The organism is Spirosoma migulaei (assembly GCF_054776855.1).
The window spans coordinates 391,145-448,815 of the sequence record NZ_BAAHBG010000010.1 but is presented as its reverse complement, the minus strand read 5'-3'; the positions used below and the strand labels follow the sequence as shown (position 1 = coordinate 448,815).

At 48.1% G+C, this 57,671-nt stretch carries 54 protein-coding genes (1 of these 54 cut by a window edge); 27 read left to right on the top strand and 27 right to left on the bottom strand.

Annotation, left to right across the window (positions count from 1 at the left end; genetic code table 11):
* Together ACYVGO_RS12435 and ACYVGO_RS12430 are read left to right on the top strand one after the other, a co-directional pair.
* Nucleotides 1-2,838, top strand: partial view of a CusA/CzcA family heavy metal efflux RND transporter gene (locus ACYVGO_RS12435; RefSeq protein WP_460969545.1) — the 3' portion only. The gene continues 1,563 nt to the left of window position 1, outside the view; only the last 2,838 of its 4,401 coding nucleotides appear in the window; the start codon falls outside the window, past its left edge; the stop codon is at nt 2,836-2,838.
* Nucleotides 2,839-2,857: 19 nt separating this feature from the next.
* A complete protein-coding gene (locus ACYVGO_RS12430) occupies nt 2,858-4,087 on the top strand; it encodes an efflux RND transporter periplasmic adaptor subunit (RefSeq protein ID WP_460969544.1) in 1,230 nt (409 codons plus the stop codon).
* A gap of 54 nt (nt 4,088-4,141) precedes the next feature.
* Here the strand turns inward: ACYVGO_RS12430 and ACYVGO_RS12425 are convergent, their stop codons facing one another.
* Together ACYVGO_RS12425 and ACYVGO_RS12420 are read right to left on the bottom strand one after the other, a co-directional pair.
* On the bottom strand, nt 4,142-4,492 hold the full coding sequence (locus tag ACYVGO_RS12425) for a HepT-like ribonuclease domain-containing protein (protein WP_460969543.1): 351 nt from the start codon (nt 4,490-4,492) through the stop codon (nt 4,142-4,144).
* Nucleotides 4,482-4,775, bottom strand: a complete 294-nt coding sequence (locus ACYVGO_RS12420) for a nucleotidyltransferase family protein (RefSeq protein ID WP_142771258.1) — start codon at nt 4,773-4,775, stop codon at nt 4,482-4,484. The genes ACYVGO_RS12425 and ACYVGO_RS12420 overlap by 11 nt, the downstream gene beginning before the upstream one ends.
* Nucleotides 4,776-4,951: 176 nt before the next feature.
* Between ACYVGO_RS12420 and ACYVGO_RS12415 the strand changes: the two genes are divergently transcribed.
* The 11 genes from ACYVGO_RS12415 to ACYVGO_RS12365 all read left to right on the top strand — a co-directional run bounded on the left by ACYVGO_RS12415 (nt 4,952) and on the right by ACYVGO_RS12365 (nt 13,677).
* Nucleotides 4,952-5,932 (top strand): type I phosphomannose isomerase catalytic subunit, encoded by a 981-nt coding sequence (locus ACYVGO_RS12415; RefSeq protein WP_460969542.1) that lies wholly within the window; start codon nt 4,952-4,954, stop codon nt 5,930-5,932.
* Between the two features lie 115 nt (nt 5,933-6,047).
* The gene (locus ACYVGO_RS12410) at nt 6,048-6,374 is read left to right on the top strand and encodes an L-rhamnose mutarotase (RefSeq protein ID WP_111348004.1); all 327 of its coding nucleotides are present in this window, start codon (nt 6,048-6,050) and stop codon (nt 6,372-6,374) included.
* Nucleotides 6,375-6,534: 160 nt separating this feature from the next.
* On the top strand, nt 6,535-7,008 hold the full coding sequence (locus ACYVGO_RS12405; RefSeq protein WP_460969541.1) for a hypothetical protein: 474 nt from the start codon (nt 6,535-6,537) through the stop codon (nt 7,006-7,008).
* Nucleotides 7,005-7,205 (top strand): helix-turn-helix transcriptional regulator, encoded by a 201-nt coding sequence (locus ACYVGO_RS12400; protein ID WP_460969540.1) that lies wholly within the window; start codon nt 7,005-7,007, stop codon nt 7,203-7,205. Before ACYVGO_RS12405 ends, ACYVGO_RS12400 begins: the two co-directional genes overlap by 4 nt.
* A gap of 4 nt (nt 7,206-7,209) precedes the next feature.
* A complete protein-coding gene (locus tag ACYVGO_RS12395; RefSeq protein ID WP_460969539.1) occupies nt 7,210-7,782 on the top strand; it encodes a zeta toxin family protein in 573 nt (190 codons plus the stop codon).
* A complete protein-coding gene (locus tag ACYVGO_RS12390) occupies nt 7,769-7,924 on the top strand; it encodes a hypothetical protein (protein ID WP_460969538.1) in 156 nt (51 codons plus the stop codon). The genes ACYVGO_RS12395 and ACYVGO_RS12390 overlap by 14 nt, the downstream gene beginning before the upstream one ends.
* Nucleotides 7,925-8,052: 128 nt before the next feature.
* Nucleotides 8,053-9,966: a CocE/NonD family hydrolase gene (locus ACYVGO_RS12385; RefSeq protein ID WP_460969537.1), complete on the top strand. Its 1,914-nt coding sequence runs from the start codon at nt 8,053-8,055 to the stop codon at nt 9,964-9,966.
* Between the two features lie 163 nt (nt 9,967-10,129).
* Nucleotides 10,130-10,411: a DUF427 domain-containing protein gene (locus ACYVGO_RS12380; RefSeq protein WP_460969536.1), complete on the top strand. Its 282-nt coding sequence runs from the start codon at nt 10,130-10,132 to the stop codon at nt 10,409-10,411.
* Entirely contained in the window at nt 10,408-11,121 is a 714-nt protein-coding gene (locus ACYVGO_RS12375; RefSeq protein ID WP_460969535.1) for an ABC transporter ATP-binding protein, read from the top strand. The genes ACYVGO_RS12380 and ACYVGO_RS12375 overlap by 4 nt, the downstream gene beginning before the upstream one ends.
* 104 nt (nt 11,122-11,225) lie before the next feature.
* On the top strand, nt 11,226-12,791 hold the full coding sequence (locus tag ACYVGO_RS12370; RefSeq protein ID WP_460969534.1) for an ABC transporter permease/substrate-binding protein: 1,566 nt from the start codon (nt 11,226-11,228) through the stop codon (nt 12,789-12,791).
* Nucleotides 12,792-13,092: 301 nt separating this feature from the next.
* Nucleotides 13,093-13,677 carry a DUF1572 domain-containing protein gene (locus tag ACYVGO_RS12365; protein WP_460969533.1) on the top strand — a complete coding sequence of 195 codons (585 nt, stop codon included), beginning with the start codon at nt 13,093-13,095 and terminating at the stop codon, nt 13,675-13,677.
* Nucleotides 13,678-13,983: 306 nt separating this feature from the next.
* On the opposite strand, the gene ACYVGO_RS12360 is transcribed toward ACYVGO_RS12365, so the two are convergent.
* From ACYVGO_RS12360 to ACYVGO_RS12335, 6 genes are all read right to left on the bottom strand, one after another.
* The gene (locus tag ACYVGO_RS12360) at nt 13,984-14,892 is read right to left on the bottom strand and encodes a flavin reductase family protein (protein WP_460969532.1); all 909 of its coding nucleotides are present in this window, start codon (nt 14,890-14,892) and stop codon (nt 13,984-13,986) included.
* Nucleotides 14,889-16,061, bottom strand: coding sequence for a fumarylacetoacetase (fahA, locus tag ACYVGO_RS12355; RefSeq protein WP_460969531.1), 1,173 nt, complete (start codon nt 16,059-16,061; stop codon nt 14,889-14,891). The genes ACYVGO_RS12360 and fahA overlap by 4 nt, the downstream gene beginning before the upstream one ends.
* 76 nt (nt 16,062-16,137) lie before the next feature.
* Nucleotides 16,138-16,578: a MarR family winged helix-turn-helix transcriptional regulator gene (locus tag ACYVGO_RS12350; protein ID WP_142771270.1), complete on the bottom strand. Its 441-nt coding sequence runs from the start codon at nt 16,576-16,578 to the stop codon at nt 16,138-16,140.
* Nucleotides 16,579-16,685: 107 nt separating this feature from the next.
* Complete coding sequence (gene phhA, locus ACYVGO_RS12345; RefSeq protein ID WP_460969530.1) at nt 16,686-17,411, bottom strand: phenylalanine 4-monooxygenase; 726 nt, start codon at nt 17,409-17,411, stop codon at nt 16,686-16,688.
* Nucleotides 17,412-17,496: 85 nt separating this feature from the next.
* A complete protein-coding gene (gene hppD / locus ACYVGO_RS12340) occupies nt 17,497-18,621 on the bottom strand; it encodes a 4-hydroxyphenylpyruvate dioxygenase (RefSeq protein ID WP_460969529.1) in 1,125 nt (374 codons plus the stop codon).
* A gap of 87 nt (nt 18,622-18,708) precedes the next feature.
* Complete coding sequence (locus tag ACYVGO_RS12335) at nt 18,709-19,884, bottom strand: homogentisate 1,2-dioxygenase (protein ID WP_460969528.1); 1,176 nt, start codon at nt 19,882-19,884, stop codon at nt 18,709-18,711.
* A gap of 239 nt (nt 19,885-20,123) precedes the next feature.
* Here ACYVGO_RS12335 and ACYVGO_RS12330 point away from each other — a divergent pair, with 239 nt between their 5' ends.
* The gene (locus ACYVGO_RS12330) at nt 20,124-21,029 is read left to right on the top strand and encodes a nucleotidyltransferase family protein (protein WP_460969527.1); all 906 of its coding nucleotides are present in this window, start codon (nt 20,124-20,126) and stop codon (nt 21,027-21,029) included.
* Between the two features lie 222 nt (nt 21,030-21,251).
* Here the strand turns inward: ACYVGO_RS12330 and ACYVGO_RS12325 are convergent, their stop codons facing one another.
* The 9 genes from ACYVGO_RS12325 to nusB form a co-directional block, all read right to left on the bottom strand.
* Nucleotides 21,252-22,649 (bottom strand): DUF937 domain-containing protein, encoded by a 1,398-nt coding sequence (locus ACYVGO_RS12325; RefSeq protein WP_460969526.1) that lies wholly within the window; start codon nt 22,647-22,649, stop codon nt 21,252-21,254.
* Nucleotides 22,650-22,936: 287 nt separating this feature from the next.
* Nucleotides 22,937-23,506, bottom strand: a complete 570-nt coding sequence (locus ACYVGO_RS12320) for a DUF4136 domain-containing protein (RefSeq protein ID WP_460969525.1) — start codon at nt 23,504-23,506, stop codon at nt 22,937-22,939.
* Between the two features lie 73 nt (nt 23,507-23,579).
* Nucleotides 23,580-25,247 carry an amidase gene (locus ACYVGO_RS12315; RefSeq protein ID WP_460969524.1) on the bottom strand — a complete coding sequence of 556 codons (1,668 nt, stop codon included), beginning with the start codon at nt 25,245-25,247 and terminating at the stop codon, nt 23,580-23,582.
* A gap of 49 nt (nt 25,248-25,296) precedes the next feature.
* Nucleotides 25,297-25,905 carry a dephospho-CoA kinase gene (coaE, locus tag ACYVGO_RS12310; protein WP_460969523.1) on the bottom strand — a complete coding sequence of 203 codons (609 nt, stop codon included), beginning with the start codon at nt 25,903-25,905 and terminating at the stop codon, nt 25,297-25,299.
* A gap of 79 nt (nt 25,906-25,984) precedes the next feature.
* Nucleotides 25,985-26,680, bottom strand: a complete 696-nt coding sequence (locus ACYVGO_RS12305; RefSeq protein WP_460969522.1) for a YbbR-like domain-containing protein — start codon at nt 26,678-26,680, stop codon at nt 25,985-25,987.
* A gap of 114 nt (nt 26,681-26,794) precedes the next feature.
* Nucleotides 26,795-27,118, bottom strand: a complete 324-nt coding sequence (gene yajC, locus ACYVGO_RS12300; RefSeq protein WP_142771279.1) for a preprotein translocase subunit YajC — start codon at nt 27,116-27,118, stop codon at nt 26,795-26,797.
* 17 nt (nt 27,119-27,135) lie between these two features.
* On the bottom strand, nt 27,136-27,585 hold the full coding sequence (locus ACYVGO_RS12295) for a DUF1573 domain-containing protein (RefSeq protein ID WP_460969521.1): 450 nt from the start codon (nt 27,583-27,585) through the stop codon (nt 27,136-27,138).
* 99 nt (nt 27,586-27,684) lie between these two features.
* Nucleotides 27,685-27,987 carry a YtxH domain-containing protein gene (locus ACYVGO_RS12290; protein ID WP_460969520.1) on the bottom strand — a complete coding sequence of 101 codons (303 nt, stop codon included), beginning with the start codon at nt 27,985-27,987 and terminating at the stop codon, nt 27,685-27,687.
* Nucleotides 27,988-28,099: 112 nt separating this feature from the next.
* Nucleotides 28,100-29,236 carry a transcription antitermination factor NusB gene (gene nusB, locus ACYVGO_RS12285; RefSeq protein WP_460969786.1) on the bottom strand — a complete coding sequence of 379 codons (1,137 nt, stop codon included), beginning with the start codon at nt 29,234-29,236 and terminating at the stop codon, nt 28,100-28,102.
* A 290-nt stretch (nt 29,237-29,526) separates the two neighbouring features.
* Between nusB and ACYVGO_RS12280 the strand changes: the two genes are divergently transcribed.
* From ACYVGO_RS12280 to ACYVGO_RS12270, 3 genes are all read left to right on the top strand, one after another.
* Complete coding sequence (locus ACYVGO_RS12280; protein WP_460969519.1) at nt 29,527-31,308, top strand: ABC transporter ATP-binding protein; 1,782 nt, start codon at nt 29,527-29,529, stop codon at nt 31,306-31,308.
* A gap of 150 nt (nt 31,309-31,458) precedes the next feature.
* Complete coding sequence (locus ACYVGO_RS12275; RefSeq protein WP_460969518.1) at nt 31,459-32,736, top strand: AAA family ATPase; 1,278 nt, start codon at nt 31,459-31,461, stop codon at nt 32,734-32,736.
* Nucleotides 32,733-33,551, top strand: coding sequence for an HNH endonuclease family protein (locus tag ACYVGO_RS12270; protein WP_460969517.1), 819 nt, complete (start codon nt 32,733-32,735; stop codon nt 33,549-33,551). Before ACYVGO_RS12275 ends, ACYVGO_RS12270 begins: the two co-directional genes overlap by 4 nt.
* Here ACYVGO_RS12270 and ACYVGO_RS12265 read toward each other — a convergent pair.
* Nucleotides 33,548-34,075 carry a DinB family protein gene (locus ACYVGO_RS12265; protein WP_460969516.1) on the bottom strand — a complete coding sequence of 176 codons (528 nt, stop codon included), beginning with the start codon at nt 34,073-34,075 and terminating at the stop codon, nt 33,548-33,550. The genes ACYVGO_RS12270 and ACYVGO_RS12265 overlap by 4 nt on opposite strands.
* Before the next feature lie 109 nt (nt 34,076-34,184).
* Complete coding sequence (locus ACYVGO_RS12260; RefSeq protein WP_460969515.1) at nt 34,185-34,553, bottom strand: VOC family protein; 369 nt, start codon at nt 34,551-34,553, stop codon at nt 34,185-34,187.
* A 138-nt stretch (nt 34,554-34,691) separates the two neighbouring features.
* Here ACYVGO_RS12260 and ACYVGO_RS12255 point away from each other — a divergent pair, with 138 nt between their 5' ends.
* Nucleotides 34,692-35,192 carry a MarR family winged helix-turn-helix transcriptional regulator gene (locus ACYVGO_RS12255; RefSeq protein ID WP_168207747.1) on the top strand — a complete coding sequence of 167 codons (501 nt, stop codon included), beginning with the start codon at nt 34,692-34,694 and terminating at the stop codon, nt 35,190-35,192.
* 126 nt (nt 35,193-35,318) lie between these two features.
* Here ACYVGO_RS12255 and ACYVGO_RS12250 read toward each other — a convergent pair whose 3' ends face one another.
* On the bottom strand, nt 35,319-37,505 hold the full coding sequence (locus ACYVGO_RS12250; protein WP_460969514.1) for an alpha-galactosidase: 2,187 nt from the start codon (nt 37,503-37,505) through the stop codon (nt 35,319-35,321).
* 121 nt (nt 37,506-37,626) lie between these two features.
* Nucleotides 37,627-38,697, bottom strand: a complete 1,071-nt coding sequence (locus ACYVGO_RS12245; protein ID WP_460969513.1) for a glycosyltransferase family 4 protein — start codon at nt 38,695-38,697, stop codon at nt 37,627-37,629.
* A gap of 293 nt (nt 38,698-38,990) precedes the next feature.
* Here ACYVGO_RS12245 and ACYVGO_RS12240 point away from each other — a divergent pair, with 293 nt between their 5' ends.
* Nucleotides 38,991-40,013 (top strand): glycosyltransferase family 4 protein, encoded by a 1,023-nt coding sequence (locus ACYVGO_RS12240; RefSeq protein WP_460969512.1) that lies wholly within the window; start codon nt 38,991-38,993, stop codon nt 40,011-40,013.
* Nucleotides 40,014-40,086: 73 nt separating this feature from the next.
* Nucleotides 40,087-41,925, top strand: a complete 1,839-nt coding sequence (locus ACYVGO_RS12235; protein ID WP_460969511.1) for an ABC transporter ATP-binding protein — start codon at nt 40,087-40,089, stop codon at nt 41,923-41,925.
* Here ACYVGO_RS12235 and ACYVGO_RS12230 read toward each other — a convergent pair whose 3' ends face one another.
* From ACYVGO_RS12230 to ACYVGO_RS12210, 5 genes are all read right to left on the bottom strand, one after another.
* Complete coding sequence (locus tag ACYVGO_RS12230; protein WP_460969510.1) at nt 41,926-43,167, bottom strand: glycosyltransferase family 4 protein; 1,242 nt, start codon at nt 43,165-43,167, stop codon at nt 41,926-41,928.
* Nucleotides 43,168-43,346: 179 nt separating this feature from the next.
* Entirely contained in the window at nt 43,347-44,666 is a 1,320-nt protein-coding gene (locus tag ACYVGO_RS12225) for a serine hydrolase domain-containing protein (protein ID WP_460969509.1), read from the bottom strand.
* 136 nt (nt 44,667-44,802) lie between these two features.
* Nucleotides 44,803-46,104 carry a serine hydrolase gene (locus tag ACYVGO_RS12220; RefSeq protein ID WP_460969508.1) on the bottom strand — a complete coding sequence of 434 codons (1,302 nt, stop codon included), beginning with the start codon at nt 46,102-46,104 and terminating at the stop codon, nt 44,803-44,805.
* A 123-nt stretch (nt 46,105-46,227) separates the two neighbouring features.
* A complete protein-coding gene (locus tag ACYVGO_RS12215) occupies nt 46,228-46,602 on the bottom strand; it encodes a DUF3037 domain-containing protein (RefSeq protein ID WP_142771298.1) in 375 nt (124 codons plus the stop codon).
* Nucleotides 46,589-47,386, bottom strand: coding sequence for a HipA family kinase (locus ACYVGO_RS12210; RefSeq protein WP_460969507.1), 798 nt, complete (start codon nt 47,384-47,386; stop codon nt 46,589-46,591). Before ACYVGO_RS12210 ends, ACYVGO_RS12215 begins: the two co-directional genes overlap by 14 nt.
* A gap of 127 nt (nt 47,387-47,513) precedes the next feature.
* On the opposite strand from ACYVGO_RS12210, the gene ACYVGO_RS12205 reads away from it, so the two are divergent.
* The 4 genes from ACYVGO_RS12205 to ACYVGO_RS12190 all read left to right on the top strand — a co-directional run bounded on the left by ACYVGO_RS12205 (nt 47,514) and on the right by ACYVGO_RS12190 (nt 51,909).
* Nucleotides 47,514-47,654: a hypothetical protein gene (locus tag ACYVGO_RS12205; RefSeq protein ID WP_460969506.1), complete on the top strand. Its 141-nt coding sequence runs from the start codon at nt 47,514-47,516 to the stop codon at nt 47,652-47,654.
* Nucleotides 47,655-47,688: 34 nt separating this feature from the next.
* Nucleotides 47,689-48,324, top strand: coding sequence for a hypothetical protein (locus ACYVGO_RS12200; RefSeq protein WP_460969505.1), 636 nt, complete (start codon nt 47,689-47,691; stop codon nt 48,322-48,324).
* Nucleotides 48,325-48,741: 417 nt separating this feature from the next.
* On the top strand, nt 48,742-50,685 hold the full coding sequence (locus ACYVGO_RS12195) for a histidinol-phosphatase (RefSeq protein WP_460969504.1): 1,944 nt from the start codon (nt 48,742-48,744) through the stop codon (nt 50,683-50,685).
* 114 nt (nt 50,686-50,799) lie between these two features.
* The gene (locus ACYVGO_RS12190; RefSeq protein ID WP_460969503.1) at nt 50,800-51,909 is read left to right on the top strand and encodes a serine hydrolase domain-containing protein; all 1,110 of its coding nucleotides are present in this window, start codon (nt 50,800-50,802) and stop codon (nt 51,907-51,909) included.
* Between the two features lie 63 nt (nt 51,910-51,972).
* On the opposite strand, the gene ACYVGO_RS12185 is transcribed toward ACYVGO_RS12190, so the two are convergent.
* Nucleotides 51,973-52,656, bottom strand: a complete 684-nt coding sequence (locus ACYVGO_RS12185) for a GNAT family N-acetyltransferase (RefSeq protein ID WP_460969502.1) — start codon at nt 52,654-52,656, stop codon at nt 51,973-51,975.
* Nucleotides 52,657-53,016: 360 nt separating this feature from the next.
* On the opposite strand from ACYVGO_RS12185, the gene ACYVGO_RS12180 reads away from it, so the two are divergent.
* From ACYVGO_RS12180 to ACYVGO_RS12170, 3 genes are all read left to right on the top strand, one after another.
* Nucleotides 53,017-53,595, top strand: coding sequence for a DUF6252 domain-containing protein (locus ACYVGO_RS12180; RefSeq protein ID WP_460969501.1), 579 nt, complete (start codon nt 53,017-53,019; stop codon nt 53,593-53,595).
* Between the two features lie 139 nt (nt 53,596-53,734).
* Nucleotides 53,735-54,085, top strand: coding sequence for an MmcQ/YjbR family DNA-binding protein (locus ACYVGO_RS12175; RefSeq protein WP_142771306.1), 351 nt, complete (start codon nt 53,735-53,737; stop codon nt 54,083-54,085).
* Nucleotides 54,086-54,302: 217 nt separating this feature from the next.
* The gene (locus ACYVGO_RS12170) at nt 54,303-57,485 is read left to right on the top strand and encodes a SusC/RagA family TonB-linked outer membrane protein (RefSeq protein WP_460969500.1); all 3,183 of its coding nucleotides are present in this window, start codon (nt 54,303-54,305) and stop codon (nt 57,483-57,485) included.
* Nucleotides 57,486-57,671: the final 186 nt, after the last annotated feature.

The following is a 57,671-nucleotide window of genomic DNA, read 5'->3' as shown; positions in this document are numbered from 1 at the left end:
ATTCAGCGATTTTACGAACCGGCCCTGCAGTGGTCGTTGCGGCACCGATTACCTATTTTGCTGAGTGCCGTAGGCCTGTTGGTACTGGCGGGATTTCTATTTAGCCGGATGGGGGGCGAATTTATCCCCCAGCTCGACGAAGGCGATTTTGCCGTCGATACCCGGACGCTGACAGGTAGCTCGTTATCCGAAACAGTCGATGCGACACTCAAGGCCGAACGGATTCTGCTCAAACAGTTTCCCGAAGTAGAGCAGGTAGTCGCCAAAATTGGTTCCGGCGAAATTCCAACCGATCCTATGGCCATCGAAGCCGCCGATCAGATGGTGATTCTGAAACCCAGAGACCAATGGACATCCGCTAAAACCCGTGATGAACTGGCAGGAAAAATGGCCGAGGCTCTATCTGTAATTCCGGGCGTAACCTTTGGGTTTCAGCAGCCGGTGCAGATGCGATTCAATGAACTTATGACGGGTGCACGGCAGGATGTTGCCCTGAAAATTTATGGCGATGACCTTAATCAACTGGAAAAACTGGCCGGTCGGGTGGGCACGATTATCCGGAAGATCGACGGCGCTAAAGACTTATACGTGGAGCAGGTGGCCGGTCTGGCGCAGATTCTGATCAAACTGGATCGGAATCAGATTGCCCGTTTTGGGCTGAATGTAGCCGATGTAAACCGCACAATTAATACGGCTTTTGCCGGGCAATCGGCCGGGCTGGTTTTTGAAGGCGAAAAACGCTTCGATCTGGTGGTTCGCCTTGCCGCCGACAAACGGCAGAGCATCGAGGATATTCAGAACGTTTACATTGCCACACCAACGGGCCAGCAGATTCCATTATCGGAAGTAGCAAAAGTAACGATGGAGCAGGCACCTAACCAGATTCAGCGCGACGATACGCACCGGCGCATTACGCTGGGTTTCAACGTGCGTGGGCGAGACGTGGAGAGTATCGTGACTGAACTGCGGCAGAAGGTAGAGCAGCAGATTAAGTTTCCGGCGGGCTACTACGTTACCTATGGTGGGCAGTTTCAGAACTTGATCGATGCCAAGCAACGGCTGAGTATTGCCGTTCCTATTGCACTGGCGCTAATTTTTGCACTGTTGTTTTTTACGTTCGATTCCGTCCGGCAGAGCCTGTTGATTTTCATGGCTATTCCGATGGCGGCTATTGGGGGCGTATTTGCCCTACTACTGCGCGGGATGCCGTTCAGCATTTCGGCGGGTGTTGGCTTTATCGCTCTCTTCGGGGTATCGGTACTGAACGGTATCGTGCTGATTGCCGAATTCAACCGACTTCGGCATGAGGAAGGCCTGACCGATATGATCGAAATTATTCGGAAAGGGGCGGAGGTTCGCCTACGACCCGTAATCATGACGGCTCTTGTGGCATCATTCGGCTTTATTCCGATGGCGGTTTCCAACTCGGCAGGAGCGGAGGTGCAGAAACCATTGGCCACGGTCGTCATCGGCGGGCTGTTAACAGCGACCTTACTAACGCTGATTATTCTACCAATTCTGTATTCGCTGATGGAAAAGAAATCGCTGGAGCGAGAGGCCAAAGCCGCTGATAAACAACCAAAAAAGAAAACACCTTCCATTGCTACAATCATCTTACTCGTGCTGGCGGTATCGACAACCAGCTGGTCGCAAATGGCACCGATGCAGGCCATTACCCTCGATCAGGCGTTGCAACAGGCCACTACCCGTAACGCGCAGATCCAGCTATCCGGGCTGAATGTGAGCCAGCAGCAGGCTTTGCGTCGGACTGCCTATGATGCGGGCCGGTTATCGGTAGTAGGAATGTTGGGCCAGTATAACAGTCGCCGGTTTGATAATAACCTGACGGTTACGCAGACCATTCCGAACCCGACGCTCATGCGTCGATTGGCCGATCTTAACGATCAAACAGTTTCGGCTCGCCAGCTCGAAGGGCTCGTTACGAAGAATGATGTGCAATATCAGGTGAAGTCAACTTATTACGATCTGGTGTATCTGCAACAAAAAACGCGCTTATACCATCAGCAGGATACGATTCTGACTGAGTTTGTCAAAGCCGCTAACCTGCGCTATCGGGTGGGGGAAACTGGAAGCCTCGAAAAAGCGACCGCCGAAAGCCAACTGGCCGATCAGCGGGTACGGCTGGCACAAAACGAAAGCAATCAAACGGCCACTCGAACGCGCTTGCAAACGCTACTGTACCGTAATGAGCCAGTTAGTATTCCAGAGCAGGAACTACCCAAATTGACGTTGCTGATACCTACCGATAGTACGGCACTTGCACAAAATCCACTCCTGCGGCAGTTACAGCAGCAAATCCGCGTTGCCCAGGAATCCCGCTCTGTGGAACAGGCGCGACTCAAACCCGATTTTCTGGTCGGCATTTTCTCCCAAACCCTCACCGGGAGCCAGTTGATCGATGGGCAGGAGCTGTACTTCGGGCCGGGTTACCGATTTTACGGTGGCCAGATTGGGGTGACGTTTCCATTATTGAGCGGAGCCGGGCGGGCACGGGTCGAAGCCGCCCGCGTTGGGGAGCAACTCGCCCAGACGCAACTGCAAAGCCAGAAACTGGCGCTTCAGCAACAGATTACTCAGGCCGTTACCCAATACGGGCAATATCGCGATGCGTTGGCCTATTACGAGCAGAACGGACTGGCGCAGGCACAACTGATCCAGACCAAAGCCCGGCAGGCGTTCAGTGGGGGTGATATTGGTTACGTCGAATTTTCGCTGGCCATTCAGCAGGCGCTTACGATTCGCCTGAACTACCTCGATCTGCTCAATCAATACAATCAATCTGTTTTATACATTAACTACCTGGCTGGCAATCCCTAAGCTACCCGTGTACCCTCATATGACTTCCATTCATTCATCGATTCGTTTTGCCCAGCTTATGCTGCTGATGATCAGTAGTCTGGCCGGATTGTCGGCTTGTCAGTCTGCCGAAAAAGCCAACGCTGGTACAGAGTCTGAAAAATCAGCTGATTCTACTGCTTCGGCGGATTCTGCCCCCAAACCCGGTGATCCGGTGCGGGTTGCCCTGACGCAGGCACAATACAATGTGGCTGCCATTCAACTCGGCCAACCTACGCCCCGTACGCTCAGCACCACCCTTAAAGTGAACGGTTCACTCGATGTACCGGCTCAGAATCAGGTATCTGTCTCGGTGCCTTTTGGCGGTTATATCCGGAAGATTGACCTGGAGCCAGGTATGCGGATTCGAAAAGGGCAGACGCTGGTTGTGCTCGAAAATCCGGAATACATTCAGTTTCAGCAGGACTATCTGGACACAAAAGCCAAGCTGGAATACGCCGATCTGGAGTTTGCCCGGCAACAGGAATTAAGTCGGGAGAATGTGAACGCCCTAAAGGTGTTTCAGCAAACTCGCGCCAACCGGCAGAGTCTGCAAGCTCAACTGGCGGGTATAGGTCAGCGACTCGCTTTGCTACATATCAATCCGGCCACACTAACCCCCGACCGACTGACGCGTACCATCACCATTCCCTCGCCGGTATCGGGTTTCGTAACGGATGTGCCCGTTAACAATGGCCGGTATCTGAATCCCTCCGATGTATTGGTTCAAATTACGGATCTCACCCACCCGCACGTTCGATTGAGTATTTTCGAGAAAGACATTAGTCGGATTCACGTGGGCCAGATTGTACGATTTGGCATGGGTGGGGATGCCACGTTAGCGCATCGGGGCCAAATTTTCCTGATCGGTAAAGCCATCGCTGCCGACCGGACCATTTCGATATTGGCTCACCCCGATGGCTATTCGGATGATTATATTCCGGGTGGCTACATATCGGCCCAGATCGATGTGAAAACCCAACCGTTGCCCGCCTTACCCGAAGAAGCGATCGTTAATTTCGGTGGCAAAAATTACGTTTATATCCTGGAGAAAAAGGAAGCCAACCCAGCTACCTATCAGTTTCGACAGGTAGAAGTGAAGCCCGGCGTGCGGGAAGGAGGGTACGTAGCGATAACCCTGCCTGCTGACATTGATCCAAAACAAACCCCAATTGTGGTTAAGGGTGCTTATAATCTGTTAGCCAAATTGAATAATAGCGAAGAGGAGTAGTCATAATTTTCCGTGGTGTCAGATGCTTCCATCTGACACCACGGAAAATTATGACTACTCCTCTAGTTTTCGAAGGTTATCTAACAAAGTTTCTACTTCTATCAATAGATCAACCACTGTATACTTTGCCGTTTGCCAGACTAAGGTGAGATCAACATTCAGGTAATCATGAATAAGCCGATCTCTGAAACCAGCCATCTGCCGCCAGGGGATATGAGGATAGCGCTCGCGAAAGGCCATTGATAAGCGTTTCGTTGCTTCTCCCATAACCTCAAACTGCCGAATACAGGCATCCTGAACCATGGATTGTTGGATGAAATCCGTTTCGGAAAGATCATCAACGTAGCTAATGATGCTGTTTAGGCAGGTTTCAATATGTTCGAGATAAACCAGATCAGACTTCATAAATTACCTGTAAGTCGCTGGCAATTGATTCCTGAACACGCGGATTCGACCGTTTAAGTGCGTTTTCGGTCACTAAATCAATGTGAACGCCTAAGGCATCTTCCAAGGTGTCCCAGACGTTCATAAGTTTGATTAAGTCCATTGGAACCCCAAAGTTTACCAGCAGATCCAGATCGCTATCGGGCTTATTGTCACCTCGTGCATACGAACCAAATACGCCAATTCGGGTAGGTTGATAGGGGAGCAGATGCGTAATAATCTGCTGTGTTTGCTGGGGTGTCATGCTGGTATTTACGTTTGGTACTACAAAGATAACTGTTTTCCTGCTTGCCAGTTTTTAGCTATTTTTTATAGCTTCTTCATTGCCAGATGGCATCCTGACCAACAAATACCGTACTTTGGCGGTTAATTTCCTCATCCATCAATCAGTCATAGCCGCTTGTGCGGTTAATTTCCTGTATGCTATATCCGCTGACGTTCAAAACCATTTTTAAAGAAAAAATCTGGGGAGGCCAGAAAATCAAAACCATTCTGGAGAAAGACTTCTCGCCATTGCCCAACTGTGGCGAAACCTGGGAAGTCTCCGATGTAGAAGGCAACGTATCGATTGTGAACGCAGGCAGTTTACAAGGCAAATCGTTGCACGAGCTGGTGGAGGAATCCAAAGGCGAACTGGTTGGGAAGCACGTCTATGAACAGTACGGCAATCGGTTTCCGCTATTGGTGAAATTTATCGATGCCAACGATGACCTCTCGATTCAGGTTCACCCGGACGATGAGCTGGCCAAAAAGCGGAAAAGCGGCTTCGGCAAAACCGAGATGTGGTACATCATGCAGGCCGACGAAGGCGCAAAGCTCAACTCGGGTTTCAATCGCGAGCTTACTAAAGACGAGTACGTAAAAGCCGTAGCCGACAATACCATTCAGGACCTGTTGAATATCGAAACGGCTAAACCCGGCGATGTATTCTTCCTGCCTGCCGGTCGGGTTCACTACATTGGGAAGGGCCTGTTGCTTGCTGAAATCCAGCAAACCTCCGACACAACCTATCGAATTTATGACTTCGATCGTGTGGATGCCACCACCGGTCAGAAGCGCGAACTCCATACCGAACTGGCCGTCGATGCCATTAATTACCATCATTACGATCATTATAAAACCCAGTACGACAAAAAGTTAAATGAGAGCGTCAACGCCGTAAAAAGTGATTATTTCATAACCAACGTATTGAATTTCAACGAAGAAGTTGCGCAGGATTACTCGCGCATCGACTCGTTTGTGATTCTGATTTGTGTGGCGGGTGGGCTAACCATCGAAACACAGGGCGGCTACAGCTTATCCCTTAAAATGGGCCAGTGCGCGCTGATTCCGGCGTCGGTCAATAACCTGACGCTGATTCCGGACGGTGATATGACGGTGTTGGAAACGTATGTACCTTAATGTCTGAACCAGGATTTATGTGATTTTGCTGACTGACTTTGATTAGTTTCGATAGACAAAATCATAGTCGGTCAGTAAAATCACATAAATCCTGGTTAAAAATCCCGGTTCAGATATGCGCTATTGCCTTGCCCTTGATCTTAAAGACGATCCGGCCCTGATTGCCGAATATGAACAGTACCACAAACGGCTCCGGCCTGAAATTGAAGCCAGCATTCGCGAGTCGGGCATAACCGATATGCAGCTTTATCGCATCGGTAATCGGCTGTTTATGATTATGGAGACCGACGAGACATTTTCCTTCGAAGCGAAAGCTGCTGCCGATGCCGCTAACCCGAACGTTCAGGAATGGGAGAACCTGATGTGGGGTTATCAGCAAGCGTTGCCGATGGCGAAACCGGGAGAGAAATGGGTGCTGATGGATCGTATTTTTAAGCTTTGATTTCTGCGAAACAGGCACGGGTAAATACCCGTACCAGCGATGTATTCAACCTCCGAGCCTCAACTGAGGCTCGGATTTTTTTTGTTAAAAATGTAAAATAAGCTTGACATAATGAAAAACTAGCTTTACGTTTGATGTGTCAAATAAACTTTACATATTCATGAAGACAAAATGGCTTTTCCCGCATCGTTTCCGGCTGATTGGCTGGTTGATTTTCGTTCCGTCAACAATTCTGGGCTTGGCGTCTTTGTACGCTGATTTTAAGATTAGCTGGTTAACTGCCAACTGGCTAAGTGAGTCAATGACGATAACATCGGGTAATTCGATAACGCACTTAATGGATAATCAGGATCTGACTGACGAAATAGCGGCAATTGGCGTAATCGTTGGGTTATTATTGATCGCCTTTTCGCGTGAGAAAGTAGAAGATGAAATGATTAGCCAACTACGACTGGAAGCTCTACAATGGAGTGTTTATGCCAACTATATCATTCTAGCAATTGCTATTTTGACAGTCTATGATACCGCTTTTTTTAACGTCATGATCTACAATATGTTCACGGTTCTGCTGGTCTTTATTCTTCGGTTTCGGTGGCTCATTTATCGAAATAATCATACGCTATTGGCTCTATGAAAAACCGACTTAAAATAGAGCGGGCTGAACAAAACCTATCCCAGGCCGACCTAGCCGACCGCATTGGCGTAAGTCGACAAACAATTAACTCGATTGAAACGGGACGATATGTGCCGTCAACCATTTTGTCACTAAAACTGGCACAGGTGTTTGGTAAACCTGTAGAGCATATCTTTACGCTCGAAGAGACCGATTGAGACAATGCCGAATCTGTATATTCTTGCTGGTTGTAACGGCGCAGGAAAAACGTCTGTCGCATATACCTTGTTACCCGAAGTAGTTGAGTGCAAGGAATTTGTTAATGCGGATGAAATTGCTCGTGGCTTATCACCATTCAATGTTGAGTCAGTTGCCTTTGAGGCTGGGCGTATCATGCTGGAACGTATTGATTACCTCATTGGGAAACGAGTAGATTTTGCGCTTGAAACAACATTATCAACTCGTTCTTACAGTCAGCTTATTCGGCGCGTTAAACCGCTTGGCTATACAATCACTCTTGTGTATTCCTGTCTGGATTCGGTTGAACTGGCAAAGGAGAGGGTAAAATCAAGAGTTGAACAGGGTGGGCATGATATACCTCCTGAGGTAATCGAACGGCGTTATTACCGTAGTTTAAAAAATCTTGTTAACTTGTATCTACCAATCTGCGATACTTGGATTATCGTTGATAACTCACTAAGTGAACTACGACTAGTCGCAGAAGGGCATGGTTTAGATTATTCTGTTGTTAATCATACAATTTGGTTTTGGCTTCAAGGATATGGAACAAATTAGTGTAGTGACCGATACGGAAAAGCTGTTTAAAGGTGCGCAGTTAGCAATTAAAAATATTATTGAAAAAGCTAAACGCGATGATCGAACATTAGTTGTCTCACGTGACGGAAAACCTGTCCACGTCAGAGCCCGCGACCTATAAGCTAAGCTTCACAAAATATAGTCACCAACAAAAAAACGCCCACGTCCAGCGGGCGTTTTTTTGTTGGTGACCCAACCGGTCCTATCGCTATCTTTACGATTATCAATTTCTCTTAGCTTAGCAACACCATGAAATACTGGCTCTACGCACTGCTCGCGTTTGTCATTACCGTTCCGGCTCAGGCACAACTCACATCAACCGCTAACTTTGTTCGGGATAATTACCAGAAAACGGAATACAAAATCCCCATGCGCGACGGCACGAAACTGCATACAACCGTCTACGCCCCGAAGGATGGGTCAGCGACTGCGAAATATCCGTTCATGATGCAGCGGACGTGCTACAGTGTGGCCCCTTACGGGCCCGATACCTATCCGGCACAGGTTGGCCCGTCGGGAACGCTCATGCGCGACAAGTTTATTTTCGTGTACCAGGATGTACGGGGCCGGTGGGCATCCGAAGGCACCTGGACGAACATGACCCCAACCGTAACCGACCAGCAACCCGTTGTGGCAGCGAAGGGTAAAAAGAAGGTGACGAAACCTACCAGCACCACCCTTGTCGATGAGAGTTCGGATACCTACGACACCATCGAGTGGCTGCTTAAAAATATACCGAACAACAATGGTCGGGTGGGGCAGTGGGGCATTAGCTATCCTGGTTTTTACACCATTGCCGGTGCCGTAGCGGCTCACCCTGCCCTGAAAGCATCGTCGCCACAAGCGCCCATCTCCGATTTTTTCTTCGACGATTTTCACCACAACGGTGCGTTTATTCAGGCGTATCTGTTTACGTACCCTGTATTTGGCGTTCAGCATCCGCAGCCTACTACGCAGGCCTGGTACAACAACGACTTCATCAATACAAAATCAAAGGACGGTTTTCAGTGGCAATTAGATCTGGGCCCACTCAAAAATGTCGATAAATACTACAAGGATAATTTCTATTGGCAGGAAACCGTCAACCACCCGAACTACGACGAATTCTGGCAGAAACGAAGCATCATTCCGCACCTCAAAAACATCAACCACGCCATGATGACGGTTGGGGGCTGGTTCGATGCGGAGGATTTACCAGGCCCGCTGAACATCTATAAAACGGTTGAGAAAAATAATCCGGGCACGTATAACACGCTGGTAATGGGGCCGTTCGGGCACGGTCGCTGGTCGCACGAGACGGGACACACGCTGCATAGCAATGTCTACTTTGGCGACAGCGTAGCCACCTTTTACCAGCGCAACATCGAGGCAAAATTCTTTACGCACTTCCTGAAAGGCGCGGGTGATGGCAAGACTGGATTACCCGAAGCTTACCTGTTCAATACGGGTCGTAATGAATGGAAAACGTTCGATAAATGGCCCGCTGCCAATGCGCAACCGATGCAGTTTTTCTTAGCCAGTACTGGGAAACTGGCGCAACAGGCAGGCAACGCGTACTCGGAATTTGTGAGTGACCCGATGAAGCCGGTACCTTATACCGAAGACATTACGACTACGCAGGGCTTTACACCATTCAACTACATGTCGGAAGATCAGCGATTTGCGGGTCGGCGGCCGGATGTGCTGACCTTTCAAACCGACGTACTGACTGACGACCTGACCCTAGGGGGCGAAATCAAGGCGAAACTTAAAGTCAGTACCACCGGCACCGACGCCGATTGGGTTGTAAAACTGATCGACGTCTATCCGCCCAATGAACCGAACCACCCGTACATGCCGAACAAGAATATTACCCTCGGCAATTATCAACAAATGGTTCGTTCAGAAGTGATGCGGGGGCGGTTTCGCAATTCATTTGAGAAGCCCGAACCCTTTAAACCGGGCGAAGTGACGGATGTGAACTTCCGGTTGCAGGATGTATTGCACACCTTCAAAAAAGGCCATCGGGTAATGATTCAGGTACAAAGCACCTGGTTCCCACTGATCGACCGTAATCCACAGACCTATGTGGATAACATCTTCAAAGCCGATGAAAAAGACTTTCAGAAAGCCACGCATCGAGTGTACGATAGTTCGGTGATTGAGGTACAGGTGCTGAAATAAGACAAAGAGTCTAGTTATCTTGTTGTACTTTTTGTCATTCCGACTTTAGGAGGAATCTCAACGCTGTGTAGTAGTCAAGCTTGAGATTCCTCCTAAAGTCGGAATGACAAAAAAGTATTTAGGCAGATTTTAAGCAATCTTACATCTTTATAATTACCAACTTATGAAAGCCATTTGGAACGGCCAAACCATTGCCGAAAGTAACGACACTGTTGTAGTCGAAAATAATCACTATTTCCCGAAAGAATCCGTGAAGCCTGAATTTCTGGCAGACAGTCAAACGCATACAACCTGCCCCTGGAAAGGACTGGCCTCGTATTATTCGCTGACGGTAGATGGCAAAACGAACACCGACGCGGCCTGGTATTATCCTGATCCTAAATCGGCCGCCAGCCAGATCAAAGACCGGGTAGCCTTCTGGAAGGGTGTTACCATCACCGAATGATCGAGATTCAAAACCTGACCAAACGATTTGAGTCGCACACGGCGGTGGACGGGGTCTCGCTGAGCGTGGGGCCGGGCGAAACGCTTGTGTTGCTGGGAACCAGCGGCTGCGGCAAAACGACTACGCTCAAAATGATTAACCGCCTGATCGAACCCACCGGCGGTTCTATCCGTGTGGCGGGCGTAGATGTTGGACAGCAACCCGGTCCTGAACTCCGCCGACAGATCGGTTATGTGATTCAGGATGGGGGCTTGTTCCCGCATTATACCATTGCCGAAGCCATCGCCACCGTACCAAAACTTCTTGCTTGGGAACCAGCCGAGATCCAGAAGCGCACCAGCGAGCTAATCGATAAGCTTCAGCTCCCTAAATCGGTGCTGAATCGTTATCCCTCCGAATTGAGCGGTGGTCAGCGCCAGCGGGTTGGTCTGGCCCGGGCATTGGCGGCCAAACCGCCAGTGGTGCTCATGGACGAGCCGTTTGGTGCCCTGGACCCATTCACGCGCCGACATGTCCGTCGGGAATTATTTGGCTTAAATGAATTGAAGGAGACAACGGTTGTACTCGTAACGCACGACGTTAGCGAAGCCCTCGAACTTGCCGACCGTATTGCGTTGATGGACAAAGGGAAAATCGTGCAGATTGGCCCGCCAAATGAGTTGCTGAAACAACCCGCCAACGATTTCGTTCGGGATTTTCTGGATTTATGAAACACAGAGGAACGGAGGATTAACAGAGTACTCAGAGAATTAGAGAAAACCTTTGTGCGCTCTGTTAATCCTCCGTTCCTCTGTGTTTAAGCAAAAAATAGACGATGCTCGACTTTCTACGACAAAACGCCGATAAACTGCTGGAGCAGACGTTAACGCACATTGGGCTGACGTTCGTCTCGCTGCTACTGGCGCTGCTGATTGGCGTACCACTGGGTATTCTGATTTCAAGACGAACCAAATTGGCAAGCAGTGTGCTGGGGGTAGCTGGCGTCTTACAAACGGTGCCGAGCATCGCTCTATTAGGCTTTCTGATTCCATTGTTGGGGATTGGCGTTGGTCCTGCGTTGGTGGCTTTATTTCTGTATGCACTGTTGCCTATTATTCGGAATACGTATGTCGGCATTACGGAGGTTAGTCCCTTGGTGAAAGAAGCGGCTAAGGGTGTTGGTATGACGGATAATCAGATTTTGACCAAAGTGGAATTGCCACTTGCGCTACCGGTTATTTTTGCGGGTGTTCGTACCGCAACGGTCATCAATGTGGGCGTAGCAACGCTGGCGGCCTACGTAGCGGCTGGTGGATTAGGCGAGTTTATTTTCAGTGGGATTGCGCTCAGTAACGTAAATATGATGCTGGCGGGTGCTATTCCGGCTGCCTTACTGGCGGTTGGATTCGATTTTGGGCTGGCCCGATTGCAACGATTATCAGTTAACGGTCCGACGTTTCGGAAACTTCGCGTTGGGGCGCTCGCCTTTGTGATTTTGGTGCCGTTTCTGTCAGCTTTTTATTTGTTGCCAGGTCGGCAGGATAAGTTAATTGCGGGCTTTGCGCACGAGTTTTATGGTCGCGCCGATGGCTATCCCGGTTTGCAGAAAACATATGGTCTTCAGCTTCGTCCCCGGTTAATTGATCAGAATTTAATGTACGAGGCTATTCACCAGAGCCAGGTGGACATCATCAGCGGTTATTCGACAGATGGCCGGATAAAAGCCTTCGATTTACTGGTTCTGGCTGACAATCGACATGCGTTCCCGCCCTATGGTGCCGCTCCGGTTGTTCGAGAGGTTGCATTGGATCGCCATCCCGAACTTGGACCAACACTGAATAAACTGGCTGGCAAGCTAACGGATTCGGTAATGACGTCCCTGAACTATCAGGCAGATTATAAAAAAGAAGCGCCCGAAGCCATAGCGCGTGAATTTCTGAAGCAAGCCGGTTTATACACTACACCGAAACCGGGTGAACGAACCGAAACCGTAGTGATGGGATCGAAGGTATTTACAGAACAGTATATTCTGGCTGAGATTTACCGGCAATTAATTGAAGGGCAAACACAGTTAAGAGTCGTGACGAAAACAGGTCTTGGTGGTACGCAAATCTGCTTCGATGCGCTGCGTACGGGAGCCATTGATTTTTACCCTGAATACACCGGTACCGGTTTGCTGGTTGTTTTACAACCGTCTGCCGCTACTTTGCAGCATCTGCCTATGCAGTCAGATTCGGTGTATCAATTTGTGCGACAGCAGTTTCAGGAGAAGTATAAATTAGATTGGTTGAAGCCGTTAGGTTTTAACAACAGTTATTGCCTGATGATGCGAAGGGAACAGGCAAAGCAATTAGGCATTCAGTCGATTGATGATTTGGTGAAGTATCTGGGTGAAGAGTAAAGTTAGTACAGTGAACGTTGAAAAATTAATGCAAGAGACCTTTGTTCGACCCCTACAGGGTCGTATGTTTATAGCTCAACGCATTTCTATAAACATACGACCCTGTAGGGGTCAAACTAGAATCTAAAGAACTTTCCAATAGAAAATTGACGTATACAAGTTATGAAATCAAAAAACCTATTTTCGCAACTGAAGCGTGCAAGTACAGAATTGACGAAGTTTTTGCGTGATGTAAGGCGGGGCATACTAAAAGCTGATATCGTGTAGATAATTGCAGTCCTGATTGATTTAATGCAAAACGATGAATGTGCCATCTAATAAGCCTCTGAGTACAGATTATCTGGAAAGCGTAAAAAAGCAGTTTCTCTATTACAAACTGCTTGGTGAAAAGACCATGGCCCAGGTGCCCGATGATGCTCTTTTCTGGCAGTACAATCCAGACAGTAATAGCATTGCGCTCATTGTAAAGCACCTATGGGGTAATATGCTCTCTCGTTGGACCGATTTCTTAACAACAGATGGCGAAAAAGAATGGCGGAGTCGTGATGCTGAGTTTAAGAATGACATTTCGACAAGAGCTGAATTACTGGCCAGATGGAATGCCGGGTGGACTTGTTTATTGGCGGCTATTGATTCACTAACCGATGAGGACTTACAGAAAGAAATCTTCATTCGAAATATGGGTCATTCTGTACTAGAGGCTATCAACCGGCAATTGGCCCACTATCCATATCATGTTGGTCAGATTGTTTTTATCGGGAAGATGATTTGTGGGGAAAAGTGGCACTCGCTTTCCATTCCGCGTGGAAATTCAGTCGATTATAATGCGGAAAAATTCGCTCAACCGAAACGTAAAGAACATTTCACCGATGAGTTCATTCGCTAACCGTTGTTGACTATCAGGAGTTTTATGACGCTACAACATATTACTCCAATGGAGTTGAATTATGAAGCCAAGAAACCTCTTAACGCAATTGGAGAAGTTTTGCGTGATGTAATGCGGGGTGAATAAAGGCTGATATTGAAGCGGTTTAAACTTTCTGAATGTTTATTAAAACTGAATCGTTTTTTGTCATCCCGACGTCAGGAGGGATCTCAAGCTTACTGATTGGTCAGGCTTGAGATCCCTCCTGACGTCGGGATGACAAAAAAATACCCCAATTCTAGCTAGAAAATGAAAGTTTAAACCGCTTTACAACTGCCCCGCCAGCAACGTCAGCCATGCTTCATTTACCTTATTTTCAGTAAGCAATTGTTTTGCTCTGAGGTGGAGCAAATCAGGTAAGTACTGGCACCCATTACGGGCTTCATCAAATAAGTCGTTTAGGATGCCCGATGCTCGGTACGCATTCACTTCCTCCGTTGTAGGTAGGTTGACGCAACTGCCTAATTTTCCCAGATCGTTACCCGTTAAAATAGCACTGTTACGAATAGCCGATGGAATTTGGTCTATCCCCATTCCCATTTGTGGCCGTCCAACAGCGAACAACGCATCGGCGTTTGCCCGACTGTACCAGTCACCACCAAGCCGACCAACCAGATCAACACTAGCCTGGTCAATACCGCCGTTGGCGTTGAAAATAGACTCCTGAAAATGAGCCAGCACAACTTCGCAGATTACTAAATGACCCGTTCCGGGTGTGTCTATACCTTTATCTGACGGGGAATTCGTATTGATAAGCTGCCGCACTACACACTCATACGAAGCCGGTGATTCTGCCACTCTCGGCGGGCGAACCCGCTCGGAAGGAACGGCTGTAAATCCGGCTTTCTCAAACTCGTTGACACCCCGTTCAAACTCGGCACTGGCCAGCGAAGCCTGCTCAACCATTGGGTAATTGACCACGTTGATAACCACTTCACCCACTTCCTCCAGGTTGAGTAGTGTGTGCTTTTTATGTCCATGCCGGTTTATCGTTGGGGCGAAAACCAGCGTGGGTGGGTTATAACTGAACATATTGAAAAAACTGAAGGGACTCAGGTTGACATTGCCCTGTGCGTCGATCGTACTGGCAAACGCAATCGGGCGCGGGCCAATGGTGCTAATCATGTAGCGATAAAACTCGTTGGGCTTTAAGTCGGCGGGATTGATAGTTATCATGGATAAATCGTTCCGGTTACGTCGCCCAAATCTACACGAGCGCCGTTTAAAAAGCCCCAGCCTTTCAAAGTAATTGTGTCGCCATTGGCAAGAAATGTTCGGCTGGTGGTTTCTGATAGATGTAGAGGCCGTTCGCCATTCCAGCTTAGTTCAAGCAGGGAACCATAGCTACCGGGTGTATTTCCAGAGATTGTGCCGGTGGCTAGCACATCGCCAATGTTGAGGTTACAGCCGCCAACGGTGTGATGCGCAATCATCTGGGCGAAACTCCAGTACAAATAGTGTGAGTTGGAACGACAGATACAGATTTTCTCACCATCGGCAGGGTGTAGCCAAACTTCCAGATCGAGCGTAAAATGTTTTGAATCAGATGTTTGCAAGTAAGGTAGGGGGACTGGCTCTTGTATAGGGCCATCCACACGAAACGGTTCCAGTTCATCGAACGGCAACACCCAGGCAGATAAGCTCGATGCAAAATTTTTGCCCAGAAATGGTCCCAGTGGCTGGTACTCCCAGCGTTGAATATCCCGCGCCGACCAATCGTTAAACAGCGCAATTCCGAAAATATAGTCTTCGGCTTCATCTACCGGAATAGGTTCGCCAAGTGGATTACTTTTACCAATAATTAGCCCTAACTCAAGTTCAAAATCCAGGGCTTCCGATGGTCCGAATACAGGTGTGCCTGCCCGAAAAAATTGCCCGTTTGGTCGGCGGATGGGCGTGCCTGACACAACGATGGAGGAAGCCCGACCGTGATAAGCTACGGGCATGTGTTTGTAGTTGGGCAGAAGTGGATCGGCTTGCGGGCGGAACATGCGCCCTACATTTTCGGCATGATGGATGCCTGCATAAAAATCTGTGTAGTCGCCAATGCGTACGGGTAGGTGCATTTGCGCGCGGGTTTCAGGGATGAAAACCTGATCGTGAACATCGGCAAAGGCTACTGCCTCATTCTCCAGCAACTCGTTCAAACGTTGACGTATGGCCTGGTGCACTGGCTTGCCAAGCGCGATAAAGTCGTTCAGAACCGGTTGCGCAAATACACTTGCGTCGATTTTGAGATCATCGAAATAACCTAACAGACTCACTACTTCGAGGTCAAGAATGTAGTGGCCGTGCTTAAATCCGACGCGGGGATTGGAAATGCCGTAACTGAAAATGCCGTACATGATTAGTATAGTGAAGAATGAAGAGTGTAGAGTGATGAATAATCTGTGTCAATTTTTATTCATCACTCTGCACTCTTCATTCTTCACTTATATTACTATAAATGGAATCCATAATGCGCACGAAATGTTGGTAATCATCGTCGCTTAAATCGCCCCAGCCTTTGCGTCGCATGGCCGATACAACAGGTAATACCTCATGGTATTTAGCTTCACCGGCTTCGGTCAGATAAACCAGAAACTTTCGTCGATCCGTATCCGCCATGCGCCGTTCGGTTAACCCTTTCTGACTTAGCAGGTCGATAATACGCGTTACCGTCGGGGCGTCTTTGGTCGTCATTTCCGAAATCGTATTCTGACTGATTCCCGGATTTCGGTAGAGATGATCGATCACAACCCATTGGTCGACGGTCAGATCGAAACCGGCATCAGTGAACTGCTTTTGAAGGGCATTTCTAATTTTCTTGATTGTGGTGTCAATCTTAAAGAAATAAGCACGCGTATCGGATGGATGCGTCATTTAGGAAAGTCATTTGGTGTCATTCGTTGTCAAACGTGGTCGTACATCGCTTTTACAAAAAAGACAACGCTTTACAGTTTTATCCTGCGAAGCTAATGACTATCTGGTTAACTGACCAATAATCCTTCTAAGGTGGCCTCGATTTCAGGAATCGAGTGAAATAGTTGCTCATACGACTCAATCACGAAATACTGCTTCTGGAAATGGTCGATGATATAGGGCGTTTTAAGAAGCGTTTCCACTGAATACGGAACCCGCTTTGGTTCGGGGCTGAATAAGCTGTAGCTCGTTTCACCTACCGACGATAAGATGCCTCCGCCATAGATTCGGAGCTGATTGCCTTCCTGAATAAGCCCAAATTCAACGGTATACCAGTACAGCCGCGAGATCATGGCAATGGCTTCTTCACTCTCAATATGGCGCAGGGCAATTTGACTCAAAGCTTCCAGGAAATCACAAAACGCCTGATTCGACAGCATGGGCACATGCCCGAACGTATCATGAAACATATCGGGCTCCGGCAGATACTCCAACTGGTCGTGCCGACGTAACCAGGTGGTAGCCGGGAAATTCCGATTGGCCATCAGTTCGAAAAACGCCCGGTTTGGAATCAGGCCCTCCACCGCACACACTCGCCAGCCCGTAAGTTGCTGTAAACGTGGATTTAAATCCCGTTCAAAATCAGGAATACGGTCGGCCCGAAAACCCGTTGCCGAAATGCCATCCAGATAAGCCTGACTAGCCTTACCCGGCAACTGCGCCATCTGCCGCTCGAACAGCAACCGCCACACGGCCTGTTCGTTAGGGGTGTATGTAGAATAGGTCTGGTTCATAGTGTAAAGCGTGAAGTAAGTGTAGTAGGTGTAGTGAGTTGATTTGACCTATTCCACTTACTAAACCTACTGCACTATTTACTGGTCACAATGTCCCCCGCAACGCTTGCTCACGTTCGATGGCTTCGAATAGGGCTTTGAAATTGCCTTTTCCGAACGACTTGGCTCCTTTGCGCTGGATGATTTCGAAAAACAGCGTGGGGCGTGGGCAGATCGGTTTTGTGAAAATCTGAAGCAAATAGCCCTCATCGTCGCGGTCGGCCAGGATGCCGAGGGGGCGTAGGGTGGCTATTTCTTCGTCAATCTGACCGATTCGTTCGGCCAGATTATCGTAGTAAGCGTCGGGTACGGTCAGGAATTCAACCCCCCGGTCGCGAAGGGCCAGTACGGTTTCCACAATATTGTCGGTGGCCACGGCGATATGCTGAATACCAGGGCCACCATAAAAATCCAGATACTCCTCAATCTGTGATTTCTTTTTACCCTTGGCCGGTTCGTTGATCGGGAATTTCACCCGCCCGTTGCCATTGCTCATCACCTTACTCATGAGGGCCGTGTAATCGGTCGAGATATCTTTATCATCGAACGAAACGAGCTGCTGAAAACCCATCACATCGTGGTAAAAAGACATCCAATGATTCATTTCATGCCAGCCTACATTGCCCACCATATGATCGACATATTTCAGTCCTGCATCGGCTGGCTGATAAGCTGGGCTCCAGGGTTCGTAACCCGGTAGAAATACGCCGTTATAGTCATTTCGTTCCACAAACACGTGAAGCGTATCGCCATAGGCATGAATACCCGACCGAATCACATAACCGTGTTCATCCTGGCAGCGAGTGGGTTCCATATAGACATTCGCTCCCCGGCGTACGGTTTCATCGAATGCCTTGGTGGCATCATCTACCCATAAGGCAACGATCCGAACGCCATCGCCATGTTTATCGATATGGCGGCCCATTTCACTATCACCGTATAGGGGCGATGTGAGGACAAGACGAATCTTGCCCTGTTGTACTACGTAGGATTCGCGGTCGCGGACACCCGTGGCCAAACCAGCGTGAGCCACGGGTTGAAAGCCGAATGCCGTCTGGAAATAGTGTGCCGATTGCCGGGCATTGCCCACATATAGCTCAATGTAATCTGTGCCGTTCAGGGGAAGGAAGTCCTCTGTTGTTTTTGGTTCTAAAAGATCTAGTGTTTCCATGTTGTTTGTTGATGTAGAGACGCAATCCCTTGCGTCTCCTGACCGGATGGTATTGCTGACGCATACAAGACGTAAGGGATTACGTCTCTACAGGTCTAACCACGACTTATAATACGTTCCATCATCAAGCTTGAGGGCCTGTTCCGTTACCATCAATGGTCGAAAGGTGTCTACCATCACGGCGTATTCCTGCGTTTCTTTCTTACCAATGCTGCGCTCCATAGCACCCGGTGCCGGACCGTGCGGAATGCCACCGGGATGCAGCGTAATATGGCCCTGAGCAATGTCGTTGCGACTCATAAAGTCACCGTCTACGTAATATATGACCTCGTCGGAGTCGATGTTCGAGTGGTTATAAGGGGCAGGAATAGCCTGCGGATGATAGTCGTATAAACGAGGTACAAACGAACAGACCACGAAGGAATCGGTTTGGAACGTCTGATGAACCGGTGGCGGCTGATGGACTCGTCCCGTAATAGGCTCGAAGTTGAAGATGGAGAAGCCGTACGGATAATTGTACCCGTCCCAACCGACAACATCGAATGGATGCGACGCATAGACAAGCGAGTGCAACGACCCTTGTTTCTTTATTTTTATCAGGAAATCGCCGGTTTCGTCGTGGGTTTCCAAGTCGCGCGGGCGGATAATATCACGTTCGCAGAAGGGTGAATGCTCGAGTAATTGACCGAATTGGTTTCGGTAACGTTTGGGCGTGTAAATCGGTGAATGCGACTCTACGTACAATAACCTGTTGTCGTCTGTATCGAAGTCGATTTGGTAAATCACTCCGCGGGGAATAACCAGATAATCGCCATACTGAAAAGGAATTGTACCGAATAGCGTCCGTAACCTTCCTGATCCACGATGCACAAACAGCAGTTCGTCGGCATCGGCGTTTTTATAGAAATAAGCCGTTAGCGATTGACGGGGGGCAGCCAGCCCAAAAACCAAATCGTTGTTCACCAATAAGGGCACCCGACTGTCTAAAAAATCATCTGCGGGTGCAATGTTAAACCCGATCAGCTTGCGCGCCAGCATATTCTTCTGAACAGCTAGTTTGGGAGCAACATCTACACTTTCTAACACCTCGCGCACCATTGTTGGGCGATGAACATGATACAACAAGGACGACATACCCTCAAAACCAATTGTTCCGAACAACTGCTCGTAGTAAAACGGCTCGCTGGTATTGCCAGCGGCTGGTCTGGCAAACTGGGTATGCCGTTTGGGTGGAATCTGGCCGAGAGTATGATAGAAAGGCATCTTATTATTTTAATTGCTAAGACAACTATTGTTTCACGTACAATTATAACGACAACTACTTGAAATAGTATAATGTTTAGAAAATATTTTATTAAAAGGTGTTGGTATAGATAAAATGTGATCAACTTAGTTTTGAATAGCAGAGGCCAAGCCTTTTTTCTAATTTTGGCCGGGCAATTGGCCACAGACTAGCAGGCTCTATAAGTCCATGTTAGTATTATTCCTAGATAACTGAAGAAATGCAACCTACGCTTTTGATTCTGGCCGCCGGTATGGGTAGCCGATATGGTGGTATCAAACAACTCGACCAGTTTGGGCCAAATGGAGAAACGATTATAGATTATTCCCTTTTCGACGCGATCCGGGCTGGCTTCGGCAAGGTTGTGTTTATTATCCGGGAAGAACTTCGGCAGGATTTCGAAGAAGTTTTTGGTGAAAAGTTAGCTGGTAAACTAGAGGTCGATTACGCAATCCAGGCACTCAGTTCCTACGTTCCGGCTGAGCTGGGCGCGGTGAATCGTACCAAACCCTGGGGTACGGGCCATGCCATGCTCTGTGCTAAAAACCACACGAGTACTCCCTTCGCAGTTATTAATGCCGATGACTTTTATGGCCTGGAAGCCTTCCAATTGATCAGCAATTTTCTGACAACCGATACTGATGATCAACTTCATGCTATGGTGGGTTATGAAGTGAAAAATACGCTTTCGGAGAATGGCTCGGTATCGCGGGGTGTTTGCGAAGTGGCTGAAAACGGGAATTTGATTTCGGTTATCGAGCGAACCAAAATTTACGAGCAAGAGACGAATGGCAAAAAGATTGTCTTTGAGGAAGGCGAGACCCTGACCCCCCTATCGCCCGATACGCCTGTTTCCATGAACTTCTGGGGCTTTAAACCAACGGTGTTTCCGTTAGTACTGCATCAGTTTGAAAGTTACGCCATCGCCAACATCGACTCGCCCAAAGCGGAGTTTTATATTCCAACCGTGATGACGAATCTTATTGAAACCGATACGGGGCATTGCAAAGTATTCCGCAGCCACTCGGAATGGTTTGGTGTCACCTATCCAGATGACAAACCAACCGTTCAGGCCGCATTGAAGCAACTGCACGATGATGGCGCTTATCCTGAGAAATTGTGGTAATGGTATTGATGGCTTGATGGCGCAAGGTTCCAGCCTTGTGTCTACTATTTCCCGGACTCTGGCCGATTATAAATAGTACTGAATTCGGCCAGAGGCCGATGAATAGTTAGCGCAAGGCTCCAGCCTTGCGCTATCGAGCAAAAACGCAGCAGGCCGCTTTGTCAATCTGACAAAGCGGCCTGCTGCGTTACAATTTATGGGTTGTGTGTTTTCCGGATGGAATTATTTCTTCGTTACCCGGACCGCAATCCGGCGATTTTCGGCTCGTCCGGCTTCTGTATCGTTTGACGCTACAGGATGCTCTGGCCCATACCCTTCAGCCGCGAGTCGTGACTTATCGATCCCCAGGTGAACCAGTTCGGTCATAACAGCATCGGCCCGTTCCTGCGAGAGTTTCTTGTTAATCGCAGCACTGCCGGTATTGTCGGTATACCCACCAAGCTTGATATTTACTTCCGGGAATGCCTTCAGAATCTCGGCGATATTCTTTACCTCTTCTTTCGAATCAGGCTTCAGACTTGCTTTGCCAGTCTCGAACAGTAAGCGACCAAAGTTGAACCAGGTTGTTTTGTCAACTGGCTTGCTCTTATCTTCAATGAATTGCACAAGTTGATTTTCGATGCCATTCTCTGGAATGTTCAGCTCAATTCCGGAAGGCAGTTTGCGCTTGAAGAATGCACCCAGTTTGGCGGTTACATCGATTGCGGCATTGCCTGCTGAGTCGACAGCGGCCCCAATAGTACTTCCCGCCGAATCGGCAATGGTGCTCATATCTGATACCGTGCTATCGACTGTAGCTGTAACGCTCTCTGCTGCGTTGGTAACGGTTTCTTTTTCTTTGCCACACCCGCGTAATATGTAGAACAGAGCAGCCGCACCCAATAGCAGAAGTAGCCAGGGTAACCAGCGATTGCCACCCCCCGATGAGCTAGTATCATCTTCAGAATATATAGGAGCCGTTGGTCGGACTACGCGTGGAGCGGGCTCATTCATCGCAGACGCTAAATTGCTGGCTTTACCGGTTAGGCTGCCCAGTATGCCCAGACCTGGAATGCTGCCTAATAGGGTGCCTAATCCTGATGGAAGTGCCGATTGAACGTTTGCTGATTGACTGCTGAGCAGACCTGCCAGTCCCGAAATCCCCGTACCATCGTCAGCTAACTTTTTACCCAGAACGCTAAGAAGAACAGGGGCTGCGATGTTCATCAACGATGCTGCTGATGATAATTTAAGCCCGCTGTATGAAGCAAGAGAACTGGCAATCGTGCTTGCTTTATCGCCAAATAAACTTTTGATAATGCTGGCACCCATCGTCAGGAGGCTGCTGGATTCATGGCTATTGGTCAGCAAATTGCTCAGTTGTCCTGAAATACCTCCGATCGGTGTAATTACATCGCCCGCTGCCCGATTGGGTGACATCACTTCACCGACCAGATCCATTATTGAACTTGTGCCACCTGGTTCCGACGCTTTTTGAATTAAACTTCCCAGCATAGTGGGTAAGGCACCATCAAGAGCTATTTGCGTATTCTGCTGGTTTTCACCAAGCATGGTACTAATCTGGCTCACGACACTGTCGCTGAGGTAGCCCTTTGTTAAATCTAGCAGATTTACAGCCATGGGAATAGGTAAGTTTAAAAGGTTAACAGCAAAGCTATTTGGAAAGCTCTACTGCTTTTAATAGACAATCGCCGGGTAGGAGCTTCCTCTTATCAGCGACAACGGGTTAGACGAGCTACACATTTTTGGTCACCGTTAGTAGTAAATTTTTTACTAATCCTGTTGGGAAGTAAGTGTTGAATTACACTGTAGACAAAAAATCCCCGCTGTCGTTTAGAGCTAAACAAACAGCGGGGATAATCACTTGAGCAAGCATTCGATAGAACGCTTTTGGTACTTATACCAACTTAACTGGTCCGTTCTGGAAATTTCTCAACAATTCGCTCGGCTTCTTTCTGCAATTGGGCGGCAATTCGGGCTGGATCGCCTACGGCATTTTGTACCGAGCCACGCCAGACTAGTTTACGGGTACGGGCATCGACCATATCAACAACCAGCGTACCGGCCTGATACTGTTGCTGAGTATATTGCGTACCGCCCCAGCCCCACCAACCCGGTCCCCAGCCTCGGTATCCCCAACGGCCCCAACCTAAATAGGGTCCATAAACAGGTGAGGGAGTTGCCACCGTTTGGGTTTTGTTCTCGACAAAGAAATGGTAGCCAATGAGCAAATCGGGGTTACTGGCATTTTCACTCAGGCCTTTTTGTTGCAAAACACCAGCCATTGTATTTTCGACATTTTCAGTAGCTAACTGATTGTAATACAATGGATTTTGTCCAGCTTTTACGTCGCTGTCCATCCAGGTGAATGTTTTGTATTTGCTGAAATCAGTTCGACTACTACTGTCAACGGCGACACGGGGCGAACAACTGTAAATAGCGGTTAGCAGACCAAAAAGCATCATTAATCGTTTCATAACGTCATTTAGTTGAGTTTACTCTACTAAACTAATAGAACTATGAAAGGTTTGCTTATGGGCGCTAAAAGGTCTACTGAAGAACGGGGTGTTTTTTGTTCCATTCTGTTGCGTCCTGATATAGTTTTGCAACCGCCAATACTTTCCCTTCTTCAAATAACTGGCCCATAAAGGTGATGCTGGTAGGTAGATTCTGCTTTGTAAATCCATTGGGTAATACAACACAGGGATGGCCCGTGAGATTTGTTAGCGTAAGGTTCCCGCCCGCGTAAGCAGGTGACACATACACGTCGATCTTGGCCGCTTTCAATTGATCGGCCATTTCATTGATGAGCTTGGTTCGGGCGCGATTAGCCTGAATATACTCGACTGCCGGAACGAAGCGAGCGGACCGGAAGGAGTTTGGCCAGGCCCCTTTTCCCTGTCTCACCATCAGATCATCCTTACCCGAACGGGTTAATTCATCGAAGGAAGCAGCGGCTTCAACCGTAAGCAGAAATGAAATCCGACCGGCGGGAACACTCGTTGGCAAATCAAACGGCACCAGTTCGGCACCTAACGTGCGCAGGGTTTGAAGGGTGAGTGAGTCGTTGGCCCGATTGGGATAATTGCTTTCAAAGGCTTTTTTGACATAACCAATACGCGTTCCTTTCAACGTTGTTAGAGGAGCGTAACGGAACGGAGCGGTCATAACGGTTGGGTCATTGCCATCGGGGCCGTAGATGGCGTTGAACACCAGTGCGCAATCCTCAACCGAGCGGGTTATCGGTCCAATTTTATCCATGCTCCAGCTCAACGCCATTGCTCCGTGCCGACTCACCCGCCCAAAGGTTGGGCGAAGACCCGTTGTGCCGCAAACTGTGGAAGGCGAGACGATAGAACCGAGTGTTTCGGTACCGATGGCAAAGGGTAACAAACCGGCCGCTACGCTGGATGCTGAACCCGCCGATGAGCCGCTGGAACCATTGGCTGTATTCCAGGGATTGCGCGTCATGCCGCCGTACCAGACATCGCCCATCGCTAAGGCACCGAGTGTCATTTTGCCGCATAACACGGCCCCTGCTTTTTCAAGTCGTTGAATGACGGTTGCGTCGAGATCCAGCGTCTGGTCTTTATAGGGCATAGCACCCCAGGTTGTTTTATAGCCTTTTTTAGCCAGCAAATCTTTCGCACCGTAAGGTATACCATGCAATGGTCCCCGGTATTTTCCGGCTTTCAATTCATCGTCGGCGCGCTTGGCCTGACTTAGGGCTAAGTCTTCGGTTAAGGTAATAACACAGTGTAGTTTGGGGTCATACGTTTTGAGCCGATTAAGGAAAAACTGTGTGAGTTCGACCGATGAAATCTGTTTGGTTCGGATCAATTGGCCCAACTGTCCAACCGTATAATACGCCAGTTCATCGCGATTTTTGGGAAGTGTAACCTGCCCCGCGAGGGATGCCTTAAACGACGACGGACCAGTAGGCATAACGAAGCCTGCCGGAAGTGGATTGAAATACAACGCCGGAGCCACATCGTTAGGTAGGTCGATTTTGCGCAACGCTTCGTAGTTCTGGCGGGCGTTGTTTAAATTACCCAGCATGGAATCACGCTCGGCGGGCGTAAACTCCAGGTCGAATACGTGGGCTGCCACCTCAACCATTTCGGAGGTTAGAGGCTTTTTGGGGTCGTCGTTGGTAATGAATGCACCGAACAGAAAGCTGCCGATGCAGCAGCTAAAGAGGAGTAAGCGTTGTTTCATTAAGTAGGCTTATTGATGAGTGTTCCCCCAAATTACAGCCATACCGCCATTAATTTGCCCACTGCCGTAAAAAATCCTCATGTAGGCGGACAATCTGGGGGAGTAGCAACTGGCTCTCGTCGTTATCAAGAACGTAATCGGCCAGTTTGAGTCGCTCTTCGTCGCTTATCTGGCGGGCAATGATGTTCCGAATTTCGGCTTCGGAGCGGTGCGGGTCGCGTTTGCGAATGCGCTCGATGCGTACGTCTAATGGCGCGTTTACTACAATGACTTTATCCAGGGAGTTGTTGTCGCCAGCAGCTTTCATCAACGCAGCTTCCTTAATCACATAGGGTTTGCCCGTTTGTTGAGTAACCCAGGCTGTTGTATCGGCAAAGACGCGGGGATGGATAACTCCGTTGAGTGCGGTTAACAGTTCGGGGTTGGCAAATACCTGAGAGGCTACCCACGCCCGGTTGTAGTGCCCAAGTGCATCGTAAGCGTCTGGACCCAAAACCCGCCGTATGTCGGCTTTCAGAATGGGGTCATGTTCAGTAAGCCATTTTGCCCGTTCGTCGGCTTCATAGATTGGCACACCCAGCGCCTGAAAGACCTGACAAACCACACTTTTACCCGAGCCAATGCCGCCCGTTACGCCAATCTGGAGAGGAGGTTTCATGGATAATAGATAATGAATAATGAATAATGTAAAATGAACAACGCGTTGGATGCATTATCAATTAATCATTTTCCATTGTTCATTTTAAGGGCGACAACAACTCACCGACTTCAAAACTAACCGCTACGCGGTCGGCGCTGGTGTGCAGGAGTGGATGACGCAGGTGATTGAGGGGGATTTCTTCGTCGTAATTATCGGCAATACGCTTGCGCGGAATTTTTACGAGCAGGGTATCGGGTAAACCCCGTACTAATCTCTCTGGGCCATCAACCTGAATCGCATGGGGAGTCAGATTAATGACGCTTGTCACGACAAAGCGGGGGGCCATGTTAATGTGCAGACTATCGGCTACCAATCGAATCGTTTTGGTCAATCGCCGGTCGAAATGAATGTCGAGCTTATCGGCTACCACATAGTTAACATGCAGCTTTTTAATGTGTTCCGCCAGCGCTGCTGTTAATGATGAGTTATTGATGATCGATGCCTGAAGGGGATCATGAACTACATAGTTCACAGGATCGACACGGAAGGGCATCCAGGCATGACGAAGCAATCCCCAGCCATCACTCGATACATTCACCCTAACCGTTGTAGGGAGCGGGGTGGTTGGGATGAACAACGAGTCATTGTATACAAAGCGTATCGGATACTCGACGTTCAGGGTGTAGCCCGGTTTGTTAAGCGCGCTCAAAAACCAGAACAGCGTGGCGGCTACCAGGCACAAGAGGGCCTTCGTTGGCTGAAACGAGCGGACGTTTGGGGCGTGGGAGTTCACAAAGAAGAGTGCGAAGTAGGTGGAGTAAGTGAAGTAGGTAGAGCGAGCAGAGTGGAGTACCCCAACTTATTTCACCTACTTCACTCACTCCACTTAATATACTAATGAACAAACTTATTTCTTTTCGTCTTCGGCTGGCTTGACAGTTGCCTCGCGAGAAATGGACGTTTTCTCGAAGGTCATCTTAACGCCCCGATCTACTTCGAGTGTGATGGTGGTGCCTTCTACAGATGCAATTTTTCCATGCAGTCCACCAATCGTAACGACGTTATCCCCTTTTTTGAGGTTTTCTATAAAACTCTTCTGATCCTTCTGCTTTTTCTGTTGCGGACGAATCATAAAGAAGTAAAAAATGCCAATGATGCCTACCCATAGCAGCACATTGTAAATCATGGATGTGTTGGAACCGGCTAGGCCCTGTAACAAAATAGAATACATAGTTCTTGGTGGTATTGTTAGTTTTTGGCAGAATCAGCTTTCGGATTCACCAGTGCTTTGAAATGCAAATCGGTCATGGATGGCTCTGTGTTCGCAAAGATGGTGATGGTTTTGCTCTGTTCACCACTCTTGCCCCGACTATTAAAGCGAACCTTCACCGATGATTTCTCTCCTGGCGCTACGGGCTCGTGGGGCCACTCAGGCGTAGTGCAACCGCAGGATGCCGTAATGTTATTGATGATCAGAGGGAATTCGCCTGTGTTTTTGAACGCAAAAACATGCTCGACTGTATCGCCTTCGGTAAGGGTACCAAAATCGTAAATGCCTTTTTCATCAAACGTGATTTTTGGCATTTTTCCAGAAGCTACCTCCTTCGACTCTTTTCCCTGTTGCCGGTTATCACAGCTAATCTGCCCAAAACCAATACCGGCCAGGGCTGTTATGAGTAGCCAATTTCTAAGGTACATTATAGTTTTGGTTTACAATTTTCGGTTTACAGTTGGTCGACGCATCAGCTACTCTTGTGTCAGCCAACCGTAAACCGAAAACTGTAAACTGTAAACTTTTTATGTATTCTGTTGCTTGATTTGAGCCATCAGCCGATCTACGTCTTCCAGCAGTCGTTCGGCTTTTTCACGGGCATCATTTACGACACGTTGCCCTTCATTCTTCGATGAGTTTTCGGGCTGATCGTTCGAACTCCCTAAGTCTTCGAGCAGCAGATTGATCTGCTCTCGGTATTTCGATAACCGGAAGGAAAGTCGATCACGGGTAATCTTGCCCTTATCGGGCGCATACAGCAATCCAAACAGGGAACCGGCGGCAATGCCAGTCAGCAAAAAGGTTAAATCACGGCCAATTCTGCTCATTGTTTTTAAAGTTTGTGGTTTGTGGTTTACGGTTTGTGGTTTATGGTAGCTCTACCTTGGCAATCTTTTGCGCCAGCTACTGTAAACCACAAACCGTAAACCACAAACCCTTTTATTTATTGTCCAACAACCCTCGTCCGCTTTTACGCAGACGGCCTGAGGCTTGTAACTTCTCAGACAGGTTGTCTAATATTCCATTGACAAACTTACCGCTTTTAGGCGTACTGTACGCCTTTGCGAGTTCGATATATTCATTAATCGTAACTTTAACCGGAATGTTTGGAAAACTGAGTAACTCACAAACTGCCAGTTTTAGAATGATTTTATCGAGCATGGCTACCCGCTCAACATCCCAGTTTTGAAGCTGGTCGGCTAATAGCTGCTCATAATCAGCATCGTTTTCCAGCGACTGATCAAACAATGTATTCAGGAATAATTCGTCTTCTTCCCAATCGTCGGTCAATGGCTCCAACTGCAAACCAGTTGGGCTTTGCGCCGACTTAATGGTTCGAATGGCTAACCCACGCACAACTTCGCTGTTTTCGGCCCAACTCAGGTCGATTTCGGCCAGATGATCGCGAATGGTTTCGTGTTTAAATATTAATGTCCGCAGCACGTATTGTGCCAATGCCTGATCTTCATCGGCCGTGTGGGTTCGCTGATCGCAATAGGCACGGTACGTCTCATCGGTTTTTAAGGCTTCTTTCAGCGCTTTTCGCACAAATCCGAGATCATCAGTCCAGGAAATGCCGTGCCGGAGGGCTTCATTTTTGAGCGGCTGATGCTGGGCGAGTGCCTGTACAACCGTGTTGTCGTTGAGCGTTGATTCGAACGGGAACGGGGCTTCGTCTACATCACGATACTTACGTTCGCTGTCAATACTAGCCGCGTGACCCAGTTCAACAAGCAATAGCATGACCCGTAAATAATCGTCGTAGATGCCATTTACCTGCTTCAGAAGCATCTGAGCAAGGTGCTGATGGTCTTTTTTTGTCCGGATCTGGTAGAATACAAATCCGTCGTTAGCAGCTTTAAGGACCTTTTTAGGGGCGTCATCGTCCTGAGCAGCTTTATTGGATTTAATAGCCTCCTCAAAGAGCAGGCTGGCGAGTTTTCGGTAGCCCTCGAGTTGCCGCTTGTCTTGCGGCAGCATCGAGTTTAGGTCGGGTTGGAAGAGATCATTAATGCCATCGATGGCCATTTGCTGATTTGAAAATTCGGCCTGCTTCAGGGCGTACAACGCCTGCATGACCTTTATTCGGAGTAGTCGCCTGTTGAGCATCCGCCTAAGTCTAAAATCTACCGGTAAGAAAAGAACTGTTTAAAATCGGGTGCAAAAGTACGGTTTATCTTGCAAAAAGGCAAGGGGGATTGGCAGGGTGCAGGGAGCGCGGAGCAAGGTGCAGGGTGCACGGGAGATACTACAGGTTGGCAGCTTTACTCATTTTTCTCAAGCCCACTCCTTGCCCCGCGCTCCGCGCTAGTCTGCAACTTTTCCAAACCCCCAGCCGTTACGAACAAAACGCTGTTGGTTGTCCTGTGAAAGCACTTTCCTATCTTAATAAATACCTCCTTAAGTATAAATGGTACCTGATTCTGGGAACGGCTTTTACGGCCATTTCCAACCTCTTCGGTATTTTTCCCGCGCAGTTGGTGCGGTATGCCCTCGATCTGGTGCGTGAAACGCTGGATGTCTATTATCTCTACGATAAATCTCCATTGCAATCAGGCCTTTACGAGGTCTTTGCGTTTAGTATTCTGCTTTTTGGGGTACTGACGCTCGTACTGGCTTTGCTGAAAGGGTTCTTTCTGTTTCTGGTTCGACAGACGCTCATCGTTATGTCCCGGCATGTAGAATACGACCTCAAAAACGAGATTTACAACCACTACCAAACCCTGCCGCTTAGCTTCTATCGTCAACACAACACCGGCGATTTGATGGCCCGTATTTCGGAAGATGTCAGTAAAGTCAGGATGTACGTTGGACCGAGTATCATGTACGGGCTGAACCTGATCGTGCTGTTTATTCTGGTCATTAGTTATATGGTCAGCATTAATGCCCGACTGTCGTTATATGTGTTATTGCCGCTGCCGATTTTGTCGGTAGCCATCTACATCGTTAACAACATTATCATTCGTCGGTCAGAAGAAATTCAACGGTCGTTGTCACGCTTGTCGACTTATGTGCAGGAAGCTTTTTCGGGGATTCGCGTGCTGAAGGCTTTTGTGCAGGAGAACAATTCAGCGGCTAAGTTTGAGATCGAGAGTGATGAATACCGCAATAAATCGCTGAGTTTAACGCGGGTTGATTCGCTGTTTTTTCCTATTGTAGCTATCCTGGTTGGACTGAGTAACGTGCTGGTTATTTTCGTGGGTGGGCAGGAAATTATGGCTGGCCGACTGACGCCCGGCAATATTACCGAGTTCATTCTGTACGTAAACATGCTGACCTGGCCGGTGATGGCGCTTGGCTGGACCACGAGTCAAACGCAACGGGCAGCTGCCTCGCAACAGCGGATCAACGAATTCCTGAGCATAAAAACCGACATCGTCTCGCAGAAGAATATCATCCACACGATTCAGGGAGACATCGAATTCCGGAAGGTTCGATTTGTGTATCCTGATTCGGGCATTATCGCGATCAAGGAGTTCTCCATGCACGTTCGGGCGGGCGAAACGGTGGCTATTCTCGGCACGACTGGTTCGGGGAAAAGTACGCTGGCCAATCTGCTGACACGCATGTATGACGTCACCTTTGGCGAGATTCTGATCGATGGAATTCCAATCAAAGATTACAACCTGACTTCGCTGCGGGAGCAAATGGGCTATGTGCCGCAGGATGTGTTCCTGTTCTCTGAAACCATCAGCAACAACGTTCGTTTCGGCAAACCCGATCTGCCGCAGGAACGCGTCGATCAGGCCATCCGTGATGCCGATTTGTATCAGAACGTACTGGACTTCCCGGAACAGTTCGAAACACGCGTGGGTGAGCGGGGTGTTACGTTATCGGGTGGACAGAAGCAACGGCTAAGTATCGCCCGCGCCATCGCCCGCGACCCTAAAATCCTGATTCTGGACGACTGCCTCTCGGCGGTCGACACCAATACCGAAAACATCATCCTGAACAACCTCCAGCGTATTATGGCCGACCGTACGTCGGTGGTGATTTCGCACCGTGTTTCCTCGGCAAAATTGGCCGACTTCATCATCATGCTCGACGAAGGCGAAATCATCGAGCAGGGCACGCACGATGAATTACTGGCCAAAAACGGCGCTTACCGCGAACTCTACGAGAAGCAGTTGCAGACGGAGGAGGTGTAGGGAAGGTTTACGGCTTTAGGTTTTCTGTTTACGGTTGGGCGGGGATATTTTGGTATCTTCGCCCATTGCGTTTTTAGTGCAATGTAGCCTGGACGGCCACGTCCGGGATCAGCGGTACGCTGACAATAGTTTCGGCTTAAATTAAAAGATATGGCTACGGAAAATCCCCGCGTCTGGTTCAAAAGCATTTCCCTGGAAAACGTCCGCTCGTTTGGCACAAAGCAGACGATTAATTTCACGGATAAAGATGGAAATGCTGCCCGTTGGAATGTGATTTTGGGAGATAATGGAACCGGCAAGACGACGGTGTTGAAGGGGTTGCTTGTAATAGTGCAAAATCAACAGAGTATAACTGAAACGGGTATTGATTTTACCGAACTCTGGCGATTTGACAAAGAAAATATTGGGGCGGAGATAGTAGGCATTCTATCTAAAGCAGACGAAGATATACTAACCGGCTTTACATCTGAAAAGTGGTTTAAGGACGTAAAATATAATGCTGGCTGTGCTTTTCGACTAACTCGAGATTATGAAATAGATGTGAATATTTTTGCTTATAACGCTGCTCGTCGGATAAGTACATCTGCCATAACCGAAAAGAAAGCAAATCAAATATCAAGTTTTTATTCTGAAAATAATGATCTGATTAACGCCGAGGAATGGCTTGTTCAGGCAGACTATATATCTTTAAAAGAAGAAAAGTTCAGACGGCGATATCTAAGAGTGATGAGCATATTGAGGCAACTTTTTCGAGACGAAATATTTGGCATTGATATACAGACATACACTGGTATACCTAAAGTATTCTTCAAAACACACTACGGTGATGTGCGCCTACATGAATTAAGCCTTGGCTACAAAACGCTCATTGCCTGGATGGTAGACTTTGCAAAAGGCCTATTTGATCGTTATCCTGATAGTGAAAATCCTCTTGCCGAACCTGCCGTTTGTTTGGTAGATGAAATTGATTTGCACCTTCACCCAAAGTTCCAACGCACTATCATTCAGTTTTTGACCGATACGTTTCCCAATACCCAATTTATTGTCACAGCACATAGTCCGTTGATTGTGGTAGCGGCCGAGGAAAGACCATTGGATGCTAATATCATCTTGTTAAAGCGGGAAGGTGATCAAACGGTTGTTGCCAATGATTCAGTAGATGTCAGTAAGTGGAGCGTTGATCAGATTCTGAATAGTGATTTATTTGGCCATGTACCACCTGCTTCTGAGCCATTAACCGAATTGCGTGCCGAGCGTGATACGTTATTAGCTAAATCCAAATTGACTAAAAAAGAGCAAGCTCGTTTGTCAGAGTTAGATGATCAAATAGGTTTCATTCCCTTTGGTCGTGATCAGGCCGAAATCAAGGCTGAAACAATCATTCAGCAATTAGCGGATGTACTACGTAGTAAGCAGGGAATTCAATGATTCACATTCAAAAATCCACTACAATTCCCACAATATTAGTTGATAAAGGTGTTCCGACAACTATTGAAAACTGCCGTTTATATCTTGCAAATGCGGTTGATTATGACTCTGGAAAATCAAAGCTTGAAATGCTATCTGAGATTTACGGAGATTCGTCTGTGAAGCAGCAACTAATGCTTGATCAGCATGATAAATGTTGCTTTTGCGAAGCTAATATCACTCCTAATAGCTATGGGGATGTTGAGCATTTTCGCCCCAAAGCAGGATTTACGAAAACTCGTACAGAAAAACTTAATCGACCTGGTTATTACTGGTTAGTCTACGACTGGGATAACTTATTTTTCTCCTGCCAGATTTGTAATCAACGCTTTAAGAAAAACTACTTTCCGCTCGAAGACGAAACGAAACGGGCTGTTAATCACACACTTGATTATCGTGAAGAATCCCCATTGTTATTACATCCGTCAATAGATAATCCTGAAGACCACATAACTTTTAACCGCCACGTACCAGTACCTGTGTCAAAGAGTAAGCGCGGTGAAGTGTCGATAACTAGCTTTGGTATTGATCGGCCAGCGTTAAACAATGTTAGAGAAGCGTATTTACAAAACGTCAGAAATAATATAGCTTTTGCTGGTGTTGATTTAGAAACAATCACTGATTTAGAGCGTGAGCAGTTAAGTCACATTATGCATCGAGCTTGGGAGGATGTGTTAGATTTAATTCTCAAAGCAAAAGCATTTGTAGCTATTGCCGCTGACGATACTCAACCCTTTGCCGCCATGGTGCGCGCCAACTTTCCTGACTTAGTTTAAACCAGCCCCAACGCCATTACCTGATTCCGGTGCCGGTCAATGTGGAAGCGCAGGAACTCGAAACGCTGCCGGATGTCTAACGGGCCGGAGATGGCGTGAGGATGGATAATTGTTTCTAAGTCTTCGTTGGCCAGCGCGACGCATAGATCACTTAAAGGTTGTTGCAAATTGGCAAATGCCGATAGCCAAAAGATAAATGGGCCACCCATGCGCGGAGCCGCAATAGCAGGTACTTGCTCCTTGGGTTGCCAGGTTCGCTCAATAATCGTTTCGATGGGTAGACCCCTATGAATCAGTTCACCTTCCCAAACGGGATTACCCATTTGTTTTGCCAGTAACGCTCGCCAGATTCCCCAAATGCCGCCGTGCTCGGCCCAATACAGATGTTCCGTATTTTCGACAGCGCTCCATACCTCAGGCGATGGTTTCCAGTGGGCCTGCGCTTCTGTGAGCTTTCCAACTTCAGTGAGGTAACGAACACGAGCAGCGGCAACATCGGCCAGAAGCTGATCTAGTTGAGACATTGTTAGGGGTAAATTAGGTGATTATTCCCTGAAATAGAGGCTACTGCGAAAGTAGCCCCAATCTACGCCTGAACGCAATGCCTATTGAGTGAACGGTACTAATTGGTTGTTATTCAACAATACATAGTACTTCGATCAGGAAATTTCCGGGTACGGGTACATAAAACGACATGGTTCCACGACCGGCGTAATTTCGGGGCTCTTTACCAACGTCGATGCCGTCGGCTTTCATCCGCTGATAAATTTCCATGACTTTTTCGGGCGTTTCCTGAACGAAGCCTATATGAAAATCGGCCGGGTACTGAGGTATTTCGCCTTTCTTAAAATTGCTGATTGTCAGAATAAACCCATCGGCATCGTGAAGAATGGCAATAAAATCGCCCTTTAATTCGAGGCAGTGGAAGCCAAAATACGTTTCAAAAAATGCTTTTGTTTGTACCACATCGGATACCGCTATGTTTACATGCTTGAGTGACATAGTAAGGATCGTATTTGTTTTAGATAAACTGTTCGTTGCAAATATAGTCCTGTTTGTTGACTATATAGTAATCAGGTATGACTATATTTGTTTCGCTTATTTCTAATCTCGTAAAAATCGTATCAGAAGGCAATGGGAGTGAAAAAGAAGAAGGCTATCCTGGCCGAGTTAACGACCTATCTACAGAATAATGAGCGTAATTGGGTTCGTTTGATTGCGGTTACCAAACGGCTGACAGATGGCTGGATGCAGAATGCCATGAACGCATCGACAGATATGCCCTTCAAAACCTCGTTCATGAAATTCCTGACCAACATTAGTTTAAACGGGACTACCAATCAGGAATTGGCCAAACGGGCCATGCAGCCTAAACAGGCCATGAGCCGGACGGTGAAAGAAATGGAGGTGGAAGGACTGATTACGACCGAGAAAAGCAAACGTGACGGGCGGAGTGCTAAGATTTCCCTGACAGATGATGGTAAAAAACTTTTACTCGTGGCTAAACGAGAACAGGAAAAACTTACAAACACGTATAAAGAATTAGTGGGCGAAGAAAATTTCGCCATTGCTGTAGAGGTGCTTTACCAGATCATTTCCTACCACGAATCGCTTAGCCAAGCGGAGGAAGATGAATACTGAAATTCAGGTAACCAGGCAAAAGAAATATTATTTTACCACAGAGGCACAGAGAGCACAGAGTTAAAAATCATCTAGTTAAATCTCTGTGTTCTCTGTGCCTCTGTGGTAAAATTTTCTCGAATTCTATCACTCAACCACCCACCAGCCGTAACTCTCTGGCCCTATTTCTACCGGTATTTCCACTTCATAATTCCGGTTCAGTTTGTACGATTTGAGTTTGCCTTCGCCTTTTCGAATCTGGGCTGTTTCGCGGAGGCCGGTGTAGTAAAGGGGCAACTTAATGGTACGGGTGATTTTCGTTTTCAACGGATTGAACAGCATCACTACACCTTTCTCTTTTAAGGCTGGATTAACATGCATGATACCATCCCAATCACGGCCGTCGGGTCGGCGGAGGTGAATCAAATCAGAATTCAGGATGGGGCGGTATTTCTTGTACCAACTGATTACCCGTTGAACGGTCTGTTTCGTTGCTTCGGTATCGTACAGACGAGGGCCGCGATAACAGGCCTGAACGCCCGCGCCGTAATATTGCATCATCAGTTGCTCGTAATCGGTCAGGTGCTCGCTGAGGGGTTCCAGAACGGCTTCGGGGCCACCGCCCTGGTATTTGGTGAGTGGAACAAATCCCCAACCCATAGCAGGGGTTTTCTCCCAAGTCCCATCAAAAATGTTCTGCCGGTTCAGCAGTTTTTGCTGCTCGCGGGATAGCGAGAAATTAACTTCCCGATAGCCGAGCCCAATCTTATGGGAGCCATCCATAAAGTACCAGTCGGGGGCGTTGATGTAGACGCCTTTTTCGTTTAGAGAGCGGTAAAATCCTTTCTGCATCTCCATCTGTACCCACTGCGAATCGTCGAGTCCTTTGTGGCCCGGATGCTTCGTGGAAGCGCACACATCGCCAGGGTAGGGGCCATCGTGTTCGAGTAGATCGAAGCCGGTTTCGGTGATGAATTTTTTCAGGCTATTCAGGTAGTTGATACCCCACTGACTGGCTAAACAGGGCGCGTTACCAAAAAACGCACCTTTATCGGGAAGGCCGGTTTTTGGGTCGATCACATCATTCTCGTCATCAATCCGCCGACTGCTGAATAACGAATAGCCGCCTAACAGAATGCCTTTACTGTGCGCATAATCGGCCAAAGCTTTGAATTTCTGAATGTTTGCATCGCTGGCATCTTCCATATTCAGGCCGCTGCCAAAGCTGAGAATAACCAGCTCGTAACCCGTTTCGGCACATTGATCGATGCCCCGTTTCACCACCACCGGGTCGGTGCTGACGAGGTGCATGAAAATGGGATTCTGGGTTGTCCAGGGCGTAACCGTTCGGTAGAACTGCCGTCGGGCGAGGCCATTCCGTTCTCGGTCGTAGGAGTCCAGCAGCAGTTCGTAGGAATGGATCGAGTTGTAGGTTTGGTCCGGTGCCAGATCAATGCCGACGCCAACGGTCGGGTATACTTCCAGCAAACAGGGCGTTTCGTAATTGTAGTTTACCTGCGATGTATACAAGGAATCGGTTTTCCAGTGCGTGGCCTGATCGGATAAATCATAGCGCATCGCATTGTTGAACGCAAAGTTATTTTCGATGTAAATCCGCTGTGGTTTCTTCATCTGCTCCGGCTTACCCACTACGGCTGATTCTTCTTCGGGTGTTGCCAGTATCTCACTGATAACCTGATTAATGTGAAGCGATTTCTGGCTTTTATTCTGAATTGTTACCCACTTACTGAGCGTTGGAATACCGTCGTAAAGCGCGTAATGAACAGCCACCTCAACGCCTTGTAGTTCGGGTGCATTGGCCGAAAAGAACAGCGTTACTTCCTGACCAGTCGGCTGCTTTTTATTCAGGGTCCAGGTACGTGATTTCCAGTTTACGTAAGGTTGTAAGGGCGAAACCGTAAACGTCTTAAACTGGAAATCGGCTGGATTGGCCGTAAAGTCAGCAAGCCACTCTTCGCGCAGATACGCATGTTCTTTCTGGCCGTACAACCCACCAACCCGATACGTTTTCCCATTCAACGTCACCATGGCTTCGGGCCGGACGGAGCGCACAAATTGCTCGCCCGTTACCAGATTCTGGTAATCGACAGTAGCCAGATTGGGACTAATCCGAAACCGGCGGGTCAGCAGCCCATTGGATAGCACAAGGTCTTTGCCGCTGTTGGTTTGATAGACGCCCGCTTTCTGTGTAACGGGTGTAAGAAGCCAATCCTGTTTAACGGGAGTCGGCTGATAAACAGGGAGGTTCTGAAGTTGTGCAAAGGCAGTTGTTGCCAGTAGCCAACAGGCGAGAAGCCGTGAAAGATCGTTCATTCTGTTTAGGTGAAAGGGGGTAAGGAGCCCTTAAACTAAGTAGGTAGCGAACAGAATGCAACAATCCACAACTCTGAAAGGTGAACTTAATGCTTTTGGCCTGGAGCTAGTTTGGCCCGAGCTAGGTACTAATCGACTCATAAACAGCCAGATACTGTCTGGCGCTTTCCTCCCAGTCGAAGCGAGCGGCATTTTTATATATAGCTTCTTTGCGTGTCGGCGACTCGAAGGCTTTCATGCCGTCTCGAAACACCTCCTGCATACTGTCGGGGTCGAAATTGGGAAAGTAAAAAGCGGCTTCACCGCCCACTTCCGGTAATGATGTACGCGTTGACAGGAACACTGGCTTGCCAAACTGCATAGCTTCTACTACCGGTAGCCCAAAACCCTCGGCCAGAGAAGGATGCAGTAAGGCCTTACAATTGCGCAGATACCAGATTTTATCGGATTCTGAAACCGTACCCAGCAAGTGCAAGCGATTGTCGACACCCAGGCGTTGCGCCTGATTACGCATCTGATGGACATAATCCGGGTCGTCGTGACGGCCAATCAGAATCAGTTCAAGGTCGGGGTTGTCTTGCAGCAAAGGCAGTAAAACATGGAAATTCTTTTTCTGGTTGAGATAGCCAATGCCGAGCAGAAACTCCCGTTCCGGCTTGTAGAGCACTGGTTCTTCGGTTAGTTCAGGTAATTTACCAACGCCATTGTGAATGACGTATATAGGTTTATCTCCAACCGAGCAATGCGTCAGTACATCATTTTTGGTGAACTCAGAGATGCACACAATCGCATCGCTCTGATCGATCAGGGATTGCGTGTGCGCCAGACTTTTCCGTTGAACAGCGTCCGGTTTGCCTTCGTGCAATACATTCAGATCGTGAACTGTAAGCACCACCTTCAGGTGGGGAAATCTCTTTTTGTCTGGCAAAATCCGCCCCGATTGAAAGGGAGCGTGCCAAATCCGGCAGTTGAGCAGGAACGGTTGAATGAGCCTGTGCCACTTCTGCTCGACAAGGTGATGCGGTTCAGCCGTAAGCGTGAGCTTCTTTCGGGGAGGAAGGTATAGCCTCATCAAGGGCTGATTGGTTTCAGCGAGTTGTTTATTGATATGCTCTCCCAGATTCTGGCAATAGTGATACAGGCCAGAATGAGGAAATTTCATCAGATCACAATCAAAAATGATACGGGACATAAGCCTGAATCGTGTATCCGGTAGGGCCGGATACTCGCTTTTTTACGTTTTATGCAACATTACCCCGATAGAGGCAGTATACTTTATACTAAACCCTTTGTTGCACTACCTACTACAATTTGCATAATTCTATTTACACGTACACTTAAATGCAGACGTAGTTTGCCAGAAGTGCCTGCGTGTATACTCGATTAACTGTTTTTGTAGGGAGTGAGTTTTTTGATTTTTCAATTAGCTAAACAACGTTAGGAGGACACTTTAGTATGATTCGTATCATCTTTGATTGCGAGAGAATGAAGTACGTGAACACCGGTTTGTACTATTATTGTCTCAATTTGGGAAGAACTCTTCGTCAACGCACGAGTCCGGAGGAGTTGTCCGTATTTATTCCACAGCATGTTCGGGAGGCCTTCGATTCATCGACAACGTGTATCCCGCAGCATTCGCTTCAGAAATTTATGATGCCTTCGGTGAGTCAGTATCACATCTGGCATAGTACCTATCAAAGCTCCCAATATGTGCCCCGGCGGAACAAGAAAATTAAGGTATTGCTAACGATTCACGACCTTAATTTTTTGCATGAAGACAAACCGGACTACAAGAAAGAGCGTTGCCTCGATCATGTGCAGCGAAATATAGACCGGAGTGATGCTATTGTCTGTATTTCTGAGTTTACGAAAAACGATGTGCTGACGCACTGCAACACGGCCGGTAAACCTGTTCATGTGATTTATAATGGCACGAACCGCCTGCAACAACCCGTGCTAAAATCCAAGTCGTACCGTCCGAGAATTCCCTTTCTGTTTAACGTGGGGGTAATTACCCGCAAAAAAAATCAGCACCGGATTCTTCCTCTATTACAACAAAACCCATCGCTGGAACTCGTACTGGCTGGTCGCCACGAGGATAAAGAATATGCCCATTTTCTCCATGAACACGCAACCGACTTGAAGGTAGAGGATCGGATGCATTTAGTGAACGAAATCACGGAAGAGGAAAAATCCTGGTATTATCATAATTGTCAGGCTGTGGTGATGCCCTCGCTGGCTGAGGGCTTTGGTCTTCCGGTAACCGAAGCTATGTCGGTTGGGAAGCCGGTGTTTTTATCGAGGCACACTGCCCTGCCTGAAATAGGGAAGGATTTTGCGTTCTACTTCCATGATTTCGACAACATGCATGATGATTTCACGGCGGGCATGCAGCACTACAAACGAGCAGGTAGTCAGATGCAGGAAGCCCTGAAAGCGTATAGCGCTACGTTCAATTGGGAAGATTCGGCCAGAAAATATATGGAGGTCTATCGGTCAATGGCCTAGCCTGCGTTTCTCGTGATTCTATAGGCAACAATAGAATCACGAGAAGCCATAGAATCAATAGTAAAGACAACGAATGAAGATATATAAACGGCTGATGGCGTATGCCAAGCCTTATGGAAAGTTTGTAATTCCCTTTTTTGGCTTCACGCTCATAGCGGTGTTTTTCAACGTATTTCAGTTTGCGCTGATCATCCCGCTCCTTAATTTCCTCTTTGACCCACTCAACACGGCCGATGCCGCTAAATACGCGCTGGTACCCGAATTTCAACTGTCGCCAGCGTATTTTAAGGATCTGTTTTACCATCAAATCTATCAGTTCAAAACAACTAAGCCCATTTACGCGCTCTATTTTCTGGCGGGTATGATTGTGGTGGCGGTCATCCTGACCAATTTTTTTCGGTTTCTGGCGCAGCAATGCTTACTCAATGCCAGAACCTTGCTGGTGAAACGACTCCGGGAAGCCCTCTTTGAAAAAATCAATTACCTGCATCTGGGTTATTTCACCAAAGAGCACAAAGGTGATCTGCTCTCCCGGCTCAATGGCGATGTGTATGCCATTGAAAGCGTGGCCGGTAGCTCTATTGAAATTGTGTTTAAGGAGCCCTATCTGTTGATCGGGTACTTTGTGGCGTTGTTCACGATCTCAGTTAAGCTGACACTCTTTACGCTCGTTATTATCCCCATTTCGGCGGTTGGGATTGCAGCTGTGACCAAAAAGTTGAAAAAGGAAGCTCAGGATGTACAATCATCCATGGGTCGGATGCTGACCATCATGGATGAAACCCTGCTCGGAATGCGGATTCTGCGGTCGTTCAACGCCACCGATTTTGTCCTGAAGCGTTTCAGCCGCGAAAACGATTTTTACCGACAGGCAAGTCTGGAAGGTTTTAAACGACGGGAACTGGCCCCTGCGTTCTCCGAAGCATCGGGTGTGTTTGTGGTCGCCTGTATTCTGGTGTACGGAGGTGGTTTGGTGCTGAACAGCCAGAGTAATTTGCAGGCGGGTTCGTTTATCGCCTTCATTGCCATTTTCTCGCAGGTAATTCGGCCGGCTAAAGCAATTGTTGTGGCGCTGACCAATATTCAGCAGGGGCAAGCTGCGGGTGAGCGTATTCTTGAACTGCTGGACAAACCCATCGAGATACAAGATAAACCGACCGCCAGGGTCCTGGAGGGTTTTCGGCAGGACATCGTTTTTGAAAACGTCAGCTTCCAGTATGGCGACAAACCCGTTCTGAGAAATATCAATTTCAGAATCGCTAAAGGCCGGAAAATTGCGTTGGTGGGGCCGTCTGGCGTAGGGAAATCTACTATTGCTGACCTGATTCCCCGATTTTATGAAGTTACAACGGGACGTGTTACCATAGACGGCGTTGATGTGCGGGACTATACGATGGAATCGTTGCGGCAACAGATGAGTTTTGTAACCCAGGAGATCATTCTGTTCCACGATACGATCTTCAATAACATCGCATTGGGCAAGCCGGACGCCAGTGTGGAGGACGTTATTGAAGCAGCCAAAGTAGCCAATGCACACAACTTTATTATGGAGACCGAAGACGGCTACAACACCATTATTGGCGACAGAGGGATTCGCCTGAGTGGTGGTCAGCGCCAGCGGTTGAGCATTGCCCGAGCGGTGTTTAAAAAGCCTTCGATTCTGATTCTGGATGAGGCCACGTCTGCGCTGGATATCGAATCAGAAAAATCGGTTCAGGATGCGCTCAATAACCTGATGGAAGGCCGCACAACGCTAGTCATCGCCCACCGACTCAGCACAATTAAAGAGGCCGATGAGATTCTGATTATGGAAGGCGGAGAAATTATAGAACGGGGCAATCACTACGAATTGCTCAACAGCCAGAACAGTGTCTATAAACGCCTGAACCGCATGCAGGAATTAGTGAGTTAGTTAGGGGTTGCCCGATACATAATTAACGGCTTTGACAAATCGGGCTAATACCTTGTCCCACGTGTAATTCTGCTTGACGTAGGTACGTCCGTTTTCGCCCATAGTAGCTGTATCCTGCGATAACAGTTGCTGAACGGCGTTCTCGAAGCTGGGATAGTCGGTGAATAACAAACCGCCCTGGCTGCTAGTGATGTGATCCTTCAGTACTTCGCACTGTTCATTGGCAAGCACGGGGATGCCATAGGCAAAACTTTCCAGCGTAACCATCGACAGACTTTCGTATTGGGAAGGAATGATCAGGGCTTTGGCTCCTTTTAACAGGGAAACTTTCACATCTTCATCCACAAAGCCTGCGGGTAGGATATCGGCATGATCGGGAATGGGCATAAACGCCTGACCAACCAATACGAGTTTTAGCGGGGAGGGATGGATTTCCTTGTATTGGATAAAGTAGTCGAACAGCATGTCACAACATTTCGCCTTGTCAATTCGGCCAATGTATATCACGTACGGAGCATCTGTATGCAGTAGGGTAGCCACCGGAGTAGGGGAAACTACGTCAGTCGTTTCGATACCGATACCGAGAACATCGTTGTAAATAGCTTCATTGTGAAACTGTTTATGAACGAAGCGTTTTTCGGCGGGCGTGAGGAATAGGATCGCTTTCGGTTTATGAAATACGGCTGGGAATACCGGCAGGTAAATGGGTAGTTCGTCGTGCGCCGTTGGTATGAAAATCGACTTTTTAGGGGCGATGTTCAACCCGGCAATGGTAGGGTAATAGAGGTAGGTAATGAAGATCAGGGCATCATACTGCCGATGGTTATGCTTCAGATACGTAATCAGGTCGGGTGTATAAGGGCCCTGGTGTTGCGCCCACCGTAAACCGAAGCGTCGAACCGTTTTGCCTACCAGCGCGCGGCCCCACATTTTCAAAAAGCCGAACCCCTGCCATTCCTCCGGCCGCGACCATTTTTTGAGTTTACGCTCCGTCTCGTACTGCAAATGATCTTTCGCCTGTCGTTCGTACTCCGTGGCAAACCGGTGTACCCGAACCCCGTTTATCGTTGTTGTGGCGGCCGGATAATAATTGGCCCAGGTAATGTATTCCAGCGCGCAACTGGTCAGTACGTCTACGTCGTAGGTTCCAACCAGCCGTTCGGCCAGTATGCGGCAGAGATACTCGGCTCCCCCATTCACTTCTACTCCATATCGCTGAACGATAAAGGCTATTTTTTTCATGTAAAAGCAGGGCCAGTAACGCATTTTGACGTGCCTTACTGGCTGTTAATGACTGTACAAACAAGGAATTTTGTCGCCAACTCCCCATTTCTACTTCATTAACCTGCATTGACGGGGTCGTGTTTGACCGAATCCGCATCAACTGGAACATTTTGGCCGGTTGTTGCGCTTACAGCAAGCTAGTTGTCCAGTGCCTGATAGACCAATACGTCAAACTTTTTGTCAAGCTCACCACCATAGGTAGTGCCCCACATTTGTTTCATCAGTACCACGCTGATTTTCTCTTTAGGGTCGGCAAAGTAGTGCGTACTGAATGCACCACCCCACGAAAACGTACCGATACTATTGAGGTCTTTTGCGTGTCCCTTATCATTGATGACTTCGAAACCCAGACTGAAATAGCTACCGGGATCGGGAAATAAGGTGCCGGTTTGGTTGCTGTTCGTGAATAGCTCAACGCCTTTTCGGCTCAATAACCGTTTCCCGTTATAAACGCCATCATTGAGCAGCATTTGCAGGAAAATAGCGTAGTCATAGGCTGTGCTGGATAAACCGCCACCGCCAGAATAGTATGTTTTTGCGCCCATGATCGGGAAATCGGGATCGACGGGTAGCGTTTTAATGCTGGCCGTTTTTATCAGTTTTTTCTCTTTGTCTTCCGAATACAGCGCCACCAGACGATCTTTTTTCGCATCGGGTAAATAGAAATACGTGTCCTTCATGCCCAGTGGCTCAAAAATTCGTTTCTGAAAAAACTCCGCCAGCGTTTGTCCCGACACCACTTCGACCAGATAGCCCAGCACATCGATACTCAGGCCATAGGTCCATTTTTCGCCGGGCTGGTGGTTGAGTGGTTGCTTGGCGAGTTTCTTGACCATATCGCCCAGTTTGAGATTATCGGTAACGAAGGCATCAGGAATACCACCAGCTTTCGTGTAAATAGCCCGCATGCGAGGGTCGCTGGCAATAACATTGTAGTTGAGTCCCGACATATGCGAAAGCAAGTGCCGAACGGTAATTTCCCGTTTGGCCGGAATGGTCGTGTAGGTACTGTCTTTCTCGTTGAATTTGTCGAGGACTACGGGTTTGGCAAATTCAGGAATGTATTTGCTGATGGGATCATCGAGCATGATTTTGCCTTCTTCGTGAAGCATCATTACCGCCAGTGACGTAATGGCTTTAGTCATGGAAGCAATCCGGAAAATGGCATCCTTCGCCATCGGTTTGTTCGTTTCCAGATCCGATTTGCCAAATGATTTGTGGTACACGATTTTGCCGTCCTTCACCACAATAGCCGCCACACCCGGAAAAGCGCCTTTATCGATATACGACTGAATAAGTCCGTCGATCCGGTTGAGTCGTTCGGGATAAAATCCGGCTGATTCAGGAGACGCAACCGTTAAGAGCTGGGGATTTTGTTTAGTGCCGGTTTGCGCATGGAGGGAGATGGCGGTGAGCGCAACCAACGCAATAGCCCGGAATGTAGTTTTTAGGGTCATGGAGTTTATGAATTAAGGGCACTAACATTTAGGAATAAATTTAACCACAGAGGCACAGAGAACACAGAGTTAAAAAATTACTTATTTAAATCTCCGTGTTCTCTGTGCCTCTGTGGTTAATAATGGTGTTTGGTACTCAATTGTCAACGTCTTTAACAACCGGCCTCGCATCATTGACGCGCTTCTCGTAGGGTATCCGAAAGGCTTCCAAATTAGGAACATATTGACGTTTTCGTTTCAACTCAAATTGATGGATCGTTTGCCCTAACTGGTACAAAAATGGGTGGCCTACGCTGTCAAACTCATACTTGTCGTCGTTCAGGATACCATCGCTATTGACGTAGAGGGTGGCCGTTAGCATGTACTCCACCTTGTTTTTGAAATCGACAACGTAGGATGCATCTGTAAGAAAACCATACGCCCAGCCCACTTTATTAAACACCCGAATCCCTTCGGGCATCTGGTGATGCAGACTGTTCATAAAGAAGAATTTTACGTAACTGTCGTAGTACTGTTTGGCGTCGTATTTCGGGTAATTGGTTTCGCTGGGGTACTGCGAGAGGTATTGGTACAAAAAGCGGTAGTCGTCCTTCGTCAGATTGAACCGTTGCTTTGTTGGTACTGACTGGGGGAACATGACCGACTGAAGTATTTGCTGAAAAGCTTCGAGTGGGAATTTATTGCGTTCAGTGAAATCAAAAGGCTGATGTACCAGGCTGTCTCTCAGGTAATAACCCCTGCCCAGTTTGGCGACGCGCCGGAAATCAAAAGGATCTTCATTGTAAGCCGCCGGTTGGGCATAAATCAGTTTTCCATCGTCCTGAATAAATCGAACGGGGTTTGTATGTCGGTTTTCGTCGTTGGTCATGCGCACGAATCGGTGGGTGATGCGTGTATCCAGATAACCCTTAGCATGCAAGGAGCGGTTGATTTCGCTCTGCCCCACAAACTCATACATGCGGCTGTACGGGTCATTCTCACTCACCAGAAAGGCTTTTCTAATTAGATGAGCAATCGATGGATAACCAGCCTGCGCTGTCTTATCGGTCCATTCCCTGGTTTGTTTGCTATACGCACTGTCGAACTGCATGGACGTGAATTTAGTCACGTTGGGTTTGTTCAATCGATTGAGTTTTTCCAGCGACAACAACGCCAATGGCAGCTTCACCGTAGAGGCCGGATTGAAATACTCGGTACTATCGACATGGAAATAATAATTCGTGAACGAGGGCTTATTGGCCTTATCCCGGTTGATCTGCGTGTAGATGATTTGCAGTCGATACGTTTCCGGATGCTTGATCACTTCCTGGAAAATTGGACTCCTGTTCGTCGACAATAAATTTGTCAGGAACGCATCCGTTCGAGCCTGACCGAAGCCGGATGTGACGAGGGCACCCAGGAGGAAAATTCCGGCGAGACGTTTTTTGACAGATTGCATAACCGCCAAGAGAATTTTAAGGTTATTTATAATTCAGTTTTTGTCATTCCGACCGTAGGGAGGAATCTCAAGCTCCTCATTAGTCAAGCTTAAGATTCCTCCCTACGGTCGGAATGACAAAAATCACAGAACCAACTGCGTAAACAACCGCGTGAGTGTTTCGCCCGCATCGACGCACAAGCCGGGATGAACCGGTGATGTTTGCACCACCGTACTGCGCGTTGCGGTGAGCCAGCGAAACCGCTCGGCTATCGGGAGTTTGCCAATGGTTCCCCCCTGTGCGCGACCTGCACATATTCGCTCAAAAGCACCCAGCCGATCGGCCAGTTCCTGCATGTCCAGCTCCGATGAAAATGCGTGAAGACGATGTTCATTTAACGCAAATTTCGTTTGTAGGAAGCCCTGCGAACGACAATATACAATGACGCCGACGTTCAGAAATTCTTCCCGGTCAACGCGCGGCATAACCCGAATGACGGCGTACTCAAACAAGTGCATTTTTGGCCTCTTTAGCTGCGTTGACGAAAATTTCTGATGCGGCCAGCCGATCGACTAGAAACCGGGCATACACCTCGCGCTGTTCGGAAGCTGACTCTGCAACCCCGTTGTTCGCCAACCATTCATCGGGCACTAACGACACAATGTTCTGAATATGATTGGCCGTAAGTAGTTGATGAAACTCAGCATCAACCGCGTCGAGTTCGGTTGCCTGAGGCAGCAACACATGGTCTTTGATCGGCGCAAATGGCCGTCGGCTCTGTTCGGGCCAGGTGGGGCCGGTATGGTGTACATAGAGCGACGCACCATGATCGATCAGCCATAATTCTTTATGCCACATGAGCATATTTGTATTTCGAGCAGTGCGATCTACGTTCATCACGAACGCATCCAACCACACAATCTTGGAGGCTAACTGAGCATCGACATGATTCAGAATGGGATCGAATGTGATGGAGCCGGATAAGTAGTGAAGGCCAAGATTAAGCCCCTCACTAGCCCGCAGTAAATCCTGAATTTCTTCGTCGGGCTCAGTTCGGCCGAAGGCCTCATCGAGGTTGATAAACACGATTTCGGGTATACGCAGGCCAAGCGCCCTGGCTAGTTCACCCGCAACGAGTTCGGCAATGAGGGCTTTGGAGCCCTGCCCGGCTCCCCGAAATTTTAGCACGTACAAGAACTCATCGTCGGCTTCGACAAGAGCGGGTAAAGAACCGCCTTCACGCAACGGCTTGGCGTAGCGGATTACGTTGACGGTTCGGAGGTCAGGTTGAGTATAGGACACAAGGCGCGATTCGAAATGTTCTGTAGATAGCGGAGGCAAATCTACCGTCCTGGAAATTTAGGGCTAATTTTCAAAAGAGAGCACTTTCCTGTTTAGATACTACGACTCATAATCGGTTTCGGCGCTAATGGAATGGCGTTTTTTGCTTAGTACTAACCCATTACTACCCGTTGTCAAGTCCGCCAGGCTGGCCAATTTCAGCGCCTGTACATTTGCCAGCGTCAATCAGTTAGTACTGCCGTTCTACGTGTATGCCGGTGGCATCTAACGAGTAATTTTAAACTCAAAATACGATGAACCCAATGAATTTGTCTTCTATAAACTCAATCAAACCTTATCATGATGCAGGCCTGAATAAACTGTACGGGCTTCTTTTTTGCGACAGTACAGATTTATACAAATCAGCAACGCAGCCAACGGGCTATCCCTGGGATACATTGCTTGCCGAAAACCCGGATCTCGGTACAGTACAGGCTATTTCGGTCGACGAAACGCTGGAAACAAGGCCGCAGATACTGGCGTATAATTTGCTTTTAGCCAAAGGATTTCCTGTACACGCTAAAGAACTGCTAGGTGTCATTATTGAGGTTGCGGTCGGTGATGGACTCGACGTCCTGGCGGCCTTTAAAGACGGAACCTGTCGGTACATTAATCACACCGAAAAACTGCTTGTCTGGGATACACAGACCGATAAATCCAACCAGTTAGTTAGCCAGCTCTTCGCCAGCAGTATGACGGTTGTGCATCGAATTGGGCTCTGGGATCAAGGGCGAACCTCATTTCCAACGGCGGGTATGATCAAGCTGACATTCCTGGTTTCGGATGGACTTTATTTTGGACTGGGCCCATTTGATGCTTTACAACGTGACCCAATGGCTGGCCCCGTTATTCAATCAGCCGTTCAGCTAATGACGTATCTGGTCGATCAGGCTATATGACCAGCGCTTCAGCAAACTGGATTCTATTGATTCTAATGAGTTTCGCCGTTCTATGCGTTCTCGCTTGGCTTTTCGACCGGGCTGGCGTACCAGTGCGGGATATTGGTTTAAGGGCCTTTGGCCCCCGCGTTCCCGCTTGGCTACGCCGAGTGAGGATTATTAGTTCAAGGGCCTCTGGCCCGTTTCTGAACTTAATACGACATTCACCGGCCAGAGGCCGTTTAAAAAATAGCCCTCACTCGGCGAAGCCAAGCGAGAACATGAGCGAGTCTAATTCGTTTGCGAAGGATGGGATTTCGTACGCCATATTTCCGAAATGTGGCATTCGAAATCCCATCCTTCGCAAACAGTTAATGAGCTGGAATCGGTATTTTTAGGGCTCTGTTTACTTCTGAGTAAAATGACCCACCTGGCTCAATGAAAAAAAACGTTTGCTTCAGTCTGTTATTTATTTGCCTTCTTTCTTCTCTAACGCAAGCTCAAAACTGGTACAAAGGGAACCTTCACACGCACTCGCTCTGGAGCGATGGCGACGACTATCCCGAAATGATCATGGATTGGTACAAGGCGAATGGCTACCAATTTGTGGGCTTATCGGATCATAATATTTTACAGGATGTTGATAAGTGGGTCAATGTGCCTCGGCAGCAAGATCGGCGACGAACGTTTGACCGCTACCTGCGCACCTTTGGCCCCGATTGGGTTGTGTATCAAAAAGGGGCCAATGATTCGCTGAAAGTCCGGCTTAAAAAACTGGACGAATACCGCAGTTACTTTGAAGAACCCGGTAAGTTCTTGATCCTCAAAAACGAAGAACTCTCGACGGGCTATCAGGGCAAACCGATTCATATCAATGTAACGAATGTGAAGAATCTCATTCGGCCATTACCCGGCAATAGCGTTGCCGATGTGATGCAGAACAATATTGATCAGGTGATTGCCCAGCGACGGTTGACGGGCCAACCGATGTTCTCGCACATCAATCACCCCAATTTTTATTATGCCGTTAAAGCCGAGGACCTGATGCAGCTTCGGCATGAGCGTTTTTTTGAAGTCTTTAACGGGCATCATCTGGTGAATAACTACGGCGACAGTACCCATGAAGGCACGGAGTCGATGTGGGATAAAATCAACCTTCATTTCCTGCAACAGGGCCGCCCGCTCATGTACGGACTGGGTACCGACGATAGCCACAATTATTACTTTTTCGGGCCTACGTTTGCCAATTCAGGACGAAGCTGGGTGATGGTCAATGCGCCCGTATTGACACCCAAAGCCCTCATTGAAGCTATGGAAGCTGGGCGTTTTTATACGAGTTCGGGCGTTACGCTAAAGCAATTGCCCCAATTTGGAAAGACGCTTACCGTACGGGTAAAAACCGAGCCAGACGTAACCTACCGCATTCAGTTTTTTGGTGTTCGAAAAGGGAGTCAACAGGCTGAATTATTGCGTGAAATAGCTGATTCCGCGGCTACCTACACGCTGACGGATGATGTTTTACTGGTTCGGGCTAAGGTTATATCGACTAAACCAAAGTACAATCCATTTATGCCAGGCGACGTAGAAACAGCCTGGACACAACCCATTGCGCAATCGCTGGTGCCGCAGCCCCTCTCTGGTATCGTTGCGCTACCCAATGCGCATGCCCATAACGATTATGAGCAATCGCGACCACTCTTGGATGCGCTGGACAGTGGATTCGCGAGTGTCGAAGCGGATGTCCATCTCATTGACGATACCTTGTATGTGGCCCATGATCGGCCTACGTTCAAAAATCCGGCGGCAACCCTTGAAAATCGGTATTTAAAGCCTCTGGCAGAGCGAATTCGGCAGAATGGTGGTCATGCACTGGCTGGTTATAAAGGACCTTTTTATCTGATGATCGATGCCAAAACGAATGCGGATAGCACCTATCAGGCCTTAGATAAGGTTTTGCAGCGCTATCGCTCGATCTTAACAACCGGAAACAAAACTAAAAATCAGGCGGGTATAGTTACGGTCGTGCTGTCGGGCAATCGGCCGATACAAACCCTGGTCAATGCCAAATCAAGATTGCTTTCGGTCGATGGTCGCCCGGCCGATTTAGGAAAGGGATATAACTCGGCAGTAATGGCACTCATTAGTGATTCGTATCCGAACCAGTTGAGCTGGCGAGGAAAAGGCGATATGCCTGCCGATGAATTCCAGAAGCTGAGCCAACTGGTTGAGCGGGTGCATAAAGAAGGTAAAAAACTGAGACTCTGGGCCAGCCCCGAAGACCCGGCCGTTTGGGCGAAACTGCGCGAAGCGGGTGTCGATTTTATCAGTACAGACCAACTCGTGCTGGCGAGGGATTTTTTGTTGAAAGCGGGGAGTAACTGATCTGTATAGCATCAGCGTTCGGGATTAATTAGGCAAAAGGCTTTTTCTCCAGCAGTATGCCCGATTAATCCTGAACTCCGCTTAATTTGGTGACGCAATACAACCTCCTCCTGCATGAACGTCCGATTTGCTACCCACTTATTTCTTTTTCTATTCACTGTTACGTGGCCTATTAGGGCACAGACCAACTCGGCCACATTGACTACCGAACTAAACTCGCTCTTTGCCAATACGCCCGACTTTAGCGGTGTCGTGCTCATTGCCGACAAGGGCAAACCGGTTTATGAAAAAGCATTCGGGTATAAAAATTTTGAGACCAAAGCGCCCATAACCACATCGTCTATTTTCGAACTGGCGTCGGTGTCGAAACAGTTTACGGCCATGACCATCCTGATGCTGAAGCAGGAAGGTAAACTGGCTTACGATGATCTGATTGAAAAATACATTCCGGGCTTGCCCTATCCGGGAATTACCATCCGCCACTTGCTCAACCACACGTCGGGTTTGCCCGATTATCAGGATGTAATGGATAAGCATTGGGACAAGAGCAAGGTGGCAAACAACGCCGATAACATTGCCTATTTGATTCAATATCACCCGGCTAAACTAGCCGAACCAGGAGCCAAATACCAGTATAGCAATACGGGCTATATGCTGCTTGCCAGTATTACTGAAAAAGCCAGTGGTCAGGACTTTATCGAGTTTTGCCGGGCTCGTATTTTCAAACCGGTTGGCATGACACATACCGATATTCGCACCCGCGACGCAAAGATCAAACTGCCCGACATGGCCTGGGGCTATATGTATGTACCTGACAAAAAGCGTTACGTGCGGGCCGATTCGTTTCCTGAATTCAACTATGCGATCTGGCTGGGCAACCGCAAAGGCCCCGGCCGGATCAGCTCCACCGCTGGCGATCTACTGAAATGGGATCGGGCACTATACACCAATAAACTGGTGAGTCAGCAAACTTTACAGGAGGCTTTTACACCTGCCAAATTGAACGATAGCTCCTTAACGCACTATGGATTTGGGTGGGAGATAAAGCAGAACGATAAACTCGGCAAAGTGGTGTGGCACGACGGCGATAATCCCGGTTATAAAACCCAAATCATGCGCTATATCGATGTCGATAAAACCATTATTGTGCTTTGTAACAATGCCCACGAAAAGTTGCCGGTTATTCTAAAGACAATAGAGGGATTGGTAGAGAATAGTAAATGATTTATTGACTACAGAGACACGGAGAACACAGAATTATTCTCCGTGTCTCTGTGGTCAATAAGCTTATCTGACTGATTGTAAAATATAAAAGTAAATCTCCTTCCGGGTTTCAAACCCCATTGCTTTATACACGTTGACCGCCCGAACATTATCGGACCGTACGTGAAGATAGGGCGTGCCAGCTGCGGCCTGAATCCGACAAAGTTGACGGATAATCAGATGCCGGGCATAGCCTCTGCTCAAATAATCCGGGTGGGTACAAACGGCACTGATCTCTGCAAATTCATACGCATGTAACCGCTGGCCAGCCATCGCAATGAGGTCTTCGCCCTCAAAAATTCCTTCGTAATGGCCAAAGTCAATGGTCTTGCTGGCAAAGGGGCCTGGGACTGTCAATTCGGTTAAAGCCAGCATTTGAGGGACGTGCTGTTCGGTTAATGAAATGACCGTCGGGCCGGTTGGTGATTGTTCGGCTGGTTTGGTATACACCATCTGGAAACCATCCAGCCGGTGTAGCACCTTCCAGGGATCAGCTATCGACAATAGCCTATCGCTGATTAGAACAATCGGCGTAGCAAAGGGTATTGTCTGATGCAACAATTCCAAATTAGCCTGTGTAGGTTCGGCTACTGCAGCAAACGGGGATACGTCGGGTGTAAAATATTTAGCTGTTTCCGTCCCATTCGCCAGGGCTTTGTTGCCAGATAGCAGGGCATACCAGGCGGGGTTATCCAGAATATGTTTCATCAAGTTGACGGGATCACAGATTGTGGTTATACGTACTAATTTAGTTAGGCAGAGTTAAGTCCGACTACGAAGCCGCTACGCGAGCGGCCGGTTGAATGTAGATAAAAATTAGGGGCGAAGTTGTTCTCTGCTCTACGTTTAGGTAAGTTTCATTAAATGAACCTGCCAGTTCTAGGGTCATTTCCACCGCTTTTAAAGCTAGGCCCGCCTTCTGTATAGTCTTCCTGATAGCCCCTTTCCGACTGTATTAGTTTTGATTCGTCAACAGGGAAATAGACACAGAAAGTTTTCTTTCCTCACCGGCTCAGGCGACTGAATCATCGTAAAACAGAATCTAACTTTTCTATTTTTAATCACACAATGATCACTCATTCAACCATTAAAACAGTACGTGTAGTAGCAATCCTGGCCATCTCTGGCCTGGTTGGTTTAAGTTCCTGCAGCAAAAAAAGCGATGATGTAGTACCGGCGCCAACCCAAACTACACCCACAACAACCACTACACCCACGACGACCACCGCAACAACAACGCCCGGCCAGTCAACCACGCAGACCACCTCTACATTGGGTTTCTATACAAAAATAGACGGTAAGGTGTTTCAGCCTGATTTAGTATATGCCCGAGTGGCAGCACCCGGTAACGAAGGTTACTACGCTATTTATGGGCTCGACAGCAAAACGAGCGATGTGGTCATGATTGCCTTGCCCTATTCGGCCCTGATTGGTACCCATCCATTAAGCTACGTTAATTTCGGGGCGCTTTCCCTTGGCGACGGTTCCGATTCCTTCTCTACACGCGTGCAGCCTGGTGATGGCACCGTTACGATCACAAACATGACCACTACAACCGTTGAAGGTACGTTTTCCTTCACGGCCTATAGCGACAAAGGGGTGAAGCGTACAATCACCGAAGGTAAGTTCAGTGTACCCTTTAAATAGCCTCAAAATTGAGTACATATGACAACCGCCAGCTTTGTAAAGAGCTGGCGGTTTTTGTGTGATCACAGTACTATAAAGTTTTAATGACGCCCTAAAATGTTGTACATTAAGGACCTATTCGTAGTTGACACAACAAAGAATGATTAACCTGGACCTGATTAGACAAGTAGCCCTGTCTCTGCCCGAAACAACCGAACAGCCCCATTTCGAAAAACCTTCGTTTAAAGTAGGTAAAAAGATATTTGCTACCTACAATGGACCGCATAATCGGGTCTGTGTGAAGTTGTCTGAAATAGACCAGGACGTTTTTTCGACGTTTGATAGCTCGATTATTTATCCCGTTCCGAATAAGTGGGGAAAGCAGGGTTGGACACTCATCAACCTCGCTAATGTTCCTGAAGAGACACTGGTCGATGCCCTCACAATGGCCTACTGCGAAGTGGCCCCTAAAAAGCTAGCCATGATAGTCAAACAAAGTCGATATGAGTAAAAAAGGATAAGAGTAAATATACTTAGTATAACGAAGTGTCCGTATGAGTATATATGGGCACTTTGCTGCTTTTGTAACCTCCGTAAATTTAAATTTTAAGTTTTTTTAAGAACTATGTGTGTTATTATTAGAATTCTCATTAAAATTTCGGATTGACATGCTAAAACAGAATTATATTCTCTAAGATTACTCTTTCATTCTAACCTATTCTAAGACTATGTTAAAAAACGTACTTTATTGCGTTTTGTTGGTATTTGCCGTAACTGGGCCTCTTTGGGCGCAGGACAGGCAGATAACCGGCATTGTGCGTGATGAGCAGGATAAGTCTATCGCTGGTGTAAACGTGGTTATCAAAGGAACCTCGCGAGGAACAACAACGGATGCTGAAGGTGGATTTAAACTAACCGTACCCAGCGGAAGTGCTGTATTGACAATTTCATCGGTAGGCTATGTAGCAAAAGATGTTGCTATATCTGCTGGACAAGCTCAGATCACGGTATCACTAGTGGCCGATGACCGGCTGCTGGGCGAGGTGGTGGTAACGGCCTTAGGGATCAAACGGGAAGCTAAAGCGCTGAGTTATGCTACGCAAAGCATTAAGCCTGCTCAGATCAATGAGGTTCGGGATGGTAACGTACTGAATACACTGCAAGGCAAGATTGCTGGTGCGTATATTACCCAGGGTTCAGGCGGACCCGGTACGGGATCACGGATTGTGTTGCGGGGTAACCGCTCTATTCAGGGGACAAACAACGCGCTGATCGTTGTGGATGGTGTGCCTATCAATAACAGCACATTCGGACAGGCAACCAGCGATTTTGGTAGTGTAGCCAATTCGGACGGTGCATCGAACGTCAATCCCGATGATATTGAGAACGTTACGGTGTTACGTGGTGCGTCGGCGGCTGCGTTATACGGTAGTCAGGCTGCTAATGGTGTAATCCTGATGACAACGAAACGCGGGAAAGCAGGACGCGTAGCGGTCGATATAAACTCGGGTGTTTCGATCGATAAGCCGTTTGCGTTGCCGATGGTGCAGAACCAATACGGCCAGGGCGTTGGCGGCAAAATGGACCCTGCTGTTGGGGCTAGCTGGGGCGCGGCCATGACGGGCCAGTCGTATACAAACTACCTGGGCAAAACGGATACCTACTCGGCTCAACCCAACAACATCCGTGATTTCTTCCGCACGGCGGTAAGCTTCAATAATTCGATCGGTATTACGGGTGGTTCAGAGAAGTCGCAGACGTATCTGTCATACACCAATAATGCATTACAGGGAACGGTGCCGGGCAATGATCTAATGCGCCACACGATCAACCTTCGCCTGTCGAATCAGATCAGCTCGAAGTTATCGACCGATGCCAAAATAACCTACATCAATCAGTCGGTGGTGAACAAGCCACGGACGGGTGAAGAAAATGCGCCGGTGATTGACCTGTATCAGATTCCGCGCAACGTTAGTCTGGCTACGGCTCAGAACTATGCCGCACCGAATGCCTTCAATATACAAACACCAACGGCCTGGCCATCGACCCTATCGTCGATCTACCAGAACCCGTACTGGATGACCAACCAAACGGCCATCAACCAGTATCGTGACCGGGTGATTGGCTTCGTTTCGGCAAGGTATCAATTGACTAACTTCCTGAGCATTCAGGGACGCGCCAACCTCGATAAGTACTTCGACAAAAACGAAGAAAGTTACTCGCAGGGTACAATTTTATGGGCCAATCAGGCAGGTGGTAAATTCGCCCGGAACAACATTGTTAATACCCAAAGCTGGTATGATCTGTTGATTGAAGGGAAAAACAGCCTTGGCAAAGACCTGACGCTTGATTATCAGGCCGGTGCCATCATTCAGGACATTCGTTACCAATCAACGAATGCAGTAGCAGACGGCCTGAACGTACCGAACCGGTTCAACCTGAACTTTGGTACGAACCTGAGCGTAACGGATGATTTTATTCGTAAGCAGACACAGTCGTTGTTCGGGCAGGCATCGCTGGCCTGGCGGGATGCTATTTTCGTGAACGCCAGCTTGCGTAATGACTGGTCATCGTCATTGCCCAAGCCGTATTCGTTCCAGTATCCATCGGTAGGCGCATCGGTCGTTCTATCGGATCTGTTGAAACTGTCAGGGCCGCTATCGTTCCTGAAAATCAACGGTTCATACGCGCAGGTGGGTAATTCAGCCGACGCCTATCTCTTACAGACCAACTACTCGTATGCGCAGGGGGCCGGATCTGGCTTTATCAGCCGGGATGGTACACAGGCCATTGGCAATCTGAAGCCTGAGATTACGAAGAGTCTGGAAGTTGGGGTTGAAGCGCGCTTCTTTAGCAACCGCCTGGGTGCTACGGTTACGGCCTATAAAACGAACTCGATCAACCAGTTGCTAAAGCTGGGCCTGGCCCCAGCATCTGGCTTCCAGGATCAATACATCAATGCGGGCGATATCCGCAACATGGGTCTTGAAGTGGTGATTAATGGAACCGCCATCAAAACGGATCAGTTTAGCTGGGATCTGACCCTGAACATGGGCCTGAACCGCAACAAAATCCTTAGCCTGTCGCCTGATATTAAAACGGCGTTTCTGTCGGGTGGCTATGGCCGGTCGGCATCACCGATTGTGGCAGAGGGCGGGTCGTACGGCGACATCGTATCCTATCGTTGGGCAAAAGATGCGGCTACCGGTCAATACCTGATTGGCTCACAGTCGAATAGCTCAACCGTTTCGGAAGCATCGGTTTCGTCGACAGGCTTGCCAGTTGCCACGAAAGAGCAGGAATTGATTGGAAACTTCAACCCAAAAATGCAATTGGGTTTTACAAACTCCTTTACCTACAAAGGCTTTTCGCTCCGCTTCCTGGTTGATGGCCGGTTTGGTGGCATTGCCGTTTCGGGTACCGAAATGAACCTGGCGTTTAGCGGTATTCCCGAAGTAACGGCTCAGAAGCGTGATGGTGGCTGGGTGTTGCCAGGTGTAACGGCTGGTGTTGCCGGTGCCGATGGAGTAACGTTGATTGGTGCAGGCAAAACCAATTCAACGGCTATTTCGGCCGAGCAGTTCTGGCAAACCGTATCGGGCAAGCGGTACGGCTGGGGTGAGTTCTTTGCCTATGATGCCACCAACGTTCGCCTGCGCGAAATATCGATTGGGTACGGTATTCCAGTGCCTTCGAATTTCTTCATCAAGTCGGCCCGGTTGTCGTTCGTAGCCCGCAACTTGTTCTGGATTTACCGGGGTAGTTCTATTCTGGATATTCCGGGCATTGGCAAACGCAAAATGTGGTTCGATCCCGACATGAACCTAACCAATGGTAATTTCCAGGGCGTTGAATACGGTACGCTACCATCGAATCGGAGCATCGGTTTGAATCTGAAACTTTCTTTTTAATTCGAAACTATCGTCATTATGACATCCTATAAAAAGCTATTGCGACAAACGCTCGTGGCGGCAAGCCTATCGGCTCCGTTGTTCTGGGCTGTTGGCTGCACGAAGAATTTCGACGAGATCAACACCAACCAAACCAAGATATCGGTTATTGGTGCGGGTCATCAGCCTGTAAGCGACTACGTTCTA

Bases quoted from the DNA above. Each gene is read 5' to 3' on its own strand.
- ACYVGO_RS12430 (WP_460969544.1), top strand. From the start codon at position 2,858: ATGACTTCCATTCATTCATCGATTCGTTTTGCCCAGCTTATGCTGCTG.
- ACYVGO_RS12425 (WP_460969543.1), bottom strand. From the start codon at position 4,492: ATGAAGTCTGATCTGGTTTATCTCGAACATATTGAAACCTGCCTAAAC.
- ACYVGO_RS12420 (WP_142771258.1), bottom strand. From the start codon at position 4,775: ATGACACCCCAGCAAACACAGCAGATTATTACGCATCTGCTCCCCTAT.
- ACYVGO_RS12415 (WP_460969542.1), top strand. From the start codon at position 4,952: ATGCTATATCCGCTGACGTTCAAAACCATTTTTAAAGAAAAAATCTGG.
- ACYVGO_RS12410 (WP_111348004.1), top strand. From the start codon at position 6,048: ATGCGCTATTGCCTTGCCCTTGATCTTAAAGACGATCCGGCCCTGATT.
- ACYVGO_RS12405 (WP_460969541.1), top strand. From the start codon at position 6,535: ATGAAGACAAAATGGCTTTTCCCGCATCGTTTCCGGCTGATTGGCTGG.
- ACYVGO_RS12400 (WP_460969540.1), top strand. From the start codon at position 7,005: ATGAAAAACCGACTTAAAATAGAGCGGGCTGAACAAAACCTATCCCAG.
- ACYVGO_RS12395 (WP_460969539.1), top strand. From the start codon at position 7,210: ATGCCGAATCTGTATATTCTTGCTGGTTGTAACGGCGCAGGAAAAACG.
- ACYVGO_RS12390 (WP_460969538.1), top strand. From the start codon at position 7,769: ATGGAACAAATTAGTGTAGTGACCGATACGGAAAAGCTGTTTAAAGGT.
- ACYVGO_RS12385 (WP_460969537.1), top strand. From the start codon at position 8,053: ATGAAATACTGGCTCTACGCACTGCTCGCGTTTGTCATTACCGTTCCG.
- ACYVGO_RS12380 (WP_460969536.1), top strand. From the start codon at position 10,130: ATGAAAGCCATTTGGAACGGCCAAACCATTGCCGAAAGTAACGACACT.
- ACYVGO_RS12375 (WP_460969535.1), top strand. From the start codon at position 10,408: ATGATCGAGATTCAAAACCTGACCAAACGATTTGAGTCGCACACGGCG.
- ACYVGO_RS12370 (WP_460969534.1), top strand. From the start codon at position 11,226: ATGCTCGACTTTCTACGACAAAACGCCGATAAACTGCTGGAGCAGACG.
- ACYVGO_RS12365 (WP_460969533.1), top strand. From the start codon at position 13,093: ATGAATGTGCCATCTAATAAGCCTCTGAGTACAGATTATCTGGAAAGC.
- ACYVGO_RS12360 (WP_460969532.1), bottom strand. From the start codon at position 14,892: ATGATAACTATCAATCCCGCCGACTTAAAGCCCAACGAGTTTTATCGC.
- fahA (WP_460969531.1), bottom strand. From the start codon at position 16,061: ATGTACGGCATTTTCAGTTACGGCATTTCCAATCCCCGCGTCGGATTT.
- ACYVGO_RS12350 (WP_142771270.1), bottom strand. From the start codon at position 16,578: ATGACGCATCCATCCGATACGCGTGCTTATTTCTTTAAGATTGACACC.
- phhA (WP_460969530.1), bottom strand. From the start codon at position 17,411: ATGAACCAGACCTATTCTACATACACCCCTAACGAACAGGCCGTGTGG.
- hppD (WP_460969529.1), bottom strand. From the start codon at position 18,621: ATGGAAACACTAGATCTTTTAGAACCAAAAACAACAGAGGACTTCCTT.
- ACYVGO_RS12335 (WP_460969528.1), bottom strand. From the start codon at position 19,884: ATGCCTTTCTATCATACTCTCGGCCAGATTCCACCCAAACGGCATACC.
- ACYVGO_RS12330 (WP_460969527.1), top strand. From the start codon at position 20,124: ATGCAACCTACGCTTTTGATTCTGGCCGCCGGTATGGGTAGCCGATAT.
- ACYVGO_RS12325 (WP_460969526.1), bottom strand. From the start codon at position 22,649: ATGGCTGTAAATCTGCTAGATTTAACAAAGGGCTACCTCAGCGACAGT.
- ACYVGO_RS12320 (WP_460969525.1), bottom strand. From the start codon at position 23,506: ATGAAACGATTAATGATGCTTTTTGGTCTGCTAACCGCTATTTACAGT.
- ACYVGO_RS12315 (WP_460969524.1), bottom strand. From the start codon at position 25,247: ATGAAACAACGCTTACTCCTCTTTAGCTGCTGCATCGGCAGCTTTCTG.
- coaE (WP_460969523.1), bottom strand. From the start codon at position 25,905: ATGAAACCTCCTCTCCAGATTGGCGTAACGGGCGGCATTGGCTCGGGT.
- yajC (WP_142771279.1), bottom strand. From the start codon at position 27,118: ATGTATTCTATTTTGTTACAGGGCCTAGCCGGTTCCAACACATCCATG.
- ACYVGO_RS12295 (WP_460969521.1), bottom strand. From the start codon at position 27,585: ATGTACCTTAGAAATTGGCTACTCATAACAGCCCTGGCCGGTATTGGT.
- ACYVGO_RS12290 (WP_460969520.1), bottom strand. From the start codon at position 27,987: ATGAGCAGAATTGGCCGTGATTTAACCTTTTTGCTGACTGGCATTGCC.
- nusB (WP_460969786.1), bottom strand. From the start codon at position 29,236: ATGCAGGCGTTGTACGCCCTGAAGCAGGCCGAATTTTCAAATCAGCAA.
- ACYVGO_RS12275 (WP_460969518.1), top strand. From the start codon at position 31,459: ATGGCTACGGAAAATCCCCGCGTCTGGTTCAAAAGCATTTCCCTGGAA.
- ACYVGO_RS12270 (WP_460969517.1), top strand. From the start codon at position 32,733: ATGATTCACATTCAAAAATCCACTACAATTCCCACAATATTAGTTGAT.
- ACYVGO_RS12265 (WP_460969516.1), bottom strand. From the start codon at position 34,075: ATGTCTCAACTAGATCAGCTTCTGGCCGATGTTGCCGCTGCTCGTGTT.
- ACYVGO_RS12260 (WP_460969515.1), bottom strand. From the start codon at position 34,553: ATGTCACTCAAGCATGTAAACATAGCGGTATCCGATGTGGTACAAACA.
- ACYVGO_RS12250 (WP_460969514.1), bottom strand. From the start codon at position 37,505: ATGAACGATCTTTCACGGCTTCTCGCCTGTTGGCTACTGGCAACAACT.
- ACYVGO_RS12245 (WP_460969513.1), bottom strand. From the start codon at position 38,697: ATGTCCCGTATCATTTTTGATTGTGATCTGATGAAATTTCCTCATTCT.
- ACYVGO_RS12240 (WP_460969512.1), top strand. From the start codon at position 38,991: ATGAAGTACGTGAACACCGGTTTGTACTATTATTGTCTCAATTTGGGA.
- ACYVGO_RS12235 (WP_460969511.1), top strand. From the start codon at position 40,087: ATGAAGATATATAAACGGCTGATGGCGTATGCCAAGCCTTATGGAAAG.
- ACYVGO_RS12230 (WP_460969510.1), bottom strand. From the start codon at position 43,167: ATGAAAAAAATAGCCTTTATCGTTCAGCGATATGGAGTAGAAGTGAAT.
- ACYVGO_RS12225 (WP_460969509.1), bottom strand. From the start codon at position 44,666: ATGACCCTAAAAACTACATTCCGGGCTATTGCGTTGGTTGCGCTCACC.
- ACYVGO_RS12220 (WP_460969508.1), bottom strand. From the start codon at position 46,104: ATGCAATCTGTCAAAAAACGTCTCGCCGGAATTTTCCTCCTGGGTGCC.
- ACYVGO_RS12215 (WP_142771298.1), bottom strand. From the start codon at position 46,602: ATGCACTTGTTTGAGTACGCCGTCATTCGGGTTATGCCGCGCGTTGAC.
- ACYVGO_RS12205 (WP_460969506.1), top strand. From the start codon at position 47,514: ATGGAATGGCGTTTTTTGCTTAGTACTAACCCATTACTACCCGTTGTC.
- ACYVGO_RS12200 (WP_460969505.1), top strand. From the start codon at position 47,689: ATGAATTTGTCTTCTATAAACTCAATCAAACCTTATCATGATGCAGGC.
- ACYVGO_RS12195 (WP_460969504.1), top strand. From the start codon at position 48,742: ATGAAAAAAAACGTTTGCTTCAGTCTGTTATTTATTTGCCTTCTTTCT.
- ACYVGO_RS12190 (WP_460969503.1), top strand. From the start codon at position 50,800: ATGAACGTCCGATTTGCTACCCACTTATTTCTTTTTCTATTCACTGTT.
- ACYVGO_RS12185 (WP_460969502.1), bottom strand. From the start codon at position 52,656: ATGAAACATATTCTGGATAACCCCGCCTGGTATGCCCTGCTATCTGGC.
- ACYVGO_RS12180 (WP_460969501.1), top strand. From the start codon at position 53,017: ATGATCACTCATTCAACCATTAAAACAGTACGTGTAGTAGCAATCCTG.
- ACYVGO_RS12175 (WP_142771306.1), top strand. From the start codon at position 53,735: ATGATTAACCTGGACCTGATTAGACAAGTAGCCCTGTCTCTGCCCGAA.
- ACYVGO_RS12170 (WP_460969500.1), top strand. From the start codon at position 54,303: ATGTTAAAAAACGTACTTTATTGCGTTTTGTTGGTATTTGCCGTAACT.